The organism is Shewanella sp. Isolate13, assembly GCF_022398325.1.
In the GTDB taxonomy this organism is placed as follows: Bacteria; Pseudomonadota; Gammaproteobacteria; order Enterobacterales; family Shewanellaceae; genus Shewanella.
In genome coordinates this window covers 1-57,671 of the sequence record NZ_JAKEVD010000026.1, presented here as the reverse complement: position 1 = coordinate 57,671, position 57,671 = coordinate 1, and the positions used below count along the sequence as shown (strand labels likewise).

Annotated in this window: 44 protein-coding genes (1 of these 44 running past the window's edge); 21 read left to right on the top strand and 23 right to left on the bottom strand. The window is 45.4% G+C overall.

Features of this window, described 5'->3' with window-relative positions:
• The 11 genes from purF to L1D44_RS15675 all read right to left on the bottom strand — a co-directional run.
• Positions 1-1,326, bottom strand: the 5' portion of a protein-coding gene (purF, locus tag L1D44_RS15725; RefSeq protein WP_239892128.1) for an amidophosphoribosyltransferase. Its footprint begins 189 nt before the window's first position; 1,326 of the gene's 1,515 nt are visible here — the first part of the coding sequence; the start codon lies at positions 1,324-1,326; its stop codon lies beyond the left edge, outside the window.
• A 100-nt stretch (positions 1,327-1,426) separates the two neighbouring features.
• Complete coding sequence (locus L1D44_RS15720; protein WP_202721415.1) at positions 1,427-1,915, bottom strand: CvpA family protein; 489 nt, start codon at positions 1,913-1,915, stop codon at positions 1,427-1,429.
• A gap of 115 nt (positions 1,916-2,030) precedes the next feature.
• The gene (dedD, locus tag L1D44_RS15715) at positions 2,031-2,684 is read right to left on the bottom strand and encodes a cell division protein DedD (protein ID WP_239892126.1); all 654 of its coding nucleotides are present in this window, start codon (positions 2,682-2,684) and stop codon (positions 2,031-2,033) included.
• The gene (gene folC / locus L1D44_RS15710; RefSeq protein WP_239892124.1) at positions 2,677-3,957 is read right to left on the bottom strand and encodes a bifunctional tetrahydrofolate synthase/dihydrofolate synthase; all 1,281 of its coding nucleotides are present in this window, start codon (positions 3,955-3,957) and stop codon (positions 2,677-2,679) included. The genes dedD and folC overlap by 8 nt, the downstream gene beginning before the upstream one ends.
• Positions 3,958-4,124: 167 nt before the next feature.
• Positions 4,125-4,910 carry a tRNA pseudouridine(38-40) synthase TruA gene (gene truA, locus L1D44_RS15705; RefSeq protein ID WP_239892122.1) on the bottom strand — a complete coding sequence of 262 codons (786 nt, stop codon included), beginning with the start codon at positions 4,908-4,910 and terminating at the stop codon, positions 4,125-4,127.
• A gap of 165 nt (positions 4,911-5,075) precedes the next feature.
• The gene (locus L1D44_RS15700) at positions 5,076-8,087 is read right to left on the bottom strand and encodes a FimV/HubP family polar landmark protein (protein WP_239892120.1); all 3,012 of its coding nucleotides are present in this window, start codon (positions 8,085-8,087) and stop codon (positions 5,076-5,078) included.
• Between the two features lie 180 nt (positions 8,088-8,267).
• On the bottom strand, positions 8,268-9,284 hold the full coding sequence (locus L1D44_RS15695; protein WP_239892118.1) for an aspartate-semialdehyde dehydrogenase: 1,017 nt from the start codon (positions 9,282-9,284) through the stop codon (positions 8,268-8,270).
• 2 nt (positions 9,285-9,286) lie between these two features.
• The gene (locus L1D44_RS15690) at positions 9,287-10,417 is read right to left on the bottom strand and encodes a 4-phosphoerythronate dehydrogenase (protein WP_239892144.1); all 1,131 of its coding nucleotides are present in this window, start codon (positions 10,415-10,417) and stop codon (positions 9,287-9,289) included.
• Between the two features lie 337 nt (positions 10,418-10,754).
• On the bottom strand, positions 10,755-12,071 hold the full coding sequence (locus tag L1D44_RS15685; RefSeq protein ID WP_275660504.1) for a hemolysin family protein: 1,317 nt from the start codon (positions 12,069-12,071) through the stop codon (positions 10,755-10,757).
• A gap of 350 nt (positions 12,072-12,421) precedes the next feature.
• The gene (locus L1D44_RS15680) at positions 12,422-13,342 is read right to left on the bottom strand and encodes an ornithine cyclodeaminase family protein (RefSeq protein ID WP_239892114.1); all 921 of its coding nucleotides are present in this window, start codon (positions 13,340-13,342) and stop codon (positions 12,422-12,424) included.
• Between the two features lies 1 nt (position 13,343).
• Positions 13,344-14,513 (bottom strand): DSD1 family PLP-dependent enzyme, encoded by a 1,170-nt coding sequence (locus tag L1D44_RS15675; RefSeq protein ID WP_239892112.1) that lies wholly within the window; start codon positions 14,511-14,513, stop codon positions 13,344-13,346.
• Between the two features lie 145 nt (positions 14,514-14,658).
• Between L1D44_RS15675 and L1D44_RS15670 the strand changes: the two genes are divergently transcribed.
• Positions 14,659-15,567, top strand: coding sequence for a LysR substrate-binding domain-containing protein (locus L1D44_RS15670; protein ID WP_239892110.1), 909 nt, complete (start codon positions 14,659-14,661; stop codon positions 15,565-15,567).
• A 247-nt stretch (positions 15,568-15,814) separates the two neighbouring features.
• On the opposite strand, the gene L1D44_RS15665 is transcribed toward L1D44_RS15670, so the two are convergent.
• Complete coding sequence (locus L1D44_RS15665) at positions 15,815-16,174, bottom strand: nuclear transport factor 2 family protein (protein WP_239892108.1); 360 nt, start codon at positions 16,172-16,174, stop codon at positions 15,815-15,817.
• Between the two features lie 138 nt (positions 16,175-16,312).
• Positions 16,313-17,524, bottom strand: coding sequence for a beta-ketoacyl-ACP synthase I (fabB, locus tag L1D44_RS15660; protein ID WP_239892107.1), 1,212 nt, complete (start codon positions 17,522-17,524; stop codon positions 16,313-16,315).
• Between the two features lie 231 nt (positions 17,525-17,755).
• Between fabB and mnmC the strand changes: the two genes are divergently transcribed.
• On the top strand, positions 17,756-19,681 hold the full coding sequence (gene mnmC / locus L1D44_RS15655; protein ID WP_239892105.1) for an FAD-dependent 5-carboxymethylaminomethyl-2-thiouridine(34) oxidoreductase MnmC: 1,926 nt from the start codon (positions 17,756-17,758) through the stop codon (positions 19,679-19,681).
• A 112-nt stretch (positions 19,682-19,793) separates the two neighbouring features.
• On the opposite strand, the gene L1D44_RS15650 is transcribed toward mnmC, so the two are convergent.
• The 6 genes from L1D44_RS15650 to prmB all read right to left on the bottom strand — a co-directional run bounded on the left by L1D44_RS15650 (position 19,794) and on the right by prmB (position 25,262).
• The gene (locus tag L1D44_RS15650; RefSeq protein ID WP_239892103.1) at positions 19,794-20,318 is read right to left on the bottom strand and encodes an RNA methyltransferase; all 525 of its coding nucleotides are present in this window, start codon (positions 20,316-20,318) and stop codon (positions 19,794-19,796) included.
• A gap of 48 nt (positions 20,319-20,366) precedes the next feature.
• Positions 20,367-20,636: a YfcL family protein gene (locus L1D44_RS15645; RefSeq protein WP_220770058.1), complete on the bottom strand. Its 270-nt coding sequence runs from the start codon at positions 20,634-20,636 to the stop codon at positions 20,367-20,369.
• Between the two features lie 132 nt (positions 20,637-20,768).
• Entirely contained in the window at positions 20,769-21,890 is a 1,122-nt protein-coding gene (locus L1D44_RS15640; protein ID WP_239892101.1) for an ATP-NAD kinase family protein, read from the bottom strand.
• Positions 21,891-21,928: 38 nt separating this feature from the next.
• Complete coding sequence (locus L1D44_RS15635) at positions 21,929-23,092, bottom strand: MFS transporter (protein WP_239892099.1); 1,164 nt, start codon at positions 23,090-23,092, stop codon at positions 21,929-21,931.
• On the bottom strand, positions 23,092-24,186 hold the full coding sequence (aroC, locus tag L1D44_RS15630; protein ID WP_239892097.1) for a chorismate synthase: 1,095 nt from the start codon (positions 24,184-24,186) through the stop codon (positions 23,092-23,094). Before aroC ends, L1D44_RS15635 begins: the two co-directional genes overlap by 1 nt.
• 131 nt (positions 24,187-24,317) lie before the next feature.
• Positions 24,318-25,262 carry a 50S ribosomal protein L3 N(5)-glutamine methyltransferase gene (gene prmB, locus L1D44_RS15625; protein ID WP_239892095.1) on the bottom strand — a complete coding sequence of 315 codons (945 nt, stop codon included), beginning with the start codon at positions 25,260-25,262 and terminating at the stop codon, positions 24,318-24,320.
• A gap of 79 nt (positions 25,263-25,341) precedes the next feature.
• On the opposite strand from prmB, the gene smrB reads away from it, so the two are divergent.
• Positions 25,342-25,872, top strand: coding sequence for an endonuclease SmrB (gene smrB, locus L1D44_RS15620; RefSeq protein WP_239892093.1), 531 nt, complete (start codon positions 25,342-25,344; stop codon positions 25,870-25,872).
• 146 nt (positions 25,873-26,018) lie between these two features.
• Here the strand turns inward: smrB and sixA are convergent, their stop codons facing one another.
• Positions 26,019-26,489: a phosphohistidine phosphatase SixA gene (sixA, locus tag L1D44_RS15615; RefSeq protein WP_239892091.1), complete on the bottom strand. Its 471-nt coding sequence runs from the start codon at positions 26,487-26,489 to the stop codon at positions 26,019-26,021.
• A gap of 365 nt (positions 26,490-26,854) precedes the next feature.
• Between sixA and L1D44_RS15610 the strand changes: the two genes are divergently transcribed.
• From L1D44_RS15610 to L1D44_RS15600, 3 genes are all read left to right on the top strand, one after another.
• Positions 26,855-29,644: an insulinase family protein gene (locus L1D44_RS15610; RefSeq protein ID WP_239892089.1), complete on the top strand. Its 2,790-nt coding sequence runs from the start codon at positions 26,855-26,857 to the stop codon at positions 29,642-29,644.
• Between the two features lie 330 nt (positions 29,645-29,974).
• The gene (locus L1D44_RS15605) at positions 29,975-34,255 is read left to right on the top strand and encodes an EAL domain-containing protein (RefSeq protein ID WP_239892087.1); all 4,281 of its coding nucleotides are present in this window, start codon (positions 29,975-29,977) and stop codon (positions 34,253-34,255) included.
• A 99-nt stretch (positions 34,256-34,354) separates the two neighbouring features.
• Positions 34,355-35,161, top strand: a complete 807-nt coding sequence (locus tag L1D44_RS15600) for a hypothetical protein (RefSeq protein WP_239892085.1) — start codon at positions 34,355-34,357, stop codon at positions 35,159-35,161.
• Between the two features lie 369 nt (positions 35,162-35,530).
• Here the strand turns inward: L1D44_RS15600 and L1D44_RS15595 are convergent, their stop codons facing one another.
• The 3 genes from L1D44_RS15595 to fadI form a co-directional block, all read right to left on the bottom strand.
• Positions 35,531-35,731, bottom strand: a complete 201-nt coding sequence (locus L1D44_RS15595; protein WP_220770358.1) for a hypothetical protein — start codon at positions 35,729-35,731, stop codon at positions 35,531-35,533.
• Positions 35,732-35,940: 209 nt separating this feature from the next.
• Entirely contained in the window at positions 35,941-38,061 is a 2,121-nt protein-coding gene (gene fadJ / locus L1D44_RS15590; RefSeq protein ID WP_239892083.1) for a fatty acid oxidation complex subunit alpha FadJ, read from the bottom strand.
• 5 nt (positions 38,062-38,066) lie between these two features.
• Positions 38,067-39,377 carry an acetyl-CoA C-acyltransferase FadI gene (gene fadI, locus L1D44_RS15585; RefSeq protein WP_239892082.1) on the bottom strand — a complete coding sequence of 437 codons (1,311 nt, stop codon included), beginning with the start codon at positions 39,375-39,377 and terminating at the stop codon, positions 38,067-38,069.
• 404 nt (positions 39,378-39,781) lie between these two features.
• On the opposite strand from fadI, the gene L1D44_RS15580 reads away from it, so the two are divergent.
• From L1D44_RS15580 to L1D44_RS15510, 15 genes are all read left to right on the top strand, one after another.
• On the top strand, positions 39,782-40,738 hold the full coding sequence (locus tag L1D44_RS15580) for a MoxR family ATPase (RefSeq protein ID WP_239892080.1): 957 nt from the start codon (positions 39,782-39,784) through the stop codon (positions 40,736-40,738).
• The gene (locus L1D44_RS15575; protein WP_239892078.1) at positions 40,738-41,667 is read left to right on the top strand and encodes a DUF58 domain-containing protein; all 930 of its coding nucleotides are present in this window, start codon (positions 40,738-40,740) and stop codon (positions 41,665-41,667) included. The genes L1D44_RS15580 and L1D44_RS15575 overlap by 1 nt, the downstream gene beginning before the upstream one ends.
• Positions 41,668-42,180 carry a DUF4381 domain-containing protein gene (locus L1D44_RS15570; protein WP_239892076.1) on the top strand — a complete coding sequence of 171 codons (513 nt, stop codon included), beginning with the start codon at positions 41,668-41,670 and terminating at the stop codon, positions 42,178-42,180.
• Complete coding sequence (locus L1D44_RS15565) at positions 42,174-43,184, top strand: VWA domain-containing protein (RefSeq protein ID WP_239892074.1); 1,011 nt, start codon at positions 42,174-42,176, stop codon at positions 43,182-43,184. Before L1D44_RS15570 ends, L1D44_RS15565 begins: the two co-directional genes overlap by 7 nt.
• A 2-nt stretch (positions 43,185-43,186) precedes the next feature.
• A complete protein-coding gene (locus tag L1D44_RS15560; RefSeq protein WP_239892072.1) occupies positions 43,187-45,196 on the top strand; it encodes a VWA domain-containing protein in 2,010 nt (669 codons plus the stop codon).
• Positions 45,190-46,824 (top strand): BatD family protein, encoded by a 1,635-nt coding sequence (locus tag L1D44_RS15555; RefSeq protein ID WP_239892070.1) that lies wholly within the window; start codon positions 45,190-45,192, stop codon positions 46,822-46,824. Before L1D44_RS15560 ends, L1D44_RS15555 begins: the two co-directional genes overlap by 7 nt.
• A gap of 241 nt (positions 46,825-47,065) precedes the next feature.
• The gene (locus L1D44_RS15550; protein WP_202721447.1) at positions 47,066-47,629 is read left to right on the top strand and encodes a sigma-70 family RNA polymerase sigma factor; all 564 of its coding nucleotides are present in this window, start codon (positions 47,066-47,068) and stop codon (positions 47,627-47,629) included.
• On the top strand, positions 47,622-48,326 hold the full coding sequence (locus tag L1D44_RS15545; protein ID WP_239892068.1) for a DUF3379 domain-containing protein: 705 nt from the start codon (positions 47,622-47,624) through the stop codon (positions 48,324-48,326). The genes L1D44_RS15550 and L1D44_RS15545 overlap by 8 nt, the downstream gene beginning before the upstream one ends.
• 141 nt (positions 48,327-48,467) lie before the next feature.
• Positions 48,468-49,919, top strand: coding sequence for a sodium/proline symporter PutP (gene putP / locus L1D44_RS15540; RefSeq protein WP_239892066.1), 1,452 nt, complete (start codon positions 48,468-48,470; stop codon positions 49,917-49,919).
• A 355-nt stretch (positions 49,920-50,274) separates the two neighbouring features.
• Positions 50,275-51,585 (top strand): porin, encoded by a 1,311-nt coding sequence (locus L1D44_RS15535; RefSeq protein ID WP_239892064.1) that lies wholly within the window; start codon positions 50,275-50,277, stop codon positions 51,583-51,585.
• Between the two features lie 148 nt (positions 51,586-51,733).
• On the top strand, positions 51,734-52,450 hold the full coding sequence (locus L1D44_RS15530; protein WP_239892062.1) for an SIMPL domain-containing protein: 717 nt from the start codon (positions 51,734-51,736) through the stop codon (positions 52,448-52,450).
• A gap of 291 nt (positions 52,451-52,741) precedes the next feature.
• Positions 52,742-53,716 carry an efflux RND transporter periplasmic adaptor subunit gene (locus L1D44_RS15525; RefSeq protein WP_239892142.1) on the top strand — a complete coding sequence of 325 codons (975 nt, stop codon included), beginning with the start codon at positions 52,742-52,744 and terminating at the stop codon, positions 53,714-53,716.
• 42 nt (positions 53,717-53,758) lie between these two features.
• Complete coding sequence (locus L1D44_RS15520; protein ID WP_239892060.1) at positions 53,759-57,010, top strand: efflux RND transporter permease subunit; 3,252 nt, start codon at positions 53,759-53,761, stop codon at positions 57,008-57,010.
• Positions 57,011-57,072: 62 nt separating this feature from the next.
• Positions 57,073-57,291 (top strand): DUF2892 domain-containing protein, encoded by a 219-nt coding sequence (locus tag L1D44_RS15515; protein ID WP_239892058.1) that lies wholly within the window; start codon positions 57,073-57,075, stop codon positions 57,289-57,291.
• Positions 57,292-57,315: 24 nt separating this feature from the next.
• Positions 57,316-57,671: rhodanese-like domain-containing protein (locus L1D44_RS15510; protein ID WP_239892056.1), on the top strand; the 356-nt coding region annotated here is incomplete at its 3' end.

Sequence of the window (57,671 nt, the reverse complement as noted above, 5' to 3'; positions counted from 1 at the left end):
TTCAACAAGATCCTCAAGTGACTGGAAGATCATGCCATCGGCACCGATCAGCTTAGTGATCTCTTCCACATCTCGCCCGTGAGCAATCAGCTCATTGGTGGTCGGCATATCGATGCCATACACGTTCGGGAAGCGGATCTCTGGTGCTGCAGAAGCGAAGTATACTTTCTTAGCTCCCGCTTCACGTGCCATCTCAATGATCTGCTCAGATGTCGTACCACGCACGATTGAATCGTCCACCAATAAGACGTTCTTACCCTTAAACTCATCACCAATCGCGTTAAGCTTACGACGTACAGACTTCTTACGCTCTTGCTGACCCGGCATGATAAAGGTACGACCGATATAACGGTTCTTTACGAAGCCTTGGCGGTATGGCAAGTCCATATGACGCGCGATTTCCAGGGCGATATCGCATGATGTTTCAGGAATAGGAATAACCACATCGATATCATGATCCTCCCACTCTCTCTTAATCTTCTCACCCAGCATGGTTCCCATGTTCACACGGCTGCTATAAACAGAGATGTTGTCGATGGTTGAGTCTGGGCGTGCAAAATAGACAAATTCAAAAATACAAGGAGAGTAACTTGGTGAATGTGCGCATTGGCGAGTATAAAGCTCACCATCTAGGGTAATATAAACCGCTTCACCCGGCGCAACATCACGCATAAACTCAAAGCCAACCGCATCGAGAGCGACACTTTCAGATGCGATCATATACTCGGTGCCAGACTCCGTTTCATGCTTACCAAGCACTAACGGACGAATACCAAATGGATCTCTAAACGCAACGAGACCTTGACCGATAATCATCGCGGCAACGGCATAAGCACCACGAGTAATATCGTGAACCTTTGCTACCGCGTTAAACACGTCATCGGCACTAAGATCATCAGAAGTCGTCTGTTGCAGTTCATCGGCGAGCAAGTTAAGCAGCACTTCAGAGTCTGAGGTGGTGTTAACGTGACGACGTTGCTTGATTAGACGCTCATGTAACTCAACCGTGTTGGTTAAGTTTCCGTTATGAGCTAAAGAGATACCAAAAGGAGAGTTGACATAAAACGGTTGAGCTTCGGAAGCGCTAGAGCTTCCTGCTGTAGGGTAACGCACGTGACCTATACCTGCATTACCTTGCAAACGTTGCATATGTTTTGGCTCAAAAACGTCTTTCACCAAACCATTGGCTTTACGCAGTCTAAACGCGCTGCCATCAACGGTCACAATGCCAGCAGCATCCTGTCCACGATGCTGGAGCACAGTCAGTGCATCATAAATGGTTTGATTAACCGATGACTGGCCAACTATTCCGACAATACCACACATGGGTAAGCTTCCTCATTGTAAGATGTTCTATTATTTAATATTTTCGCCTTAAGTGAGACTTAATATCCCTACCTAAAACCAAGTAATGCTTTAGTGCATTTTATATTTTGGGTACAAAGCTTGAGGTGTTTTCCAAGTAGTCAAAGAACCACTGGATCACAACTCCAAATTCGGGCACGAGTGTAGAGTCCTGCCACCAATCTGTGTTGGGTGCTCCGGTAAAAGCATCCATAAAAAACAGTAACGCGCTAACGATCAATGCGCCCCTAAGGGCACCGAAACACAAGCCAAGCACTCTATCGGTACCTGACAATCCGGTTTTAGAAACCAATTGACCTATTAAGTAATTAACCAGGGCGCCAAGAATAAGGGTCGATACGAACAAGATGGCAATCGCCACACCGTTGCGAACCATTTCATCTTGCATCTGAGTAAGGTGCGTAGCGAGTTTAAGATAAAACTGGCTAGCAATAAAAAAAGCAGCAAACCAAACCACGAGAGACATGGCTTCTTTTACAAAACCACGAACCAAACTGATCAAAGTTGATAGTCCGATAACGATAATTATGGCGTAATCAATCCAAACCATTTAAGAAATTATCCAGCATAGGGTTTAAGACGGCGCGATTCTAACAGAGACAGAGTTATTTCTCACGCTTTCGCGGCGAAATAACTTTTTCTCGGACAAAGACAATCACAATTTATTATTTTTCAACGGGATTATAAGCAACCACTCGTCCTTTAAGCTCGGTCAACTTCTCGATATCGGCTTGCATACGGCTTAGCTTATCCTTAGAAACATTTGGGCCGACAAACACCTTAGTCAACTGACCATCAACTGGCTTGGTCGGCAAGGTGTATGCGGTAAAACCTTTATCACGAAGACGTTTAACTAGCCCTCTGACGTTGGCCGCATTATTAAAGCTGCCCAACTGAATTGTCCAAGCAGCCTTAAGCTTAGCGGTAGGCTTTACGGTTTCAGTCGCAGGCTTATTGACTGGCGTGCTGGCCACCTTAGCTTCCGACTTTTGGCTCTGGCCGCTCTCTTGGGCTATGTGCCAAGAGTCGTCACTGTCTCGTTCGTCATCAGCAGATTTAGATTTGGAGCCTCCAGCGGATAAAGAGCCATCAGCGGGCACAGTGCCCTCTGCGGACGCATTACCATCGGTGCCAAGATCGAGCGTTTCAATATCCTGCGCAGGCAGCTCACTTGTTTGGATTTCAGGTCTAAGAGGAATCTCAGCAAACTGCTCTTCTTCGCGCTGCTTTTTACCATCCAATATATCGGGTAAAAAGATCACCCCTAATGCCACAATGACGATGACACCAACCAGACGGTTTTGGAATTGACTAGACAAAATTCTCTCCCTTAAACAAATCTTTAAAGCCTGCAACAGTGTAAAATGAGCCAAATACAATTACCACATCTTCTGGGTGTAACTGCGATTTCATCGCCTCCCAGGCGGCGCTCATCTCGGCATATGTCGAGGCCGTAACACCTGACGGCATCAAGGCTGCGAGTTCTGCCGCCGTAGCGCCCCGTGGTACAGACAGATCGCATAAGAACCACAAGTCCACATCGGCAGATAAAGTCTGCAGCACCGAGCGAGCATCTTTATCTTTTAGCATGCCGCAAAGCGCAACTAAGCGACGTTTTGGCATCGATGCTAAACGAGACTGCAGGTAGCGCGCCGCATGAGGGTTATGGGCCACATCCACAATCACACGAGGTGAGTCGTTAAGACACTCTAAACGCCCCGCGAGCTGTGTGGTTCCAACCGCTTTGGCAATAATGTCTGCAGAGATCTCTGGACAAAGGTGCTCTAACACCGCAATCACAGTGGCCGCATTAGGCTGAGGCAAATAGGGAAGCGGCAAGTTATCTAACTCAAAGCGCTGGCCATGATAGTGCCAATCTTTATCGCCACAGCGATAACTAAACTCACTATCGACTCGGTATAGTGATGCGCCGACTCGATTAGCCACATCCAGTAGCGAGTTAGGGCAATCCGGCTCCCCTACAATAGCAGGTCTATTGGCTCTGAAGATCCCGGCCTTTTCCGCGCCGACCAGCTCACGGGTATCGCCTAGGTAGTCTTGATGGTCTAAATCGATAGAGGTCACCACCGCAATATTGGCATCGATTAAGTTGGTCGCATCTAAGCGGCCGCCAAGACCGACTTCAAGCAACACCACATCCAGCTTTGCCTGTTTAAACAGGTATAAGCCTGCAAGGGTTGCGTATTCAAAGAAGGTTAATGAGATCTCGGCGCGCGCAGTTTCGATTGCCTCAAAAGCGGCAACCAGTGACTCATCACTCGCATCGACGCCATTGATCCGCACGCGTTCGTTATATTTAAGCAAGTGCGGCGAGCTATACACGCCGACCGTTCTCCCTGATAACTGCAACGCGGCCTCGAGCATGGCACAGGTTGTTCCTTTACCATTGGTGCCGCCTACAGTCACGATCTTAGTCTGGCCAAGGTCGTTTAAGCCCATGCGCTCCGCGACTTGTGAGACTCGTCCAAGCCCCATATCAATTTCAGTTGGGTGAATCGCCAACAAGAAACCTAACCAAGTATCCAATGTTGCCCCCTTTTCGGGTGCAACTAAGCTTGCTTTGTTATTCACAAAAATTTATCCATTAAAAGCGTGAAAGATCTATGCCCTAATTAAGCGATTATCTGTATTAAGCTATCATCCGTAACAAACATTAAGCGCGGCTTATGCTTATATTGAGTGGTCGACATGGCTAATTTCAGCTTAAATTCGCCATGTCGCTAGGTGCCTTGTGAAAATTAGTCCAGCATGAATAGTGGGCCAAGCGAAAGCTTAGGCAGCTGATAACTTTCTGGGTACGTCACATCCACAAGGTACAAGCCATTGGGTTTAGCCGTTGCCGCGGCCTTAGTTCTGTCTTTAAGTGCCAATAGCTGCTCAATCCACTCGACTGGCTGATTGCCTAAACCGACTTCTAATAATGAACCGACAATATTTCGTACCATATGGTGCAAGAAGGCATTAGCCTTAATATCGACACAGATATACATGCCTTGACGAGTCACGTTGACTTCATGCACACAGCGAAATGGCGTATTAGACTGACACTGAATGGCTCTAAAACTGGTAAAGTCCTGTTCTCCAAGCAAATACTGCGCAGCTTGATGCATCTTCGCTTCGTCAATATCCCCTGGGTAGTGACTCACACCACTACGCAAAATACCTGGACGTAGCTGATGGTTGTAGATCATGTAACGGTAATGTCTCGCCGTAGCGGTAAAACGGGCATGAAACTCATCATCAACGATTTTAACCCAACGCACCGCAATATTGTCCGGTAGGTTAACATTGACGCCTAGGCTCCATGCCGACTCTTTTCGAATCGCATTTGTTTCAAAATGAACCACTTGGCCTGTCGCGTGAACGCCGGCATCGGTGCGACCTGCACACTGAACAGCAATAGGCTCATTCGCTACGATTGAAAGCGCTTTTTCTAGTCGCTCCTGTACTGTGTCAACTTCCGCCTGACGTTGCCATCCGAAATATTGACTACCATCGTACTCTATACCTAGCGCAACTCGCATTCCACACCTCAATCACTCGGTTAAACAGTTACCCGATGCGCCTGTTACTGTTTGGCTAATACATCGAATAAACGAAATCTTTTAATAGCCGGCGATTCTAGCATACTCAAGGTAAACGATAAGTATAAAAAAGGCGCCTATGGCGCCGTTTTTATACTGTTATATTTAAACTAACTCTTTGAGTAAGCCTGCGGCCTCGGCCTGCTGACGGTCATTACCATCAAGCTCAACCTCTTTTAACAGCGCCCGGGCACTGTCACTATCATCGATCTCAATATAGGCGCGGGCCAAATCCAACTTAGCGTTGACCGAGTTTTCCTCATCATCGACATCTACCATAGGGGTATCCCCCTTTAAAGAGTCTAAGTCACCCATATCGACATCTAGCTCCTTATAAAGATCAGTTTCACCGTTATCTTCATCGGCTTCGCTCAAGAGTCTGTCGATATCGATAAACCCATTATCTTTCTGGAAGGTGGTTAAGTCGTGCATCGCTACCGCACTCTTACCTTCGCTATTTGCACTCGCCTCTTCTGCATCGAGCGCTGCTAGGGCTTCATCTACTGTCAGCTTACTATGATCATCGAGGGTAAAAGTCTCATCATCGGTCAGAGCAAGATCGATATCCTGTGAACTGCCCTCAGATGCTAAGCCTTTAAGTAACTCGTCATCGGAAAGATCTGCGGACGCATCATTTGCAACACTGAAATCCAGTGTAGTTTCAGTATCATCGTCCTTCTGGTTTACGATGCTTTCCCAGTCAATAGCGTTTTCTTCAACCTTCTTATTCCCCTTGAGGTCATCAAAGAAACCACTCTCTTTCTCACTCTTTGGTAGTTGAGTTTCTTCGACTTTTACCTCAGGCTCTTTTGAATCAAACTCTTCCTCTGGCAGCGTAAAGTCGAGTAGCTCTTCTGAGGCGTTGACCTTGCTCTCTTGACTAGGTTTAAGACTCGCGCTATCAAAATCACTTAAGTCGAAATCTAGGCTATTACTCTCTTGAGTCTTTGTCTGAGCAGGCTCCGTTATCTCAACACTCGGCTCCTCACGTGACTCAAGTTTCGCCTCTGTTTCTAACTCTAACTTCGAAGTGAGCTCTGCTTCAGCCTCAGCGACAGACTCACTCTCAACTGCTACTGGAGTCTGAGGCTCGGCACTTGGCGCTTCAAGGTCGGCAAGTAACGCATCGAGTTCGCTATCGAGCTCACTCTCAGGCTTATCTGCATCGGTATCCTTATCTAACTCAAGCTCGGCCGCGATTTCAAAGCCTGCCTCTAACTCGGCGGCCATCTCATCTGAAAGTGCATCGATATCTTTGTGGTCATTAGCGTCATCTTGAGGTTTATCTTCTCCCTCAAGCTCTGCCAATAATGCATCCAGATCATCTTCACTAGCCGCTGAAGGTTCAGCATCACCTGCAGTGCTAGCCAGCTGCTCCTGTGCAGACATGTCCTCTGCAGTGGGCTTATTAAACCCAGCTAGCAAGGCATCGATGTCATCATCTTGACTGCTAGTTTCAACCTCTGTTGCCTGCTCTTGTGCAGACACGTCCTCTGTTGCGGGCTCGTCAAACCCAGCTAGCAAGGCATCGATGTCATCATCTTGACTGCTAGCTTCAACCTCTGTTGCCTGCTCTTGTGCAGACACGTCCTCTGTTGCGGGCTCGTCAAACCCAGCTAGCAAGGCATCGATGTCATCATCTTGAGTGCTAGTTTCAACCTTTATAGCCTGCTCTTGTGCAGCTTCATCCTGAGCTTCGTGCTCCTCAAAGCCTGCTAGCAGCGCATCTAAATCGTCTTCTTGGGCACTGATTTCTGTAGCTGTTGTATCGGTCGGTTCATCAAAGCCAGTCTGTAAAGAGCCGAGAGCGTCTTCAGCGGGTTTATCTTCAGGCTCATCAAACCCTGCCAGCAACGAATCTAGATCGTCTTCTTCTGCCGTTTTCGCCCCAGCATTAAACTCATCCCCTTGTTCCTGCTCACCCATGGCCTCGGCCCACAAGTCATCTAACGACTGGCCTTCATCTAGCGCCTCTTCGACCACGACATCTTGCTCTTCAGCCTGACGAACCACACTCGCGGTCGCGATATCTTGTAATGATTTGTCCTCATCATGGGTATCATCGGTATCGAGATGGACAGCTAAATCATCGGCATCATCGGCTTTAGCTACATCTGGCTCAATCGCTTTATCTGCAGCGAGTGCATCTTTATCCGCTGTCAGTTGCTGTTCATCTTGCGACTCCGCAGCACTGTTTTCGTTTCGACGACGGATAAACAGCCAGAATAAAGCCACGACAAGTAATGCTGGAATTACGGCGCCTGCCACCAACAGCAGTGGGTTATCCATTATGGTTCGCCACAGATCTGACGTTGGCTTCTGCTTTGGCGCACTCAATGCCGCAAGTTGCTGCTGTTTAAGTTGCAGCTCTTGATCTAGCGCTTCATTCTCAGATTTAGAGTCTTGCAACGCCTGTTTTAGCAGGGCGTTCTCTTCTTTAAGCTGGGTAATTTCCTGCTGAAATGCCTCTGTATCCGATGAGCCCACGACAATTTCATCACTTGCTCGGGCAAGCTCGTCTTTTAACTCTAGATTTTGTGCCTGACTCTCTTCGAGTTGCTTGGTTAGTGCATCAACCTCCGCTGATAACTCTGCAATCAGTGGATTAGGTTTCGCGGCCACTGGTGGTTTAGCGATGATGGTCGCATTAGCGCTTTCAACTTTTTCGGCCACCGCTTTTGTCGTCACACTCGGCTTATTTGGCTTAGCGACAACAGCTGAAGACCAGTTACGGTCGTTACGCTCGGCACGGGCTTTAGCATCGGCCTGAGAGGTCTGCAGCATCACAGCTTTCGTCGGCACCAATAAAATCATGCCGCGCTCTAAGCTATTATAATTCTTACTTGAAAATGCATGGGGGTTGGCGTCATACAGAGCAGCCATGACTTGATACACAGTAACGCTATTATCTGGCTTTACGGCTTGAGCGATACTCCAGAATGTATCTGACGACGTTGTCGGGCCATATTGACGAACGCTCAGCTCATTGAGTTTTACTTGACCATCGGGACCCGTAATTTTTAATGGCTCAGCAACAACAGAATTAATCGAAGGGGCGGCAATAGCCACTAACCCTGTGGCAAATAAACCGACAAGATGCGAAGTGCGAAAGTTCATCAATCCTTCCCTTTAAAGCACGCTGGAGTCACCACCCTGGTGACGAGCTTTAGGCATTGTATTTATTGAGATTACTATAAACTAGATTCTACTGCCCTGCTACTGTTCACAACTTTAAAACATAAAAAGCCCGCGTAATGCGGGCTTTTTAATCAGATTAGCTAACTGCTAGATTAGAAGTTAGTAATAATCTCTAATCAAAACCTCTGCAATCTGGACACTGTTTAATGCAGCACCTTTACGGATATTATCTGAAACAACCCAAAGGTTTATGCCATTTTCGTGAGAGATATCTTTTCTTACGCGGCCAACATAGACAGGATCTGTCCCCGCCCCTTCGGTGACAGCCGTTGGGTAATCTTCATCACCTTCAAATAGCTCAACACCGACAGCACCACGTAACACCGATTTAATATCTTCGGCGTCGACAGGTTGCAGTGTCTCTAGGTGAATCGCCTCTGAGTGACCGTAGAAGACAGGCACACGTACCGCCGTTGGGTTAACCACTATGCTATCATCACCGAAGATCTTCTGCGTTTCCCACACCATCTTCATCTCTTCTTTGGTGTAGCCATTGTCCATAAACTTATCGATCTGTGGCAGTACGTTAAACGCAATCTGCTTCGGATAAGTCTTAGGCTCGACAGGCAAACCTTGTAGTAGCTTAGCGCACTGACCTGCTAACTCTTCAATCGCCTGCTTACCAGACCCCGAAACTGACTGATAAGTTGCCACGTTAATCCGCGAAATACCGTATGCATCATAGATAGGTTTTAGCGCAACCAACATCTGAATCGTCGAACAGTTAGGGTTAGCAATGATATTGCGGTTTCTAAAGTCTGCAATCGCTTCTGGGTTCACTTCAGGCACCACTAGTGGTACATCAATGTCATATCTAAAGTGCGAGGTGTTATCAATAACTACACAGCCGTTTTCAGCGGCAATAGGCGCCCATTTAGCAGAAACATCACCACCAGCAGAGAAAAACCCTATTTGAGCCTGTGACCAGTCAAAGGTGTCTACATCTAAAATTTCGACCTGTTTACCGTGGAAGCTTACCGTATTACCGGCGCTGCGACTGCTGGCTAATGGATATAAATTAGCAACCGGAAAGTTACGCTCTTCGAGGATCTCAATCATTGTTTGACCCACTGCGCCCGATGCACCTAATACGACAACATTAAATTCCTGCGACATAATTACAGCTCGACTCCTGAAAACCCTAAATTGGATAACCAATTTACATCAGTTTGCCCCGTATTGCCTACCTTTAATGCACTAAATTCGCGGCGATGTGTGTGATTTTTTCTCATATGATCAAACCCCTGGTTATTTAGAAACTTTTTTCTAAATAATTCGTCATCATCGCGTAAATCATAGACAAATCTAGCCAGCTGTAATAACGCTCTTTCATCGCTAATATCCTGCACCAAAACCCGCTCGCTCCACAGTGCTGGCAATAACGAATCCATCTGTTTATTCGCCTCTATCTTTAACACTTCAGCTAATTTTTGATACAGCATATAGGTGCCGCGAGCCTTACCTTCTAACGAGTAGCCCGCGATATGTGGCGTACAAAACTCAATGTAGGGCACAAGCTCTGGCATAGGATTGGGCTCTCCCTCCCACACATCGAGGACCACTTTGACATCATCTCGCAACTGCTTAAAGTTTATCAGGGCACGATTATCGATCACCTCGCCCCGGCAGCAGTTAAGCAGCCAAGTGTTTTCACCGAGGCTATTAAGCCTTGCTTCATCAAACAGGTACCAAGTTTTATGCTCACCGCTTTTAGTTATCGGCACATGCAAGCTAATCACATCGCACTGTTCAATCAAGGTGTCTAACGACACAAAGTCGCGCGGATCGCCACTTTGCTCTAACAGCGGGTCATTTAATAGCACCTCAATGCCATAAGCCTCAAGGCACTTAGCCACCGCAGTGCCGGTATTACCGGCACCGACAACTCCCACCTTTTTGCCCTTGAGAGGACTATTAAAGCGCTGCGCAAGCTCAAGCATAGCGATAAAGGCAAACTCACCCACAGCGGTGGCGTTACACCCCGGCGCATTAGAAAAAGGAATACCACGATTTGCAAGGTAATCTAAATCGATATGATCTGTGCCTATGGTGGCACTACCGACAAATTTAAGTTGGTTATTCTCGGCCAACAAGGCTTGATTTACCTTAGTCACGGAACGGACGAGCAGTACATCGGCATCTTTCACTTGCTCAGGAGCTAACTCCCTACCGTTTACGGTTTCAATCGTACCCAAATCACCAAATAACTGCTGAACATAGGGCATATTTTCATCGGCAAGGATCTTCATCATGGGTTCCAAAAAGTGTGCAGAATGCGTGTGAGCTGCATTCTAACAAGATGGGCTATTCATTAGAAACAAAGGATTGGAAATAAACGCAGACTAAGACATTACAAAAAGGAGGAGTATCAACTATCAATTTTCTCTTTCATCGAGCCTTCGGGAGTGATTCGGCACACAGAAAAGGCTAAATTCAATCTTTATCAAAAAGTTAAATTAACAACCAGTTGTAAATGACTATTCAGCTCAAGTCTAAGCGAACTTCTTACTTAGTCATTTTCGTAACAGATAAGCGTAAAATCCCCCAGTACGGTATGAAGCTCAACTCGCCATTATTGCAGGCTTATTAGCCCTTATTATGGGTGGCTCGCACCTTACTGGCTTTATTGTGATCGATTGAAAGCACTTCAAAATTCCAATCTTGGTATTTTATATTGTCCCCCACCGTAGGAACATTTGAAGTTAACCACATAAACATGCCTGTTAGTGTTTGATAGTCTGCTTCTTTTTCCTCTGGTAAGGAGCTTAAATTTAAGTTTTCTTTCAACACAGTAACTGGGATAGCGCCATCAAATATCCATTCAGCCGCCGAGATTTGCTTAGCCCATGAGTCATTCGGGTTTGCCGATTTAAATTCACCAGCAAGCGCTTCGAGTAAGTCTTTCTGGGTCACAATACCTTGAGCATCACCGTATTCGTCCACAACCAATGCGATCTCTTCACCTGTTGTTTTTAATAACTCCAGCAATTGACTGCCAAATGTATTCTCTAAAATGGTCAAACAGGGTAACAAATTACGCATTAGATACTTGATTTTGTGTTCTTGGTGCGCAGCTTTTAATAAAAAGCGAGCAGTGGTAAAACCAAGAATATTATCCATGCCACCACGGGTCACCGGAAAAATAGAATAATCTGAACGCAATAGCCTTGGTAAGTTTTCATCCCACGACTGTTCGGTATCAAAATAAACAAGTTCACTTCTGGGCGTCATTAGTGATACCACCTTTCGGTCATCTAGCTGAAAGATGTTACGCACCATAGAGTGTTCTTGCTTTTCTATTACTCCTTGCTCAGAGCCTTCGTGCAGCAATGCATGAATATCATCTTCTGTGATTGAAGAACCATCATTACTTGAACGACCGAGTAAGCGCAACAAGGCGTCTGTCGAGACAGAGAGTAAGAAAACAAAAGGCCGAGAAATAGAGGCTAAAAAGCTAATGAGCGGGGCAACCAGAGTTGAGATACGCTCTGCATGAAATTGCGCAATACGCTTAGGTACTAACTCTCCTATCACTATCGATACATACGTTATGATAACGACCGTGGAGGCGGTTGAGATGGTGAGTGCTAGCGTAGCAGGGACACCTAAAGAGGCTAATACTTCAGATATTGGGCCAGCCAATGCCGCTTGCCCCAAAATACCATTCAATATACCAATAACGGTTATGCCAATTTGGACAGTTGATAGAAACTGTGTTGGCTCTTCAGCCAGTTTGATGGCTTTTGCTGCGGCATGACTTCCGTCAGCGGCCAGTTTTTGTAATCGACTCTTTTTTGCCGTCATCAATGCAATTTCTGACATAGCAAACACACCATTAATCAGAATTAAAACAAATAAAATGGCAATATCCAATGTGAACCTCAAATGATAAATAGCACACATGCGCTATGGTTTTATACTCTTATATTGGCTCATTGTCGATTAGAACGATAAGCCAATATAAGGGGTAAATGAGTGATAATCAGATGGAGTTGAAACGTGATAATGAGTGCTAGCGTCAGTTGTGATATTGATTTTACTGGTTATATGCTGATGCCGAATCATTCGAAACTTCATCAGCGATACACGCCGATTAACAAGCCTCCTATTTTGAGCAAGTCATAAAGCACTCGATTTAGAACAAAGGAAAGATGAAACTCAACTCACAAATAAGGGGCTCGTTTACTAATTAACTGCCTTTAACTATGGCACTATGGCTATCGATGATGAGTCGCTTTATTGTTCGCGATTGTTCACCTTTGACTCAGCTCTAGCAGTTTAGCGGCCACAAACAGATCCTGAATGGCAATACCTGAGCTGTCAAAAATAGTAATATCGTCATTGCCTACTCGCCCTACCGATGCGCCTGTAATGACCTTACCAATCTCCGTCACTTGGCCATTTGGTGAGTGTTGAAACTCACCAATAACCAGTGACTGCGCGCCATAGTCACAAAATAAACTTGCGCCGTGATACAGCTCGGCTGGTAACTCCTGCTTACCGACTTTATCTGCGCCCATGGCGGAGATATGAGTACCAGATTTAACCCAGCCTGCCTCAAATAGCGGCGCTGTGGCTGTGGTTGCGGTCACGATAATGTCTGCATGTTCACAAGCATATTGCGCGCTAGCTATTTCGCACTCGGCTTGTAAGCCTCTATCGATTAGGCGTTTAATAAACTGCTCACAGCGAAGCTTATCTCGACCAACAACCATCACCTTAGTGATGTCACGCACTTCTGCGATAGCTAATACTTCATACTCGGCTTGATGTCCGCTGCCAAAGACAGTCAACACGCTGGCATCTTTTCGTGCTAGGTAATCGACCGCAACGGCGTCAGCTGCGGCGGTGCGGTATGCGTTGACTTGTGTTGCCGCAACCACGGCAACCAGCTCTCCGGTTTCAGGACTTAACAGAAATACATTGGTGCCATGACATGGCATATTCTTAGCGTGATTTCCTGGCCAATAGCTTCCCGTCTTCCAGCCAACCAGTGTCGCCGTGGAGGCGGATTTTAGTGAAAACATCGAGTCTGCTTGAGGCCCTGCAGCATTCACCACTGGAAACAGCGTGGCTTCGTCAGTCGTGGCTGCGATAAATGCATCTTTTACTGCCGAATAGGCAAGTTGATGGGTTATAAGGTTTGCAGTTTGCGCTTCATTTAAATATTGCATGTTACCAGCCTTGAATTCGGTTCCAGATCTCATAGGTTTCATCCACGGTATCAAACACATGGTAGTGCTGATGCATGGACGCTGTGGCGCAACCATGATTAGGTAGAATATGTAATCGACTGCCTACAGGGAAATCGTCAAAATTGATCCCATCATCATTGCCCACCGATGCAATAATGCCGTGCTCCTGATTAACCGTGATGACCTGTAGGCCATCGAGCAAAGTACCATTGCAGTCAGTAACCAAACCATAACCACAATCTTTGGGTTGACCCGATGTTCCGCGATCTAAAGACAGTGCCATCCAACCCGCATCAATAAAGATCCAACCCTTTTCTCTGTTATGCCCTATGACTGTCGTCACCACGCTAGCCGCGATATCTTTTATCCGGCAAACACCGATTCCGGTCATAACTAAATCGAAGAAACCATAAACCCCGGCTCTAACTTCGGTGATCCCCGTAAGATCTTGATAACTATGAGCTGTCGGCGTCGAGCCAATACTCACGATGTCACAAGGAATCGCAGCCGCGCGTAGGTTATTAGCCGCTTTAAGGGTCATGTTAACTTCATTGTTGGCAGCTTCTACTAGAGACTCAGGATCGAAGCAAAGATAAGACTCACCGGCATGGGCTAGTACCCCATGCAAGCTCGCGGCGCCTTGATGCAGTATGTTGGCAATTTCGATAAGCAGAGGAGCATCAGGATGAATACCGCCTCTATGCCCATCACAGTCCACTTCTATCATTGCAGGAATTACACAGCTATGCAGCTTACAATATTGACTCACAAACTGCGCTTGTTCTACGGTGTCGAGCAATACTCTGACTTGAGCACCTTTCGCGATAAGCTGCTCGATTCTCGGCAATTTCCCCTCGGAAATACCGACCGCATAAACGATATTGGTGTAGCCCTCACCAGCCAGCGCCTCGGCTTCCTTCACCGTCGATACTGTAATTGCCGATGTTTTTTGTGGTAATAAATGCTCAACCGCTTCGAGTGCTCTTACGGTTTTAAAGTGAGGCCTTAACTCTGCACCTAAAGCTTCTGTCTTACTGCGTAAGCGCGCGAGGTTTTTAAGCATGAGCTGTTTATCGACCGACAAGAAAGGCGTATCGAGACTCTGATATTGACGCAATAATAGCGGGTTTGTTTTTTCACTGTATAACATGCTCATTTTCCTGAACTATCAAATAAATCATTCGGGGTTTGATGCACGTGAGCGACATCAAACCTACGAGTAGAACAATAGTATCCAAGAAGCTAGTTTTGTTTTACATTAATACTTATTAAGGTATAGATTAGGTTTAAACCAAATGATTACCACAGAAGATCTCAGGTTTATTACAACAATTGCCAGCCATAGAACCTTAGCCGATGCAGCGCGGGCCTTAAATATCACCCCTCCATCGGTGACCCTTAGATTGCAGCATATCGAAAAGAAACTATCGGTAAAGCTAATTCAGCGCCCTTCTAGGATTGTGAGCCTCACCGAAGAGGGACAGCTATTACTGGATAAAGGCCTGCCCATTTTGCGAGGCCTTGATGAACTGCAAGAGCAGCTCGATGAACTCAAAGAGCATGTGTGCGGCAAACTAAGAGTATTGGCGCCCTTAGGTTTTGGTAACGACTATATCGCGCCATTACTGGGTGAATACAAAATCATACACCCTCAGCTTGATATCGAGCTTGAGCTATCCGATAACCCTAACTGGTCTAGTCATCATAAATGGGACATCATTATCTATATTGGCGCACTCAATGACTCCTCTTTGAAAATGATCACTTTGGCAACCAATCAAAGATTTATCTGCGCCTCCCCCAAGTACCTTAAGCAAATGGGCACACCTAAAGCGCCGCAAGATCTGCTCAAGCATAGATGTATCGCATTAAGGGAGAATAACGAAGACGTCACCTTGTGGCCTTTTACTAAGCTGTCTGACAACAAGCTTGAGATGATCAGGATCACCCCAACGCTTGCCAGTAACGAAGGCCGCGTTATTAAAGATTGGGCAACATCAGGCCTTGGGATCATTATGCGTTCTGAGTGGGATGTACAGCCGCAGATAAACAGCGGTGAACTGGTTCGCCTACTGCCTGAATATGCGTTACCTAACGCCAACATTGTCGCGCTATTAAGTAGCCCAGAGAAAGAGCGCTCTGCGCGTATTTCTGGCTTTATTCAGCTATTGAAACACCGACTCAACCCGCTGCCTTGGAAGTAGGCAAGCAATACATATAAACCAAAACACGAGCAGCTTTAGTCAGTAATACTAACTATATAAGCGAGAATAAAAACAAGAGTTTGAGGGGTTAGCTGAAGATCAATTTAACCGTTTTTAGCCTATTAAGATGTTAGGCATATTAAGTCTTTAGAGCCGTGACTGAAGCTAAACTGCTAACGCAGAACAAGCGCACTTTATTGATAATAACCCTATCTTAATCTAAATTTAGCGCACATTTTGGACTGTTTTAGAAAGCACTCTTCCACTGCTCTGTGTCTACGAACCATCTCTCTTCGTAGATTTTATTGCCTTCAAACTTAAACAACACACATAACTGAGATCCGGCGACCTTATTGGATTTCCATTCGAGTATTGAAACCACTTCATTTTCGCCCTCAATTTGACGAAGTTGTGTAATCTCAAAACCTGGAGGAAGAATTTCCCCAAGAGACTCCAGCGCATTACGAAATGCCTGTCGTCCATTAAGCACATCTGTTTGCCCCGGCATGATGAATGACATGCTCTCAACATAGTCAGCCACCAAGGCATCAAAATCCCCGGCACCGACAGCTTCCCAACCACGCTGTACTATATCTACTAACGGCATTAGCCCTCTCCTATTTTGTTAACTATGGACTAACTATAGAAGGTATTGAGGCTAATTGGAGTCACGACAAAACAAGATATAAAAAAAGGAAGCCGATTAAGGCTTCCTTTTTTAATTTAGTTTGTGGCTAAGTACCAGTTACTTGTACTTACGCATAACCAAAGTTGCGTTTGTACCGCCAAATCCGAAGCTATTGCTCATCACAGTGTTAAGCTCTTTCTCGGTCATTTCGGTCACAATCGGCATGCCTGCAGCTTTTTCATCGAGATTATCGATGTTGATGCTTGGAGCGATGAAGCCGCTTTCCATCATGATTAAGCTGTAAATCGCTTCATGGGCACCCGCTGCGCCTAAGGCGTGACCAGTCAGAGACTTAGTCGATGCGATAGCTGGCAAGTTATCACCAAAGGTCTCACGCAGTGCTTCAAGCTCGCGCATATCACCTACAGGTGTAGATGTACCATGCGTGTTGATGTAATCGATAGGCGTATCGACATCCGCAAGTGCCATCTGCATACAACGCACCGCACCTTCACCCGATGGAGCAACCATGTCATAGCCATCTGATGACGCGCCATAACCGATCACTTCAGCGTAGATTTTTGCGCCACGTGCCAACGCGTGCTCTAACTCTTCGACAACCACGATCCCGCCGCCGCCAGAGATAACAAAACCATCACGGTCTGCATCATAAGTACGAGACGCTTTTGTTGGCTCATCGTTGTACTTAGTCGATAGTGCACCCATAGCATCGAAGCCCATGGTTAGCGTCCAATCCACCTCTTCTGAACCACCGGCAAACACCATATCTTGCTTACCCATTTGGATAAGCTCAACCGCGTGGCCGATACAGTGTGCACTGGTTGCACAAGCAGAACTGATCGAATAGTTCATGCCTTTAATCTTAAATGGCGTTGCCAAACACGCGCTAGCAGTGCTCGACATGATGCGTGGCACAATGTATGGACCAACGCGCTTCACGCCTTTTTCACGTAATGTGTCAGCTGCTTGAACCTGGTTAGCTGAAGATGCGCCGCCCGTGCCTACGATAATACCGACACGTGGGTCTGAATACTGCTCTTCAGTTAAATCCGCATCTTTAATCGCTTCTTGCATTGCGATGTGTGCGTAGGCTGCTGCATTCCCCATAAAGCGAAGCGCTTTACGGTCAATATATTCTGATGGGTCAATCTTAATGTCGCCCCAAACATGACTACGCAGCTTCATTTCTTCAAACTGATCTGAGTGGGTAATACCACTGCGACCCGCTTTTAATGATTCGGTGACTTCTTGCTTGTTGTTACCGATACTTGATACGACACCAAGTCCAGTGATCACGACTCTTTTCATTATTAACTTTCCATTTTGTACATCTAGTACCAATTTTGCTGCACCAATGGTATCGCTTTTCATCCATTTAAGTGGTCAGCTTTCCATAAGGAACACAAAAATAATGCCCATTATGAGACCTTACGTATAATCTTTTCCAAAATTTGCCCATAAAAATGTACAATTCAGGGCAACTACCGCGGATTATAAAGCATATTTGCAAGCGCTTAATTTAACATTAAAGACGTAACCATGACAGTAAGTAAAACTCTTAAGCAGGTCATCGATGCCAAAACCTCTCAGAATTGGGTCATTGGTCAGCTAGGTTTAGGCTCTATTGCCACACTTCAACAGCGTATTACTCTCCTCTCGCAGCACAAAGATAAGCGGATTACGCTAAAAGTTTTTGCCGATATCAATGATGACTCACGCGCCCTTCTTGCTGATAAAGTGCTGGCGAAATTACTTTGTCCTAAAGAAAGCGTTTCTTTAACAGCGATAACAGGCTGTCAACGAGTCATAGTTAATAATGGTCGACTCACTATCGACTTTTATCTTGGGCAATACCTCACGCAACTGCAAGCTGTGCCTATGGTTAGCAAGGGGGTTATCGATAACTGGCACATAGCTAACGATGCAGACCAAAATCAGTTAACACCAACACTGTTTTGGCAATTAGCAAAACTAAGTAAAAATGATGCGCAGTTGAGCCTTGCTGATGAATTGACTTCAGAACTCCAGCAACAGCTTTATATACAGGCCGAACACGTGGGGCTTTATCGCTATTATGCCGAAGATGATGAACCGAGTCATAAGTCACTTCGCTACGATGATATCTGTTTCCAAGAAAGAGCCGCTATGCGCGCTCAGAGCCAAGAATTACAAGCGCCTTACCCCGTTTGCCCCGCTCCATTTACTGAAGAAGTAAATCAAGGTATTGCCATTATTGGCGGGGGGGTTGCCAGCGCATGCTTAGCACTGTCACTGGCCGAACGACAGCAACAAGTCAGCCTTTTCTGTGAGGACTCAGCCTTAGCCCAAGCCGCCTCGGGCAACAAACAGGGAGCTATCTATCCCCTGCTCACTCCAGATAACAACACATTAAGTCAATATTTTCAGCAGGCTTATCTATTTAGCCTACAAAGATTGAAATCACTAGCCGCCCAAGGGCATAAAATAGATTTTGATCTGTGCGGCGTGGTACATACAGGGCATGATGAACGCAGTCGCAAGCGAGTGGCTAAGATTATCAATGGTCACGTCTGGGAGCCCGGTATCGCCCAAGCGATTAACGCCGAGCAGGCCTCTAAAATTGCGGGGGTTAAAATCGATGATGACGGCATTTTCTACCCGCAAGGTGGTTGGGTATCACCACAAGACTTCACCCGAGCGGCATTTAATCAGGCTATGACGGTTGCTGGTGCATCACTTAAGCTCAACACCGAAATCACCGACATTCACTACAAAAATGGCAACTGGTATCTCGATAGCCACAAAGAGCAGTTTGGCCCCTTTAAGGCGCTTATTGTGGCTAACGGAAAATCGATCACACAATTTTCGCAGACCCAATACTTGCAGGCTACGGGCTTTAGAGGTCAGGTCAGCCATGTTCCCTCTAGAGTTAAGCTGTCGAAACTTAGCACAGTACTCTGCGCCCACGGTTATATGACTCCGAGCAACAGTGCATTACATTGTCTAGGCGCAAGCTATGTTAAAAACGCAGTAGACACCCATTACAGCCCGAGTGAACAAATCGAGAACTTACACAAGATTCAACACAGCTATGTGGGTCAAGATTGGGTAGAGGAGATCGATGTTTCCGGCCATAGCGCCCGTGTTGGCGTACGTATGGTAACCCGCGATCACGCCCCCATGATGGGACCCGCTCCTGATCTCGACTCAATAATGAGCTTGTATCAAAACCATCAGTTAACACCTGAGAGTCGAGTCTATTGGCAAAAGCATAATGCGCCGATTCACCAAGGGCTATATGTCCTAGGCGGTCTCGGCTCACGTGGATTAAGCTCTGGGCCACTGGCTGCCGAGGCGCTAGCGGCACAAATTTGCGGCGAGCTAATGCCTATCAGTCGTGACTTTGTGGCGCTACTCAACCCCAATCGTATGTGGATGCGAAAGCTACTAAAGGGAAAAGCGTTAGAAGTAGGCGAAGAGAGTTAGCGACTAGGAGGCTACTCCCCTCTGTATTTCACGCTTGGCTCGCCAAACTTGATGATAAAGGCGGGAAATAGAAAAGCCACTCAATCGTGGCTTTTAAGACATTAACCAGGGGTCAGCGTTTGACTCTGACGCGGTTATTTGTATCTCGACTGCTGCGAATAAGCTCGTCACTGGCGATAGAGGCCGACTTGGCGAGCCTGTCATAAAGCAAGACATTTACAGAAGCGGCAAGATTCATACAACCAACCGTTGGCACATAAACTACGGCATCAGCATTATTAATCACCTGCTGACTGATGGTGCCATCTTCTGGCCCAAAGATGTAGATTGCTTTCTCTGGATGCTCAAATTCTGGTAGCGGGATAGCGCCTTCGACCAGATCGACACAGACCACTTTCACATCCGGCTCTATAGCCTCAAGCAAAGATTCCACTTTACTCAGTGGAATTGAGCTACTGGCACGCTTGGTATCGGTATTGTATTGCGCCGTTCCATTACTCGCTGCCAGCTCATAACGTTTACCGGTATAAAATACGGCATCGGCGCTGTAACATCCCGCAGCACGCATAATGCCGCCGACATTCGTTGGGCTCTTTGGATTCACAAGGCCTATAGCAGCGAAACTAATCTTACTCATAAAAGCTTAAACTCTCATCACCCTATCTATTGCGCTCAATGCCAAGCATTAAGCGGCTAGCTTCTCACTCAATTGTGTCCACGCATCGTTAACCAATGCGTAATCTGTATCACTTAGTTCTTCTCTTGCTAATGCCAAACACTCGGTCATTTTAGCTTCTAAGGCGCTTAGGCCCTGCTCACTCTCAACTTCAAGCTGTGAAAGCACAACGGCCACATGGCCTTGTAAATAACCACTTGCAAATAACGCATCATCATCACCTTCGGCAACAATGGTTTCAATCCAGTCTTGTAGTGTTTGCTCGTACTTCTCAATCATCGAGGGCTCCGCATTATCATCGATTGAAGTGCTGTTCAATAGCCATTAGAGCCAGTCACTTCAAACATCTTTTAATATCGTAAATTGACATCACTAAGCGCAGATTGACTACGCACTCGGTGACAAGTGTTATTATGCTAAATCCGGATTCGCGACTTGGTACATCACGTAATCGTGATAGCCAGTAATCACCTTGTAGTAACCCGTAAGCGCTTTATCTAATTCAGGGTCGCCACTATCCACAATTAATGGCCTACCATCAAGTGCTTTTAGCTTTGTTTTTGTCGCTAGTATAACAATATTATCTTTACCTACACGCCTTACAAGTTCAGGGCTTAGCTGCTGATTGCCTCTACCTAAAACGTGCCCTTGACCACCAATTAAAGTGATAAACAGCTTTAATGCATTATTTTCAGTGAGCTGTAATAACTCATTGGCCGAAAGGTCGCTCGCCACGAGAGCCTGATCTTGGATAAGGTCCACCCCTAGCAAGGTGTTTTCAAGCCCTAGCTCACTCATAACAGCAGCAACAGTGCTGCCCGAGCCCATGATGCACAGATTATCTTCCATCTGTTCAATCGCTTCAGCGGCGATATCGGCAAGTACCAGCTCATCACTCTCTTTACCGCCCATCTTCACCGCTTGTACATATCGCGGCTCGGCCGGCACTTGCATTTCACCAAAGCGTTTAGCACGTACCACACCTGTTCGAAATGCAGCTTCATCGATATCCATCACGTCTGCGCTCATCAAGCTGACTAAATCACCATCGAGCAACATTTTGACTACCATGCCTGAAGCGTGTGGCGTTATACCATAAACTCCAGAGTGAATTTTCACCCCAGCAGGAACGCCTAAAACTGGCAGCTTATCATCGGCGATGGCGTACACATCGCGGGCGGTACCATCCCCTCCCGCAAATAACAGCAGATCTAATGTCTCATTTAGCAGTTCGCTAACAACTCGTTGAGTGTCTTGCGCTTGAGTCTGTTGTGGTGCTTGATAGACAACGCGAGTGCTAAAGCCCATCTGCTTCGCAATCGTTTCGCCCATATCGCCCGAAGCCGTAATCACCTCGATACGCGCCTTATAGGGTTCAATCACTGCTAGAGCCTGTTGCATTCTTAGGTGTGCTTTTGGCTCTGCACCTTTGGCTATGGCCTCTGCTGCCACGCCGTCGCTGCCCTTCAAAGCGACACTGCCTCCAAGGCCTGCGAGTGGATTAATGATTAGACCTAGACGAAACTTCCCCACAATGATGACTCCATTTTTACGTTGTAGGTTAATACCCGTTAAGCGCTGTGCACCTCGGGTTTCGGAATAAATAACACGGCTAGCATAGATACAAACGCGCAAGCAGCCGCAAAGATCCAGGTTGACACGGCACCAGAACCGTCACCCCAGATAATGCCGCATAACCAAGTCCCTAATGCACCGCCCACACCAAAGCTTAAACTGGCATAAAGAGCCTGACCCTGACTGCGTCGGCTTACATCAAAATGCTTATGAATAAACTGAATCGATGCCGCATGGGTTAAGCCAAAGGTGAAGGCGTGCAACATCTGGCTTATGCTCAGGAAAACAATGTTTTCAACACCGTAAGCCAGTAATAGCCAACGCACTGCGGTTAAACCTATACTCACCACCAGCAATAGCTTTACCCCAAAACGGCCCAGTAATTTTGGCGCATACATAAACATCACAATTTCTGCCATGACGCCTAGTGCAACAAAGATCCCCGCCGCCGCTTCTGTATAACCTGCTTGTTTCAGGTAAAGTACGAAGAAGCCATAAAAAGGCCCTGCACTCATCTGCAGTAGCATTGCCGAGAGTAAAAACCAGATTAGGGCTCTATCGAAGACAAAAGGCTTACGCTTTTGTGTCTTATCGACAACGGCGCGGTTAGACGGCAGTGGTAGTGCACTGACTAACATACCAATAAACAGTGACATACCTATATAAGGCAAGATCTGCGGCCCAAAGTAATCAATGGCAAAGCCGCCACCAACCACTAGCACGATATAACCGATACTGCCCCAACTACGGATGGCACCGTATCGGTTGGCATCGTCACCTAAGGTTTCGAGGGTTATCACCTCAAGCTGGGCCAATATCGCGTTCCAGAAAAAGGTATAGACCGCGAGGCTAACCGCTAGGTAGGTTAAACTACCATCATAGAAGAAGGTCAGATAACTTAAGGCAGCAGCACCTGCGCCAATTTTAATCAACTCAGAACGCATGCCCGTTCTGTCGGCGACAATAGCCCATAGGTTAGGCGCAATGATCCGCGTGGCCATTAAAATAGCGAGTAGGAAGCCTATTTCTTGGGCGTCAAAACCACGACTATCAAAAAATACTCCAAGATAAGGCACCATGATGCCCAAGATTGAAAAGAAAAAGAAATAACATGCACAGAGCCAGCGAAGTTGCTGCTCTGTGCTTTTGGGTTGAAACATTAACGCATTCCGATAATAGGTGTACTGCTATTCACATCTATATTTTGTGCACGATGACGTAACAGGTGATCCATCAACACAATCGCCAGCATAGCTTCAGCTATTGGGACCGCTCTGATCCCCACACAAGGGTCATGACGTCCTTTGGTAACCACTTCGGCCACTTCACCTTGGGCATTCATACTTTCGCCCGGCACACTAATACTCGAAGTCGGTTTCATCGCGATATGTGCAATGATTGGTTGACCCGAAGAGATCCCACCTAAAATGCCGCCCGCATGGTTTGATGCAAAGCCTTCTGGTGACATCAAATCTCGATGCTCAGAGCCTTTTTGATTAACGACTTCGAAACCATCACCAATCTCAACGCCTTTAACGGCATTGATGCCCATTAGCGCATGAGCGATATCGGCGTCCAATCGGTCAAACACTGGCTCGCCAAGGCCTACCGGTACGCCTGTGGCAACCACTGAGACTTTAGCACCTATGGAGTCTCCACTCTTTTTAAGCTCACGCATATACTCATCTAATGAATCTAGCTTTGAGGCATCAGGGAAGAAAAAGGCATTTTGCTCAATCTGATCAAAATCGACAGTCTCAGCAGCAATAGGTCCAAGCTGTGACAGGTAAGCATGAATTTCAACGCCGTGAACTTGTTTTAGATATTTTTTAGCGACAGCTCCAGCTGCAACGCGCATTGCCGTCTCACGAGCAGATGAACGTCCGCCACCGCGATAGTCGCGCTGTCCGTACTTTTGTTGATAGGTATAGTCCGCATGTCCTGGGCGGAACAGATCTTTAATATTGGAGTAATCTTTACTGCGCTGATCGGTATTTTCAATCAGCAAGCCGATTGAAGTACCCGTGGTTTGCCCTTCAAACACACCTGAAAGAATACGCACCTCATCAGGCTCACGACGAGCAGTTGTATATCGTGAGGTACCTGGACGACGTCTGTCTAGGTCGTGCTGCATATCCGCTTCAGTCAACTCAACACCTGGAGGACATCCATCGATAATACAGCCTATGGCAACACCGTGACTTTCACCGAATGTTGTTACTACGAAATTTTGACCAATACTGTTTCCCGACATTCGATTTTAGCCCTCTACTTTATTTATTTTTATTTACCCGCGCTTTGTCGGTAAATTCCTCATCTAATACCAATCTGAATGTAGGAGTACTAATTGGTATAAGCCGCAGGCAAGCCTGCGGCTAAAGTCTATTATTCACTATCTTTATAGATAGCGAAAAGTGATTCATTTTCAACTAGCTGATCGCGAGTTAGTACAAACACACCATCACCGCCATTTTCGAACTCAATCCAAGTAAATGGTACATCAGGGAATTGCTCACTTAGATGCACCATAGAGTTGCCGACTTCAACCACGAGCAAGCCATCTTCGGTTAGATAATCGGCCGCATTGGTAAGAATGCGCTTGGTAAGATCTAAGCCGTCGCGACCCGATCCTAAACCGATCTCTGGCTCATGATGATATTCCTCTGGCATATCGCCGATATCTTCCGCATCCACATATGGAGGATTAGACACAATTAAGTCGTAATGCGGGCCTTTTGGAATCGCAGAAAATAGATCTGATTCCATCGGGAATACTCTATCCATCACCTCGAGTGTTTCAATGTTGATCTGTGCAACTTCTAGCGCATCGACACTGATATCTAACGCATCGACCTCTGCATCTTCAAATTCATAAGCACAGGCGATAGCGATACAACCACTACCAGTACATAGGTCCAGTACACGGTTAACAGGCTTATTATATAGCCAAGGACTAAAACGATTAGCAATTAACTCAGCAATTGGTGAACGTGGAACAAGTACTCGCTCATCCACATAGAACTCAAGCCCTGCAAAATTAGCCTTGTTGGTTAGGTAAGGTACAGGCAAGCGCTCTCTTACTCGGCGAATGATAAGCTCAACAATTTTATGCTTCTCACTGCTGGTTAAATTAGAGTGAATAACTTGCTGACCAATTTCTTCTGGCAGATGCAACGCATGAAACACTAACGCAATCGCTTCGTCCCATGCGTTATCTGTACCGTGACCATAATAAATATTTGCATCATTAAAACGACTGACACCCCAACGTAGCATATCGCCAATAGTACGTAATTCTGTTACCGCTTCATCAACAAAAATCTTATCCAAAATTCACTCCAACTTTTTAATTCGGACTCATTGTAACTGAACTCTATTCATATGGCATCGGATTCAATAAAATAGAGTGATGAATAAAAGCAAAGATAAAGACGATTTGGCCCTTTTTGCAGAACTGACCAAAGGCATAAAACCTTTTCAGCAAAATAAGCGCCATTTCATAGCGGCTCCCAAGGACCGAAAAATAATTGAAGAGAAAGAGCAACAGCTGCATGCCGATAGCTATTTCTCCGACACCTACCAGCCTCTTTTGCCTGTCAATGGGCCGATGAAGTGGGCCCGTGATGATATAGATAACCATGAAGTTAAGCGCTTACGTCGTGGAGACTACGTGCCAGATCTATTGCTAGATATGCACGGTATGCGTCAAACAGAGGCAAAGCTCGAACTCGCTGCACTAATCCAAGCTTGCATCAAGCAGCAAAGCCATTGCTGCTGCGTGATGCATGGGCATGGTACGGGAATATTAAAACAAAACATTCCTATGTGGTTAGCGCAACACCCTCATGTCAAAGCTTTTCACCAAGCCACTAAAGAATGGGGCGGCGATGCAGCGCTTTTAGTATTAATCGACATTGGTGACCAACCCTATCGCCGCTAATGTCTGTAGCTTATCGTTATAAACAACTCAAACCATAAAAGTCGAAAATAACAGGCCTAAAAGTAAAAAAGTGAGTCATTACTGACTCACTTTTTTATTATATTTAAGTTAGAAAACTCTCAAGCTAACAACCTACTGCATTAAAGCTAACTAATTGAGTGTGGTGCATGTTGCCAAACCAGGCTATTTCTCTCGTTCACTCTTTCAATCAAGGTCACACCAGATGTCGCGAACAGTGGAGGCTCAATGCCTGGCACTAATTCACTCACTAGGTAACCTAACAGCGGCATATGTGCGATCACTAACACATTGTTAGCTTGATACTGCTCTGCGTACGCGAGCACGAGATCGGCGACTCGACTTGGGTCGCCCGAAGGCACTAAGTCGTCTAACGTGATCCACTTATGAGGTTCAGGGAAGTGCTTACTGACTTCTTGCCAGCTTTGCTGAGCTCTTAAGTAGGGGCTCACCAGTACCAAGTCGAATTCTTTGATAGTAAGCCCTAACCAGTTGCTCATCAAAACGGTGTGATGACGGCCGATATCGGTAAGGGTACGTTCCCTATCGGAGTGGGCATTATAACCCGCTTCACCGTGACGCATTAAAAATAGCTGCATACTGCGTGGCTACTCCCAATTCTTTATTGTTATTTTTTAATTGTAGTCCGATTCTAATCGCCAACATACCGTTATTTCATTAATAATTAGTCGAATAGATCGATAACGACTAAAATATCTCATAAAAGCATCGGACGGCTGAGCTCAGAACCTTAACTCAAACCTGAGACAAATTTAATCAAACTGTCGTTAATTTGACTGATGGCAAAGGTTGTATTTGAAGATAAGTAAAAATGATGGCAAGTTAAACCATAAAGGTTAACTATCTTTTTACTCAATTAGTTAGCTTTACAGATTATGCCGCTTCAGCGTATAAATTTTGCCGAGCTAACCCGCTTGTTCATTCGTAGAATTGGAGTTTCTCTTTGCCGAAAGCTACTCAGATAAAAACCAGCCCAAACGACCACCGATTATACCGCCATACCACCCTTGAAAATGGCCTATCGGTACTGCTGGTTGAAGATAGAGAAGCGAGTCAAGCCGCAGCATCTATGGCAGTAGCTGTCGGGCATTTTGACGATCCCGTTTCCCGTCCTGGCATGGCTCATTTTCTGGAGCATATGCTGTTTCTTGGTACCGCAAAGTATCCGGACGCAGGTGAGTACTCGGCCTTTATCAATCAACACGGCGGTACCAATAACGCGTGGACTGGTACCGAACATACCAACTTTTTCTACAGTATTAACGCCGAGCAATTTGAAGCGTCATTGGATCGCTTTAGCCAATTTTTTATCGCGCCGCTATTTAATATCGATCTGGTTGACCGAGAACGACAAGCCATCGAATCGGAATTTAGTATGAAGCTAAAGGACGATATTCGACGAGTCTACCAAGTACAGAAGGAGACTGTTAACCCTGAGCATCCTTTCTCAAAGTTTTCAGTAGGCAACCTAAGGACTCTCGCAGGCGATGAAAGCGAACTAAGGGACGAGCTACTTAGCTTTTATAGCAATAAATACAGTGCCAATGTGATGACATTGTCTCTTGTTGCACCGCAATCATTAGATGAGCTAGAACGATTAGCTAAACTATTTTTCAATGAAATTGATGGAAAGGCCTTAAGTAAAAGCTATCCTGATGTACCACTCTACCCACCAGAGCTACTACAAACTCAAATCAATATTGTGCCGCTCAAAGAACAAAAGCGGGTTGCTATTACCTTCGCGCTCCCAGCTCTTGAGTCGTATTATGCCCATAAACCCCTCACCTTTATTAGCCATTTATTAGGTTATGAAGGCAAAGGCAGCTTGCTCTCCTACTTAAAAGAGTTAGGCCTCGCCAATAACCTCTCTGCTGGAGGCGGGGTAAATGGTTATAACTTTAAAGACTATAACATTAGCATCCAACTCACCGATCGCGGCCTATCCGAGTTAGATACGGTAGTAGCAGCAACATTTGAGTACATTGAACTTATCCGCCTTCAAGGCCTAGAGTCTTGGCGCTACGATGAAAGAGCTGCACTACTAAAAGTCGCATTCCAGTATCAGGAACAGGTCAACTCTTTGGACCTAGCTAGCCACTTAAGTATTAACATGCATCACTACCAAATAGAGGATGTAATTTACGGCGATTATCGTATGGATGGCCTCAGAGTTGACGAAACCAAGCAGTTACTCGCGCTGATGACACCACAAAATATGCGCGTGCAACTAGTTGCTTGCGAACTCGACACCAATAAACAAGCCGCTTGGTATCACTCTCCCTATCAAATTAAAACGATTGACCCCGACAGTATTGCGCTATGGTCAAAGCCTTCTATACGTAAAGAGCTAAGCTTACCGAAGAAGAACCCGTTTATTAATGATGAGTGTGTTGCTCGCCCCGAAAAAAGTACCGCGAAGGTCCCTGTCGTAGTAGCACAAAAGCCTGGGTATCGGATCTGGCATAGAAAAGACGATGAATTTAATGTCCCAAAGGGTCATCTTTATCTATCTCTGGACTCGGCTCAGGCTGCGGCCTCACCAAGACATGCAGCATTAACCCGTTTATATGTAGAGATGCTGCTCGATTATCTAACCGAACATACCTATCAAGCGGAAGTAGCAGGACTAAGTTATAACATTTACCCGCACCAAGGCGGGATCACGCTTCATTTAACTGGCTTTACGGGCAAGCAGGAAGCATTACTTGAGCTGGTTATCGCTAAAGCGAGAGAGCGTAATTTCACCCAAGCTCGCTTCGATCTGATAAAACGCCAAATATTGCGCGCTTGGTACAATCAATCTCAGGCTAAGCCTATCTCCCAGCTATTTACCAGCCTAACGGTTACCTTGCAAAAACGCAGCTTTGAACCATCAAGAATGGCCGAGTTACTCGAAGAGATCACTCTCGATGATCTGCATGCTCATGTAAAAAGTTTTTATGAGAAAATCCACCTTGAAGGGCTAGTTTATGGAGATTGGTTAGAGGGTGAAGCTAAAGCGCTGGGTAGACGGCTAGAAGGCATTTTATCCTTAGTAACCAAGCCAAGCCAAGAATCATCTCGAGAACTAATTGACCTATCGGGCAAAGGAACCTTGCTGCGGGAGCTCTCTGTATCTCACCCAGATAGTAGCATCATCGTGTATTATCAATCCGATGTCACAAGCCCTGAAACCATGGCATTACTCAGCCTACTTAACCACACTATGTCATCGACCTTCTTTCACGAGCTGCGCACTCAGCGCCAACTCGGCTATATGGTCGGTACGGGATACCTACCGTTAAACCGCTATCCTGGTATTATTTTTTATATTCAATCTCCGACCTCTGGCCCACAATTATTACTCGAAGCGATTGATGAATTTATTGCTGATTTCGCCTACGCAATCTTACAGCTTACGAATCAACAGTGGGAGTCAACAAAGCACGGACTCATTAACCAGATCATGGTAAAAGATTCGAGCCTAAAAACCAGAGGCCAGCGTTACTGGTCAAGCATAGGTAATAAAGACTACCAATTTAACCAAAAAGAATTGGTCGCAGAGCAAATTAAATTACTTACCCGAGCCGATCTTATTAAGTTCATTATGCAAAAAATGCGTACTAAGCATTGTGATCGTCTGGTGTTATTCAGTACAGGTGAATCTCATCAAGACCAAGTGCCTTTAGAGTCAGACAAGATGATCACCGATCTGCGTGCTTTCAAACAAGATGCAGAACAATTCGACTATTAGCTCAGCTAACTTCTAATGCTCTTTTGGTACAAGTGAATTCGCCCGTTACAGTAACAAAATAGAGATATCCATGAGTAAAAGTCATTTTCTCTCTATTGTAGAAGAAAAAAGCCCCAACACAGCCTTTTAAACTAGTGCACCCCCTGACTACTGAAACAATGAACCATACAGGGCGTTTTAAAAAGCTTAATTGGCATGGATAAACATAAGATAATAATGATTATCAGCTACAATTACTGTCAAGGCTTTTGACAATGTCATCACTTTCTGAAAAAGTGTGAATAACAATGAGTTGCCTGACAATATTGGCTAATTATCAAACTAAAAAATATGCCTAAAATTCTTATAAAATTAGCGACTACCCTACTCTTTACCATTTTATGGGTAAATTCTGCTCTTGCTTTAACGTTAAACTCCGTCTCTTTGGGCGTTTCTGATGGTTTATCACAAAGTAATGTCACCTCGATTGTTGAAGACGCGGATGGCTATATCTGGATAGGTACCGTAAACGGACTAAATCGCTACGACGGAAAAGAGTTTCGCCACTACTTCCCTTCTCCAGAAAATGACCTGCCCAGCGCATTCATTCGCAGCCTGTTTATCAGCGATAGCGGCAATATGTATATAGGAACAGACAAAGGTTTAGCTGTTTATGATCGACTGACAGACAGGGTCATCGCGCTAAATAGTGAAACCTTTATCCATGAGCAAGCTATTTGGTCTATCTCCCAAAGCAAAGAGAATATTATTATTGGAACAGAAGACTCTGTTTATATAACACAAGAAAAATCACAACAGCCAACTCTTACTCTAAAAAAATCTTATAGTGGTGACTTTAATGGCGTAAAACAAGCGCTACTATTTGAAGATGACGTATACATTAGAAACTATGCAGGCGAAGTAAGGAATGTAAATAAAAACAGTTTATTACAAATTAACAATTCAACATCGATAAAAGTCATCAACAACAATCTAATTATATTTAGTATTGATGGAGTTTTCGAAACGAACAAAAGTGCCACTAGAAAAATAAGTGAACACTCATTTCTTAGTGTGTCATCTGGAAGTGATAGCTTTGCCCTTAACCTGAATGGAATATATAATACTTTAAGACCAACGGAACCTTTATTTATAGGTGCAATAGCTATAGAAAGCAAAGATCTTAACTTTTCAAAAATAAATATATTCAGGGGGAGTGAAAAAACTTTTATAGCCAATCAAAACAAAGGATTTATAATAATTGATGACAACAACAACTTAATCCAAAGCGCCGCAAAAAATATCGGGAACGTATGGTCGATATCTAATGACAACAATCGAATTTTAGTTTCCACAGAAGATAGTAAGCTCAAGCTTTATGACTCTAACTTTAATCTTATAAAAGAATTTGAAACAGGTGTTACTGGCATCAAAACATCAACAATTATTGACGATGTAATATATACTGCTAGCAATGATGGAATTCATGCTTTAAATATAAACACTGGAAAATCACTTAAAGTTTACGAAGGTTCATTTTTCCTTATAAAGTCTACAACTAACAACAAATCATTTATTGCCGGCTCATCTGATGGTTACATACTAACCTACACCCCTCAGACTAAAACTGAAAGCAAAGTGCTTATTGATAAAAACAATCCTATTTTTGATATCTATGAGTATGAAAATGGATTATATATTTCCACTCAAGGAGGTTTGTTTCATTACAAAAAGAATAATGTTGAGCACATTTACAAAGATGAATTCGTTACTAGTCTAATCAAAACAAAAAATAAATTAATATTTGGCACAGGGACTAGTATAAAATCATATAATACGACCACAAAAGAAATTAACACAATTTACTCTAACAGCAAACCAATTTTTTCCTTAGCAATAATAGGCAAATATCTATATGCGTCATCGATTAATGAAATAATCACCTATAACATTCCCCAAAAATCAATATCAGTCCTAACCAATGAGATTGGTGCGCAGAAAGAATACAACCTTCAATCAATTCTAATAAAAGGTAAATCCTTATACATCGGTGGTATATCTGGGATTAGTTGGATACAAACTGATAGCCTTATCGCATATCTAAAAAACAGTACGCCCCCTGTTACAGTGCTAAATGGGCTTTCAATTTTCAACATAGCGGAATTACCTAGCGGTTCAATTTTAAAGAATCAGCTATCTGAAACAAACAACATAAAACTTAAATATTCTGACTATCCATTCACACTATCCTTTAGCAGTCCAGGAAGCTCATTTAAAAAGATTAACTATGCATACCAAATGCAAGGTCTATCTGATACCTATATTCATTCTAAAGGAACCGACTCAGCCACATACACCAACTTATCACCCGGTGAGTATCGATTTTCAATTTATGCCATAGACCCAGTCACGGGTAAGCAAGGGCCAACGCGAAACCTCGACATAGAGATCACTCCTCCTTGGTGGCTATCGAGTACAGCAAAGCTGGTTTACCTTCTATTCTCGCTATTCATCTCAGTATTAGTGATTAAAACTATACTGCGCCGAAGGGAAATTCAGAAGCAGATTGCTAAGAGCGAAGAACGGCTAAAACTTTCTCTATGGGGCAGCGGCGATGAGATGTGGGACTGGGATATTGAAACAGGTCAAATCTACCGCTCAAATATCTGGGGGTCGCTAGAGTTTCCCCAAGATGGCCAGCGTTCCGGTGGCGAGGGAGAAGAGAGTAATATTCACCCGATGGATCAGGAACGCGTTCGTGAGGCTCTGAATAAGCATTTTTATGGCGAAACTGACCATTTTGAAGCCACCTATCGTGTTAAGGGTAAGGCAAATGAGTGGATTTGGATCTTAGACAGAGCAAAAATTGTCGAGCGTGATGAGCATGATAACGCCGTTCGTATGACGGGAACCATTAAGAATATTAGTAACTTTAAACAAGCCGAAGAGCAGTTAAGGTTATTTGAAAGAGCCATTCAAAATATTTCTGAAGGCATGTTTATTCTCGATAGAGACTTTAAGTTTGTAGAGGTTAACGAAGCCTGCTGTGATCTAGCCATGCTAAGTAAAGACGCGTTCATTGGTAGTCTATTTAACTTCGATCTTTATCCAGATAGCTATTCAGAACAGATCCGCGCAATACTCAAACAGCAAGGGCGATGGAGTAATGAAATCGAGTCGGCGCGCGGTAACGGCACTAGCTTCCTGATGGAGCTCTCAATCGATGCAATTTACGATGAGCAAGGCGAACTGTCACATTATGTGGGGGTTTTCTCTGATGTAAGCCGCCGTAAACAGCAAGAGGAGGAGCTCAGAAAGCTCACTAACAATGATCTGCTGACCAACTTACCTAACCGCTCTAACTTAATGGTGACACTCGGTAACTTAGTTAAGCGAGACTCTCATCATACCTTAATGGTATTGGACTTAGATAACTTTAAAAAAATCAACGACTCACTTGGTCATCAGGTAGGTGATGAGCTACTAGTTCAGGTTGCTGACCGCATTCAGGTTGCAGTGCCTAACCACACCAGTATCTATCGTTTAGGTGGCGATGAATTTGCAATTCTAGTCGATAAAAACCCCGATATTGGTACCAGCGCCGTTATTGCTAAGAATGTCATTCATGCCTTTGAGACACCATTTGAACTCACGAATGAGAAAGTGGTGGTGGGCTTAAGTATCGGTATCGTGTTATATCCAGAAGATGATCAGAATGAGCAGGCTCTATTAAGAAAGGCCGATATTGCCATGTATCACGCTAAATCCGCAGGTGGTAACCGCTATCAATTCTACTCAGAATCCCTTAACAAAAACGCCATCCGCCAGTTAGAAGTGGAAAATTTGATCCGCGAAGGCCTTAAAGATGACCTGTTTGAGGTCTATTATCAGCCTAAGGTGGACTTAAAATCAGGGCAAATGGCGGGTATGGAGGCCTTAGTTCGTTTAAACCATCCAGAACACGGTCTTATTCCGCCAAATAAGTTTATTCCTCTGGCAGAAGAGAATGGCCTCATTGTCGAGATTGGTGATGTGGTATTGAAAAAAGCATGCTTTGCTGCGCAAAAGTGGCGCACGCAAGGGTTGTTCAATGGCAGGGTTGCCGTCAATTTATCGTCGAAACAGTTTGCCTTACCTGATTTACATCAGCGTATAGAGTCAATTTTACAACTCACTCAGCTACCTGCAGATAACTTAGAGCTTGAGATCACCGAAGGCACTGTGATTAAAGAGCCGGAAAAAGCCATTAAAGTCATGCAGCAACTGACGCAGATGGGCGTTAGCCTAGCACTAGATGATTTTGGGACTGGCTACTCTTCACTCTCTTATTTAAAGCGCTTCCCTATTCATACACTCAAGATTGATAAAGCCTTTGTTGACGATATAGACAAGTCGGATCGCGATCTAAAAATGGTCGACTCTATTATTACAATCGCCCATAACATGGGGCTTTCTGTTGTTGGCGAAGGAGTTGAGGAAGCATCTCAGCTTAGTATATTGCGCGCATTAAAATGTGAAGAGATCCAAGGCTACATATTTAGTAAAGCGGTAACCGAGCCTGAATTTACCAAGCTGCTACAAGATGACGCAAACAGAGACGCGAGCGACACACTTTCCACAAAAAACGGATAAAAAACACAAGCAAAGCCAACATTGGCACAACAACTGCAACTACCTTCTCATAAGTCAAAAATATTACTCTATATTTAATACTCTATGAGAAGGTACAAAATGAAAACAATAATTAAAGGATTAGTTACTTCAGTTGCATTGGCATGTTCAGTTTCAGCGGTTGCGTCTCAAAATAGCCTAGAAACACCAATTTATCAGCTATCCCCTCTCACAGATGCTGTTCAGACTAGCAATCTTGCAGGTATCCCAAATATCAAGTTTAAGCCTGTACAAACCGCTGGCATCCCAAACATCAAGTTTAAGCCTGTACAAACGGCAGGCATTCCAAATATCAAGTTTAAGCCTGTACAAACGGCTGGCATTCCAAATATCAAGTTTAAGCCTGTACAAACRGCYGGCATTCCAAATATCAAGTTTAAGCCTGTACAAACAGCTGGCATCCCAAATATCAAGTTTAAGCCTGTACAAACAGCTGGCATCCCAAATATCAAGTTTAAGCCTGTACAAACGGCTGGTATCCCAAACATCAARTTTAAGCCTGTACAAACAGCTGGCATCCCAAATATCAAGTTTAAGCCTGTACAAACAGCTGGCATCCCAAATATCAAGTTTAAGCCTGTACAAACAGCTGGCATCCCAAATATCAAGTTTAAGCCTGTACAAACTGCTGGTATCCCAAATATCAAGTTTAAGCCYGTACAAACAGCTGGTATCCCAAATATCAAGTTTAAGCCTGTACAAACTGCAGGTATCCCAAACATCAAATTTAAGCCTGTACAAACTGCAGGTATCCCAAACATCAAATTTAAGCCCGTACAAACAGCTGGCATCCCAAATATAAAATTTAAGCCTGTACAAACTGCTGGCATCCCTAACATCAAGTTTATCAATCAGGCAATGGCTTAATTTGAGGTAATGATTATGTTTGATTCTTTAAAGAAAATGCTTGGTTTAGCACAACCGATTCGTAAGAAAGTACAGCTACCTGAAGGGCTAGATCGTTTAGAAGTTATTCCTGCCAAAGGTTGGTGGAATTAAATAAGGCATCAAGATGTCTAGGAGTATGATTATGTTTGATTCATTAATGAAAGCACTTGGATTAGCAAAGCCTGCTCGTAAGAAGGTTCAGTTGCCTGATGGTCTAAATCACTTAGAAGTTATCCCAGCCAAAGGTTGGTGGAACTAGCCTAATACACGGGCTAAAAGTTCAATTAACAAAAAAAGGAGCATAGGCTCCTTTTTTGTTATCTCTGTAAAACTGACTCTCTAGACTGGTTATAAACCAATGGTTCTTCCCTGCTTACCCATCGCCTTACGGTAAGCAAACTGTTTATGAGAATTAAACAAAGGGTATGCAGCAGGGCCAAATAAAGCGCCTGCAATGGCCCAACGCTTTACTGGTAAACCAGCCTTAAATGCAGCATTTCCTATAGAATACCCTGAGTACACTAATATCAATACGATAGCGAATAACACTTATCTACACCCCACTTCAAATAAGTCAGCCTTAGCAAACACTAGCCAGCAAGCGGGACATTATATAGTCTAAGCAGAATAAATAGAACATTTTTTAGGCAGTCAATAACCGACAAGCAAAAGAAAAGCGGCACAATGTTGCCGCTTTGTTAAATTGAATTATGGTTACTACCTTCTTAGCTAGAAGCTATACAACTTAATTTTAAGCTTTAGCTAAAGAAACGAGTCCCATCAGTGGCCATCTGCTTGAGTGACTGAGCAGGCTCAAATCGATTGCCATAACGGGATTGATAGCCCTCTAAAGTCTTGACTAAGTTATCGGCCCCGAGCGTGTCGATATAATGGAAAGGCCCGCCGAGGAAAGGTGGAAAACCAATTCCGAAGATTGCGCCAATATCCCCATCTCTAGGACAAGCAATAATCTTCTCCTCAAGGCAGCGTACCGCTTCATTGAGCATCTGCACTACGCAGCGCTGAGCCACTTCAGCTGCTTCGGTGTCAACACCAGGCTTAAGTCCAAGAACGTTGTAGACCGTCTGATCCACCTCTTTGGCCTTCTTCTTACCACCATAGACATAGAAACCTTTACCATTCTTGCGGCCCTTTCTATCATCGGCTAGGAGCTTATCGAATGCTGCTGGCGCCTTAAAACGATCACCCAACTCTGACTCTAAGATAGGTGAAATTTTAGCGCCAACATCGATACCGACCTCATCCAATAACGTCATAGGCCCGACAGGAAAACCAAACTTCACTAGCGCCTTATCAAGGTGTTCGACACTCTGCCCTTCTAATAAAAGCTGCGCCGCTTCGTTCATATACAGAGCCAGAATTCGATTGACATAAAACCCTGCGCCATCTTGCACAACAATTGGGGTTTTGCCCTGCTTCTTAGCAAATGCTACCGTCGTTGCTATGGTTTCAGCCGATGTCTTTTCGTGGGCGATCACTTCAACCAATGGCATCTTCTCAACGGGTGAGAAATAGTGCAGGCCGATAACATTTTCTGGTCGGCTAGCCGCTTGAGCTATCTGCCCAATAGGTAAAGATGAGGTGTTTGAAGCAAAAATTGTATGCTCACCACATTCACGTTCAACATCTTTAACCATCTGATGCTTAAGAGATAAATCTTCAAAAACCGCCTCCACCACAATATCGGCGTCTTTAATGCCTTTATACTCAGTCGTTGTGGTCATCAGCGCCATTAAATTGTCACGTACTGCGGGGGTCATGTGACGACGCTTAACGCCCTTATCCAGTAGCTTATATGCATAAGACAGCGCATTGCTTAAGCCTGTTTCACTGATATCTTTTACGCGAGCAGGTATTTTAGCTTTCGTCGTAGTAACTGAGGCGATACCGCCCCCCATTAAGCCACCGCCTAATACCATGACCTTATTCACATCACGGGGCTTAACATCACCGGCACCAGTTTCTTTCTTCATCTCTGTCGTAGCAAAGAAGATGCTACGTAGAGATTCTGACTCCTTAGACATCACTAAGTCAGCAAAGTGACTCGCTTCAACCTCAAGTCCTTTCTCCATGCCTTTTGTCATACCTTGGCGAACGCAGTCAATGATCTTAGCTGGCGCAGGATAGTTACCTTGGGTCTTCTTCGCGACCTGTTTACCCGCCTGATCGAAAATAATGTTACGACCAGCACTGGTGCCTTCAAGCACCTTGTTAATTAAAGACTGTTTCTTTTTCTTTGCCGGACGCTTACCAGCTAATGCCATTTCAACCGCTGTGCGCAGTAAAATAGACTCAGGCACGGCATCATCGACTAAGCCCATCTTTAACGCTTGTTTTGGGCGAAGCTGTTTGCCAGTTAACATCATATCGAGTGCAGTCGTTACACCCACTAAACGCGGCAGACGTTGAGTACCGCCACCGCCTGGCAATAAGCCTAGCTGCACTTCGGGTACACCCATCATGGTTTTTGGATTAAGCGAGCACACGCGTTTATGGCAAGCCAACGCAAGCTCTAATCCACCGCCCAAACAAGCGCCATTAATCGCTGCAACCACAGGGATAGATAAACTCTCCAGCTCGTTAAAAACCACGTGTCCTTGCTGTGATAATAGCTTGGCATCGGCAGCTGTTTCGCAAGCATCGAGCATCGAAATATCAGCGCCCGCAACAAAAGAATCTTTTTTCCCAGAGACTAAAACGAGGCCTTTGATGCTCGCATCGGCCTTAATTTCAGAAAGTACTTCACTGATCTCAGGCCCAAACTCACTGCGGAGTGTATTCATGGTTTCGCCCGGTACGTCCATGGTCAGCACGGCAATACCATCTTCTCGGCGAGATAAATTAAATGTCTTTTCCATAAGAGTTACTCCACTTCCACAATCATTGCTGCACCTAAACCACCCGCAGCACATGCTGTTGCGAGACCCGTACCGCCACCACGGCGTTTCAGTTCATGACACACTTGAGTCACTAAACGCGTACCTGTCGCCGCAAACGGGTGACCATAGGCTAAAGAGCCACCAAGCACGTTGAACTTAGTCATGTCGATTTCACCGATAGCGCGATTACGCCCCAGTTTCTCTTCGGCGAATTTTTTCGAACCAAACATCTGCATGTTTGCTAATGTTTGTGCAGCAAAGGCTTCATGCATCTCAATTAAGGTTAAGTCTTCTAACTCCATCCCTGCTCGCTTAAGCGCTAAAGGCGTCGCATAAGATGGCCCCATCAACATATCTTCCCAGACATCGATAGCCGTGAAAGCATAACTCTTAATGTATCCGATAGGTGTATAACCTAGCGCTTTGGCTCTACCTTCACTCATCAAGAGCACCGCCGATGCGCCATCGGTTAGTGGCGTACTGTTCGCAGCCGTTACCGAGCCATGTTTGCGGTCAAAAGCTGGGCGCAATTTAGCGTATGACTCAAGCTTGGAGTTTTCCCGAATATTGTTATCGCGGTCGATAAAGGCTTTATAAGGCGGTACGTGCGCTACCATCACCTCTTCTGCAAGCTTTCCTGCATTCCAAGTTTCGGTTGCGAGCGTGTGCGAGCGATGTGCTAAGGCGTCTTGGTCAGCACGGCTGATATTGTAGGTCTTCGCCATCTGCTCAGCTGTTTGTCCCATAGACAAACCTGTCGAGTATTCGGCAACAGCAGGTGGCACAGGTAATAGATCTTTAAGGCCTAGGCGACGAAAAATCGCCAGTCTCTGTCCGAGGCTTCGAGCTTTATTAAGATCGACTAACGCATGGGCTAACTTCTTAGAAACACCGATAGGTAACACTGATGAAGAATCAGCGCCGCCAGCAATCCCGATATCAAGATTTCCGGTCATGATAGACTCAGCCACATTCACCGTAGACTGAAAACTAGTCGCACAAGCACGGGTAACACTGTAAGCATCGGTACTCACATTCATCCCCGTCCCGAGCACGATTTCACGAGCAATATTAGGTGCAGCTGGCATCTGTACAACTTGGCCATAAACAAGCTGCTCAATCTCTTTAGGATCCAGCTCGGAGCGAGCAAGCAGTTCGTTCACAACCATCTTGCCCATGTCTAATGCCGACACACCATGAAACGCGGTGGCTTGCTTAGCAAATGGTGTACGTAATCCCGAAACAATGGCGATACGCTCGCCTCTCGCATTCGTCACCTGTTGTCTATCACTCATTTTTCGCCCTCTTATTCTGCATTGCGAACTTAACGTTGCATGCTTTCTTATATCCTTGGGAAACCTATTTATCTAAAACCAGACAGGTCTGACCATTAAAGTGTGATCTGATTCTAACTTCTTACCGAGAAGTTTTAAACACTTGTTTGTTTTTTTGTCATTAATATATGAAAAAACTGTTTATTAACAAACCTTAATGAAGCAAATTCCAATTTCCATTGTCTACGAACTTACTCACTTACCTAAGTAAGTAACCATAACGACAAATTTAGTGCGCCCCTATTGTCCTTCGTAAGATTGACTTATCAGCCTAAAGCAAAATTGGTACTAGCCAAACCCCAAGGGAATTTTTTACTATGTCGTTGGTCTATATCTCACTAACTTAAAATAAACCGAGTAGCATCATGCCTTTGAGTCGATTTCACGCATTACGCGAATACTTAAATACTGTCATTTTAGGACAGCCAATACTCACCGAGAATCTACTGATTGCATTAATTGCCGATGGTCACCTGTTAGTTGAAGGCCCGCCCGGCCTTGCTAAGACCCGTGCGGTAAAAGCCCTTTGTGATGGCGTTGAAGGCGATTTTCACCGCATTCAGTTTACGCCAGATCTACTGCCGGCAGACTTAACTGGTACCGATATTTACCGTGCGCAAACGGCAACCTTTGAATTTGAAGCTGGTCCTATTTTCCATAACCTTATCTTGGCCGATGAGATCAACCGTGCGCCTGCTAAGGTACAGTCGGCTTTATTAGAAGCGATGGCTGAAGGTCAAGTCACTGTGGGTAAACACAGCTATCAGCTACCAGAGTTGTTCTTGGTCATGGCCACTCAAAACCCACTTGAAAACGAAGGCACCTACCCGTTACCGGAAGCCCAGTTAGACCGTTTCTTAATGCACTTAAACCTTGACTACCCAAGTGCAGAGACGGAATTTCAGATCATGAGAATGTCTCGAAACGAAGCGCTTAAGCAAGAATTGCCCCACATTGAGCCGATAATTCAGGGGGATATTTTTGCCGCAAGAGAGCATGCGCTGCAGATCTACCTTGCCGAGCCGTTGGAGAAGTATATCGTCGATATTATTATGGCTACCCGCAACCCTCAAGCTTATAGCCAAGAGCTAGCGAGTTGGCTTGAATATGGCGTCAGCCCTCGTGCAACCTTGTCTCTAGAGCGTTGCGCTCGTGCCCGTGCTTATCTATATGAGCGTGACTTTGTTTCGCCTGAAGATATTCAAGCTGTTGCACCTAACGTATTGCGTCATCGTTTGTTACTGAGTTATCAAGCACAAGCCGATGGCGTCAGTGCCGACGATGTGATCAATCATATCCTTTCTCAAGTTGCGGTCCCTTAATGGTCAATTCTGAGCTGCCGTTGTTTAGCAACGGCATTAACATTACGGAAAAAGAGTTACTGGCCTGTCAGAGTCTTGCCAAAGCCTTGCCGGAGAAACGAACCAAGGCCAAGGCAAGCCTTGCAGGACACCGTGCCAGCCTAATAAAAGGTCGGGGGATGGAGTTTGCCGAGGTTCGTCACTATCAAAGTGGTGACGACGTGCGCACCATCGACTGGCGCGTAACGGCGAGAACCGGAAAAGCTCACACCAAACTGTTTGTCGAAGAGCGTGAGCGCCCTGTGTTGTTATTGCTCGATCTCAGTCACAGCCTCTATTTTGGTTCAAGTTTAATGTTACAGTCGGTGCAAGCCGCTCACCTCGCAACAACCCTAGGCTGGAGCGCTATTTTACATGGCGACCGTCTCGGGGCGTTAATTGCAACTGAGCAGGAACACATTGAGCTAAAACCACGCAGTCGCCAGCAAGGCATATTGCAGGTGATCTCCGCCATTAAAAACCTGCATGGTAGACAACTGCAAAATATCGCTGAGCAGCGCCCCGAGCCCGAACATCTGCTCAAAGCCTTTCAACGTCTGCGTCGACTCGCCAAGCCGGGCTCACTGATATGGATCATCTCAGATGGCAGTAACTTCGCTCCAAATTGCTTAGCCGCACTATCGGATCTTAAACGTCATTGCGACTTGGGCGCCTTTCTAATAACCGATCCACTACGTCAAGGACAGCTTGAGCTGCCTAAGCATTTCCAACTTCCTGTACGAGAAGGTGGCAAAGAGCTGATTATCGACAGAAACAGTTATGAGCAGTGGCTGACGGATCAGCTACATCAGCAGAACCAATTTATTGAAATGATGCAAAAACTTAACGTTCAAACCCGCATCGTTGATGCGGGGCTCCGACTTAATCAACAGTTAGGAGCATTACGATAGATGGGCAATCCGGTCAATCCCGCGCTTGCTTCAATGCAAGACATTCATACACCCGCCGAAATCGGCCTATGGCCTCTTGCTTACGGCTACTGGATAAGCCTGTTTGTGGTCATTGTGGTTACTACTTTATTTATCCTCTGGCTTAGCAAGCGCCGCAAAGTTGGCGCAGCGAAACGGGCGGCACTTAAAGAGCTGGCCATGTTAGATCAAAACCATCAGCAGTTTGCCGCCGAGGTAAGTAGCCTACTCAAGCGTGCAGCGATGAGTTATGGCGCTCGCCAACAGGTTGCACAATTAACGGGTAACGATTGGTACAAATGGCTAAATGCGCAAGTTAACACGCCGCAAGATGAGCTGTGTAAACTGTTAGCGCTGCGCTTTCAAAAGGCACAGCTGAGTGACGATGAGAAACAGTCACTTAGACGCCATGCTCAAAGCTGGTTAACAACGGCGCTTCCGCTAAGCAAAGTGAGCGCTATTAGCCATCAGGGCAGCGAGGTTAGCCAATGTTAACTCTTGCCTGGCCATTTTTATTAATACTACTGCCCTTACCGCTGATTTTTAGAAAAAAACAGCAGCAAAAACCCATGGGTGGACACCTACTCTTGCCTGGAGCAAGTTTACCAGGCCAAGTTGTCGCAACCGAAAAAAGCCAACAAAGTAAAAAACGTTACTGGCTCGTTTGGTGTTTGTTGGTGCTAGCCTGTGCTCGTCCGCTTTGGGTTGGTGAGCCTATCGAACTGCCGAGTAAGGGCCGCGACCTTATGCTTTCGGTGGATCTGTCAGGCAGTATGCAAATTGAAGATATGATCATTGACGGTAAAGTCGTCGATCGCTTCACTCTTATCCAACATGTCATTAGTGACTTTATTGAACGCAGAAAAGGCGACCGTATCGGGCTGATCCTTTTTGCCGATCACGCCTATCTACAATCCCCGCTAACTCAAGATAGACGCACGGTTGCACAATACCTAAAAGAGGCGCAAATCGGCCTTGTGGGTAAACAGACCGCAATTGGCGAAGCTATCGCACTTGGCGTTAAACGATTTGATAAGGTTGAGCAGAGTAATCGGGTATTGATTTTGCTCACCGACGGTTCTAACAACGCGGGGGCTATTTCACCTGAGCAGGCGACACAAATAGCGGCTCAAAGAGGGGTCACCATCTACACCATTGGTGTGGGGGCTGATGTGATGGAACGAAGAACCCTATTTGGTAAAGAGAGGGTTAACCCCTCTATGGATCTGGATGAGTCTCAATTGCAGCAAATAGCAAAGGCCACGGGTGGTCAATACTTTAGGGCTCGTAATACCGAAGAGTTAGAGCAGATCTACCAAGTGATAGACACCTTGGAACCTGTTAGCCGAGATCAGCTCAGTTATCGTCCTCAGTCTGAACTCTTTTACTGGCCGCTGGCGTTAGCCCTACTGGCTTCAATGATTACTGCTTTGACCAATATTACCATGTTTAGACCTAGCTTTAGATCTAAGTCCCAATTTGCAAAAGGAGGACGTTAACGATGCATTTCTTACGTCCCGAGTGGTTCTTAGCTCTACTCCCTTTAGCCTTGCTACTGCTGCTTTTATTAAAAAGTAAGGCGGCAAATTCAAGCTGGAACCGCTATATCGCCCCCCACTTAGCCAAGGTGCTAGTGGCTGGCTCTATTAAAAAGAGAAACAATAATATCGGCTACCTCGCCTTAGCTTGGTTTATTGCCGTGTTTGCCCTGTCGGGTCCTGCGTTTGAAAAAAGAGCGCTGCCTGTCTACGAGTCGGCGCAAGGACGTGTCATCGTCATGGACATGTCTTTGTCTATGTACGCGAATGACTTAGTGCCTAACCGCTTAACTCAAGCAAAGTTTAGAGCCACCGATCTTATCGATGCTCTCTCTGAAGGCGAAACTGGGTTAATCGCCTACGCAGGGGATGCATTTACTATCAGTCCGCTCACTCGCGATAAAGCGACCCTGTTAAACTTATTGCCAACGTTAACGCCAAGCATTATGCCAGTCAGAGGCTCAAACCTTGAAGCGGCGATTACTCAGGCAAAATCCTTGCTCAGTCAAGGCGGCTATATTCGCGGTGATATTATTTTGTTTACTGATGGTGTATCCACGGCTCAATTTAAACGCGCAGAATCGATACTCGCCGATAGTCAGTACCGACTGGCGATTATGGCTTTCGGAAGCCAGCAAGGCTCACCGATTAAGCTACCCGACGGACAGCTTTTACGTGACAACGCCAACCAAGTTGTGGTCGCTAAAACCGATTATAAGTTGTTAAAAGAATTGGCAACCGAGGCCAATGGTATTTTAGTGCCTAGTCGTGCTGACGGCGCCGATGTCACCCAGATTAAACATTGGTTAGCCAATACCCAAGATACCAAGGCGAGCGATCTTGAGGGCGAGACTTGGTTAGACATAGGCCCCTACTTTGCGCTGCTATTGTTACTACCGGCGTTATTCAGTTTTAGAAACGGCATGTTGGCGAGCCTAGCACTACTACTCTTGATCCAGCCGAATACGCCTGTCTATGCCAATACTTGGGACGATCTGTGGCAAACACAGGACCAACAAGCGATGCAGGCTTACCAAGCCAAAGACTACCAAGGCGCCGCGAGTCAATTTGCGAACCCGCAATGGCAAGCCAGTGCGCTTTATAAAGCGGGGGATTATGAAGAGGCGCTTAATGCCTTTGAAAAAGATGACTCCGCCAGCGGTCTATACAATCAAGGTAATAGCCTAATGCAACTAGGCCAATACGCCGAGGCGCAAAAACGTTATCAATCGGCCGTTGAAAAGAATCCTGATTTTGATGCCGCTAAGAGCAATCTTGAGCTGGCCAAAAAGCTGCAACAACAGCAAGAGCAACAAGATCAAAAAGACCAGCAACAAAATCCTGAGCAAAACTCTGATAACAGCTCTGATGACAACTCTGATAAACAGTCGGATAAAAGCCAAGGAGATGATCAATCCAAAGGTTCTGATCAAAACAAGGCTCAATCTCAAAACTCAGAGTCAAAAGACAGTCAACCAGGAGATCAACAAGAGAGTGATTCACAACAGGGTGAGTCTCAGCAAGATAAGCAAGAGTCTGAGTCTGAGTCTGATTCAAAACAAGAATCTCAACAGGAGCAACAAGGTGATACTCAATCCGATGAGAGTCAATCAGAGCAGCAAGATGCGGCCAATAATGACGCTGAAATGCAAGCTAACCCTGATGAGAATAACGCTGAAAAAACTCAAGCTAACAGTCAGTCAGCTCAGCAAGCCGATAAAGAGCAAACTGCAGATAATGAGCAACAAGCGCAATCTGCAGCACAGGCTCAAACGGACGAGCAGCCAGCAGGAGATACTAAGCAAGTTCCGGCGAGCGCGATCGCAACAGATGAGCCATTACCGCCAGAGATGGAGCGCGCCCTAAGGGCTGTAGCGGATGACCCACAGGTCTTACTGCGAAATAAAATGCAACTTGAGTACCAGAAACGTCGCCAACAAGGCATCAATACTAAGGAAAACGAACAGTGGTAATACGGCATATTTTTCTTTTAGCGATTATCGCCCTAACAGCCGCCTTCCCTGCTAGCGCGATCACAACACTGCAGGCTTCCGTTGACCGTAACCCCGTTATGGAAGGTGAGTCTTTAGTGCTAACCGTCACCGCTGATGACGATCTCAACAGTGGCAAGCTCGATACTTCAATGCTGTTAAAAGACTTTATCGTTGGCCGAACCAGCATCAGTCGTAGTAAGCAGATAATGAACTTTGACGCCAGCAATGAGACTCGCTGGCAAGTATTGTTATCGCCTAAAAATACTGGAACGGTTACGATTCCAGCTTTTAATATCGACGGCATCAGCTCTCAGCCTATCGCATTATCTGTTTTAAAAACGGGCTCTCAACCTCAGCAAACGCAAGATATCTTTATGCGTGCTAACTTGTCGAGTGAGCATGCTTATGTAGGCCAGATGCTGACCTACAAGGCAAAGCTGTATCTTGCATTAGAGCTACAACGTGGCGTGCTTAATGCGCCAAATCTTGAAGGTGCTCAAATAAAGCAACTTGGAGATGATAAAGACAGTACTGAGATCGTCAATGGCCGCCGTTACCGAGTCATCGAGCGTAACTATGCCATTATTGCCGACCAACCCGGTACTCTGACTATCGACGGTGCCAGCTTCTCAGGTGATGTGGTGGTACAGTCTCGACGTAACGGCGCCATGTTCTCTTTCAATGAAAGCAAACCGACCCAGACTCAGGCCCCTAAGATGACCGTGGTTATCGAGCCGATGCCTGCCGACTATCATGGTCAGTGGCTGGTTTCTGATCTGGTCGTATTAAAAGAGGATTGGCCTGAGACGCAAACCGAATTTAAAGTTGGCGACCCTATCACGCGTACCATCAATCTGTTGGCATCAAACACTGACGAGACTAGCCTACCGGAAATTCAAATCAACACGCCATCTGCGCTAAAGGCTTATCCTGAAAAGCCTCAGCGTAATACCTTCTTGCGTGATAACCAGATGGTGTCTCAACTAACACAGACCACGGCAATTGTCGCGACTCGCGCTGGTACTTATACCCTGCCGGAGATTAAGGTGCCTTGGTGGAATCCACATCTAAATAAACAACAATTTGCAACCTTACCGGCGCGCACTATCACGGTAACAGGCGGTGCGGCACCAGAACCGACCTCGGCTCAAGTGACACCAGAGTCAGGCAATACCAGTGCTGGTTTCTGGCCTTGGTTATCATTAGTACTTGCAGGACTCTGGCTTGGCACATTACTGCTGTGGCTCAAAGAGCGGAAGAGAACTCCGATTCAACCGAGTATCAATGATACCTCGAAAGCCGTTAGACCAAGCTCTTCGCTCGCAGCGCTACAGTCAGCTTGTCAGGCAGATAATGCCTCTGCGGTACTCAACGCTCTCACTCGCTATTATAGCGAGCTATATCAGCGTCCGATGACCTTGAGCCAAATAGCAGCAACTAATAGCACTATAGGTCATAGTATTAACCAACTACAGCAGGCAGCATACGCTTCGAGTCCGCAACCAGGTACGGTCGATTTTGCGAAAATCATAGCTGCTGCCAAGATGGCAACCCCCAATACCAAGCCAGATACAGACTCGGCGCTAGATAAGCTAAACCCAAGCTAATTCTATGCTCGATGTAACGACCAACAAAGCGCCTCACTGTAGGCGCTTTTTTTATCCATTCAGGTGCTAAGTCTAAACCGACAATTGCAGCCGCTATTTCTTGAGTTAGATTCTTGGATTCATGTATTTCTCAAGCTAGACACATTTCTTGCACTTATCACACCGACAAATCTAACAATTGGTATTCGCTATTCAACGAGGGTAAGCTGTCATTTATTGATCCCGTTAAAAAAATTGAAAAATGTTTGATAGTTGGCGAAATAAAAAGTCGAAGTCCACGGTCTCTTCAGACATGGTTAGCAAACAACGACGATACGATAGCCTTGTCAGGGCACTTCATGCCGATATTTACCGTTTCGCCTATTGGCTTTGCGGAGATAAACATGTCGCTGAAGATATCACTCAAGAAACATTTTTACGTGCTTGGCGATCACTTGACTCTTTAAAGGATGAAAAGGCCGCTAAAGCGTGGTTAATCACTATTTTGCGCCGTGAAAATGCCAGACGCTTTGAGCGTAAACAGTTTAACTACTCAGATGTCGAGCAAGAGTTTATCGAAGATACCTTTTCTGGCAGTACCGAAGAGCATGCTGAGCAACACTTAATCCGTAGACAGATATACAACTTAGAGCTTGAGTATCGAGAGCCATTGCTACTACAAGTCATCGGCGGCTTTAGCGGTGATGAAATCGCAAAAATTCTCGATTTAAATCGCAATACTGTTATGACCCGTTTATTTAGAGCAAGAAACCAACTTAAGGATCAACTTGAACAACCGCAAATCAGGGGGCAGTCCAATGGATGAGCTACAATTTCGCCGCCAAGCCTATAGCGACCCAAATAACCAAGATCCAGACTTTCTCGATGCTGCGATGGAGTCTGCCGATAGAGAAGCTTTTTTAAGTGATCTAAAAGGCTTAGACAATAAGATTGAGCGCGCCCTTAAGGTGGATGTACCCGACGACCTTGCTGCAAAGTTATTGTTAGGTCAGCAACTACAGCATCACCATACACAGCGCCGTAAAACAGGGTTCGCATTTGCCCTCGTCGCCTCTATTGCATTTTTAGCGGGAATGACATTTACATTGTTAAGAATGGCGCCTGTCGATTTAGGTCAGCACGCCCTTGCCCATGTTTATCATGAGACAGAAGCACTGACAGCTGATCAAGACGTACCGTTTCAAGCTGTAAACTTCCAGCTCGCTTCCCTTGCTGGAAGCAAAGAGATGAAGTTCACTCAACAGCCTGGCAAAGTCTTTTACAGTACCTATTGTGATTTTCAAGGCGTGCGGAGCTTGCACCTTGTGATGCAGGGGGAGCAGGGAAAAGTCACCTTGTTTATCGTTCCGCTTGAAGATCGCATGGTGCTTGATAAAGCCTTTGCCGATAACAAATACCAAGGAATGGGCTTTGAAACCGATAATGCCTATATGTTACTAGTCGGTGAGCAACACAAAGATCTTAATTACGTGAAAAACGAAATCAAGCAAACATTTATCTAATCCGCCTTTACAACCAGCGATGTTCAGTGCACATCGCTGGTTAGAACTTCATCACATCTCTCCGCTTTATTGGGCGTTAGCTCATAGATCTGCTAGCATAGCGCACACACAAATTGAAAATAAAAGAAGCGTGCATCACACATGACAATTGAATTACCTGTTTTAATCACTTTTATTGCCTACCTTACCCTCATGATGGGTATAGGCTTATGGGCTTATAAAGCAACAGACTCTGTAGACGATTACATTCTTGGCGGCCGTGGCATGGGACCTGCGGTAACAGCACTCAGCGTGGGTGCATCCGATATGTCAGGCTGGTTACTCTTAGGCCTACCTGGGGCGGTATATCTTGGCGGGCTAGGCGAAGCATGGATTGGTATCGGCCTAGTGTTTGGCGCCTGGCTCAACTGGTTATTCGTTGCTAAGCGACTCAGGGTTTATACCCAGTTCACAGACAATGCACTGACTCTTCCCGATTTCTTTGAAAAACGCTTTGAAGATAATAAAGGAATATTAAAACTCGTTTCTGCTGTCACCATTTTAGTTTTCTTCACCTTCTACGCTTCATCTGGCATGGTTGGCGGTGCCATCTTATTTGAAAAAGTATTTGGTCTTGATTACACCTTAGCACTGCTTATTGGTTCTACGATTATCGTTGCTTATACCTTTGTTGGTGGCTTCTTTGCCGTTAGTTGGACCGACTTTTTCCAAGGTTGCCTGATGCTTATCGCACTATTAATTGTACCAGTTGCAATTTTTAGCCAGCCAGAGACACAAGCAGGCTTGGAAAACATCGACCCTGCAATGCTATCGATGTTCAATGAAAATACCACCTTGATTGGTTTCGTATCGCTTCTCGCTTGGGGCCTAGGCTACTTTGGTCAGCCACATATTCTTTCTCGCTTCATGGCTATCGCTTCACCAGAGGATATTCCTGTCTCTCGTCGCATCGCAATGGGATGGATGCTTCTAGCCCTAGCCGGTGCGTTGGCAACAGGTATCGCGGGCAGCCTTTACTTTGCATCTGAACCTCTGTCTAACCCAGAAACGGTATTTATTCACTTAGCCCACGCAGCCTTTAACCCATGGATTGGCGGTTTGTTGATTGCCGCGATCTTATCGGCGATCATGAGTACTATCGATTCGCAGCTATTGGTTTGTTCTAGTGTGATCACCGAAGACTTCTATAAGAAGTGGCTACGCCCACAGGCAACAAGCAAAGAGCTAATGCTAGTTGGCCGTATTGGCGTATTGGCGATTGCCATCATTGCTGGTGTTGTTGCCCTTAACCCTGAAAGCAGCGTATTGGGTCTAGTTAGCTATGCATGGGCAGGTTTTGGTGCCGCTTTCGGACCGGTCGTATTGTTATCTCTATTCTGGCGCGGTTATAGCCGTAATGGTGCAGTGGCTACTATCATCGTTGGCGCGTTAACCGTGGTTATTTGGAAGCAGCTTACTGGGCATATTTTTGACATCTACGAAATCCTTCCGGGCTTTATTCTAGCCACACTAACGGGTGTGATAGTCAGTAAAATGAAAAGCCCATCTGAGACAATAAAACAGCAGTTCGATAGCTTCCAAGCAAAGCTATAGCTGTAATAAAAGGCAAAACAGATAAAAAGCGTACACTTGTACGCTTTTTTTATTTTTACCGGCCGCCTCCTTTTCCAGCAACCCGTTACATCTCATTAACCCGAAATCAAACCGCCTCTGTGCCCAAAGCCTCTGCTGGCTATACTTTCTATCGTCCATTTTAATTACTCAGCTAATTACCAGCTAAAAAAACGCGCAACAATTAACTAATAATTAACAACAAAACAATTCTGGTCGGAGTTGTTAGCTTGCACACATCTCCCTACTATGCACTGGTCTAATAAGTGGATCTTGCCGCTAATCATGAAATTAGCCCCAAAATAAGCAAGACCAAAATATAATAGAGATGATAATAATGAAGAATTTCAACAAGACTCTTATTGCTGTATCAGTTGCTCTAGCAAGTACTCAAACAATGGCTGCAGGTTTCCAATTAAACAGCCAGTCAGCAACAGGTATTGGCCGTGCATTTGCAGGTGACGCCGTTATCGCTGACAACGCATCAGTGCTTTCACGTAACCCAGCAGCAATGGCATTGTTTGATCAAAAACAACTTTCAATGGGCTTAACCTACGCTGACGTTCAGGTAGAAGTAAGCGATGTATTCGTTAACTCAAACATTGGCGAATTGCACTACGGTAGCGTAGACGATGCAGCTGAAGCTAAAGTTATCCCTAACTTTTACTATGTTAGCCCAGTAAACGATAAGTTTGCCTACGGTGTGGCTATGTTCAGCAACTTCGGTACTGGTACTGACACAAGCGCTCTTTCTCAACCTAAATCTATCCTAAATGGCGCGGCAGAAATTCCTGCGCCAGTGGATCTACTTGGTAAGACTGAAGTAACCACAATCAACTTCAACCTAAGTGCTTCATACCGTATCAATGACCACTTCAGTGTGGGTGCAGGCCTTGATGTGATCTATGGTTCAGGCACACTTACCCGCTCAGGTGAATTACCATTAGGCCAAGATAGCTCTTTTGTGCCAGTTGACCTTGTCGATGTTGATGCAGAAGGTATCGCTTTCGGTGGTATTGTTGGCGCGGTATACGAGATCAATGCCAATCACCGCTTAGGTGTTAGCTATCGTTTCAGCCCAGAGTTCACAGCCGATGGAACTGTTAACTTTGGTGGTACAGAATTCGAAGAGATCAACATTCCAATTCCTGATATCTTCCAAGTTGCTGGTTTCCACCAGTTAACTGACACATTTGCACTACACTACACGGCGCAAATGACAACTTGGGGCGATTTCCATGAGATCACAGTTACCGACCCTGCAGAAGCACAGCTAAAGAAATACGCTTGGGATGACTCATGGTTATTCAGCGTGGGTGGTACATACACGCTAACCGATAAGTGGACCCTACGTGCAGGTTACATGTTCGACCAAGGCGTTGTGGGTGAAGTGAGCTCTATCTCTATTCCAGATTCAGACCGTCAGTGGTACACCATGGGTGCGACTTACAACCTGTCAAAGAATACTAGCCTAGACTTCGGTATTGCATTTGTTCGCGGTGAAGAAACACAGCTAACAGAGCATAGCTCTGTGTTAGATCTTGTTAGCCAACAGATGCCAATTCTTGGCTCTGATTTAGGAACCGTACACGCGACAACTACGTCAAACGCGACCTACTACTCAATCCAGTACAACTACAAGTTCTAAGCTAGACGCTTAATTTAAAGTTGTATCTCGATAAAAAGCCGCATTTCGATGCGGCTTTTTTATTGCGCATTTATTAATGCTAATTTCATTGTCTTCTCAAGGATATTCTTGCTAACGTTAATCAAACATCAATTGAATTGAGTAAGCTATGTCGAAAACCAACACACTCTCAGCCCTGATCTTAGGCAGCCTACTCTGTTTTGGTCTTATCATGTTAGGCAATACCATTGGAGATAAACTGCTAAAAATGAAAGCAATGGAGCGAACCGTCACGGTAAAAGGCTTAGCAGAAAAAGAGGTTCGAGCCAATGTTGCCATTTGGCCTATTCGCTTTACCGAAGTCGATAACGACCTCAATAACCTCTACCAAACCGTGCAGACTAAAACGGACAGAGTCGTCGACTTCCTAAAACAACAAGGTTTTAGCGAAGATGAAATTACCATCGCCCTTCCTGCAATCGAAGACAGACAAGCACAGGGTTATGTCGACCCGAATGTGAAATACCGTTATGCAGCCAAGATCTCCATTTCTCTGTATACCAACAACGTGGATCTCCTACTCACAACCCGCACCAGCATGCTTAGTCTTGCGAAAGATGGTATTGCAATCTCGGATCAAGACTACAACAGCAAAGCACAGTTTTTATTTACCGAGTTAAACAAGGTCAAGCCTGATATGATTCAATCGGCAACTCAAAATGCTCGACAGGTTGCTGAAAAATTCGCTATAGATTCCGATTCTAAACTAGGCAAAATTAAGAAGGCGTCTCAGGGACAATTTAGTATCAATGACAGAGACAGCAACACCCCCTACATAAAGAAAGTGCGTATCGTTTCGACATTGACCTATTATCTTAACGATTAGCGCTCAAGATTTAATTCACTGATAGCAAAAAGGCTTAACTTAGGTTAAGCCTTTTTGTCTGCAACGATTTAACAGGAATTCCTCTACGTTCAGTTACCACCGCCCCATATAAAGTAGCGCCTGTTAATCACAGAACTCATTCATCGCATTTTTCTAATAAATAATTATTGCAGATGTAAATTACTTCCATTAGAATTATCTCATGGATTGATTTTGGTGAACTATAATATGAAAAATACCCTCTTTGGCTATCTACTCATTAGCTCTCTACCCTTTATTAGTCTGTCAGCAATGGCAGAGACTCAGCGTATAGAGTCGATATCGGTAAGTCTGAAACCCTACCCTAACTGGGTACAGTTAGACGCCGTTGTCGAGCCAACAAAAGCCGCAACGGTGTCGGCACAAACTTCTGGGCGTATTATTAAGCTCAACTACGACATCAATGATCTAGTTGCCGAAGGTGCACCACTACTAGAGATCACCAATAAGGAGCAAGGCGCACAGCTTGCAGCGGCAGAAGCCGATTACGCCAAAGCTAGCGCTGTCAATGTGGAAGCGCAGCAGCAGCTTACGCGTTATCAAGCCCTGTTTCCAAAAGGCGCCATCTCCAAGGGTGAAATGGATGAAGCCGAGGCCAATGCAAAATCTTCACAGCAGGCAGTGAGTGCCGCGAAAGCCAAAATCACTCAAGCTCGCGAGTCTCTTAACTACACCTTAGTCAGCGCGCCCTTTGCAGGTATCGTTACCCAAAGGCATGTCGAAGAGGGTGAGACGGTAAGCCCTGGCCAAGCCTTATATTCAGGCTACTCATTAAGTCAGATGCGCGCCGTGACCCAAATTCCCCAACGCTACATCGAAGCGCTAAGACAGCAACCTAACTTCAAATTAACCTTAGCCAACGGTAAGCAGATCAACAGTGATCAGTTAACACTGTTCACCTTTGTTGACCCTAAAACCCATAGCTATAAAGTTCGCATTAACTTGCCAGATAATGTCGACGGCGTGATCCCAGGAAGCCTTATCAAGGCCCAATTCATCAGCGGCAGTCGCAGTGCCATATTCGTGCCAGAGTCTTCACTGATCACCATGAATGAGTTAAGCGCTGTTTATATTCAGCAAAATGATAAATGGGTATTAAATCAAGTCAGGACCGGACTTGCGGATAATGGCAATGTTGAGATCTTAGCGGGGTTATCCGATGGCGATCTGGTGGCCAAAGATGCCTATCACGCCCTATTAATGCTTAAGCAAAGCCACAAGCCATAGTGCGATAACTGGAAGCTGTAACTAGGAATTAGGATACTTCATATGCCAACTCAACAGAATTTAGGTATTTCAGGGCGCATTGCTAGCGCCTTTCAATCCAGTGCTATCACCCCATTATTGGCGCTATTAGGCTTATTACTGGGAATTTTTGCGGTCATCGTTACTCCTAAAGAAGAGGAGCCGCAAATCGATGTGACCTTTGCCGACGTATTTGTCCCCTTCCCAGGCGCAACGCCCCGTGAAGTGGAAAGCTTAGTCACCTTGCCAACCGAGCAGATAATCTCTGAAATTAAAGGCATAGATACCCTCTACTCATTTTCACAACCAGACGGTGCACTCTTCATCGTGGTCTTTGAGGTTGGCGTTGCTCGCAACGATGCCATCGTAAAGCTCTACAATCAAATCTACTCAAATCTAGATAAGCTGCCGCTCGCTGCAGGTGTCGGCGAGCCGCTAATAAAACCCCGCGGCATCGATGATGTACCGATTGTCAGCCTCACCCTATGGTCGAAAGACAGTTCGATTTCAGCCGAAATGCTGACCCATGTCGCTAACGGCTTAGAAACCGAGATAAAGAGGATCCCAGGTACCAGAGAGATTAGCTCTGTAGGCGATCATCAACTTAGCCTCAACGTGAGAATCGATCCGGTTAAGATGAATTATTTCAATGTCTCATTTGATGAGATAAATCAAAGCCTCAGCAATAACAACCATATCTCGATGCCAAGCTCACTGGTTCAAGGCAATCAGGAGATAAAGGTCCAAGCTGGCCAGTTCTTACAAAATATCGAAGATGTAAAGCAGCTAGTCGTTGCAGTGAAACAAGACAGTGACGGACACAGTAGCCCAGTCTATCTTGCGGACTTTGCCGATATTACCCTCAATGCAGATCTGCCAGTAAAAAGTGCATGGCATGGCGACAAGCAAGAAATCTATCCTGCGGTAACCATCGCCATAGGTAAGCAGCCGGGCAAGAACGCCGTCGATGTGGCCAACGTTATCATGGATAGAGTGAGTAAAGTGCAAAATGTGCTCATACCTGAGGGCGTAGAAGTCACTGTCTCACGCAATTATGGTGAAACCGCTGGAGACAAAGCTAACACTCTGATATTAAAGCTAGTGTTTGCTACCGCCGCAGTAGTGATTTTGGTGTTAATGACAATGGGCATCAGAGAGGCTGTTGTAGTTGGCATTGCTATTATCATCACCTTAGCACTGACCCTGTTTGCCTCTTGGGCTTGGGGCTTCACGCTCAACCGAATATCACTGTTTGCGCTCATTTTTTCCATCGGCATATTAGTAGATGATGCCATCGTTGTTGTTGAGAACATTCATCGGCATATGGCGATGGGCAAACGTTCTTTCTCTGAACTAATTCCTGTCGCCGTTGATGAAGTTGGCGGCCCAACCATACTAGCGACCTTTACGGTGATTGCAGCCCTGCTGCCGATGGCTTTTGTATCTGGCTTGATGGGGCCCTATATGAGCCCAATACCGATCAATGCCAGTATGGGAATGCTTATCTCTCTTGCGGTGGCATTTATGATCACCCCTTGGTTAAGCCGAAAACTCCTAAAGCACTCTAAGCCATCGCACGACGAAGAGCACCAACATAGTGAGCAACAAGCACAAGGGTTTATGTTCAAGCTGTTTAACCGTTTAATTGGTCCCTTTGTTCGAGGTAAAAATGCCAGAAAAGCAAGGCTTGGCCTAGCGGCGGGGATTTTCATCCTCATCGCCGGAGCCGTTGTGCTACCCATGGCAAAATTAGTGGTATTGAAGATGCTGCCCTTCGATAACAAGTCAGAGTTTCAAGTGATGGTTGACTTGCCTGAAGGCACCCCCGTTGAGCAGACACAAAAAGCCCTCAAAGAGTTAGGCCGCTACCTTAATCAAGTGGAAGAGGTGGATAATTATCAGCTCTACGCCGGTACCAGTGCACCGATGAACTTTAATGGTTTAGTGCGTCATTACTTCCTGCGTCAAACTCAGGAGTTAGGTGATATTCAGGTTAACTTGGTCGATAAAAAACACAGAGACAGAGATAGTCACAGCATTGCACTATCGGTTCGAGCGCCACTGCAAGCAATTGGTGATAAGTACAATGCCAACGTTAAAGTGGTTGAAGTGCCACCGGGACCGCCAGTTTGGTCGCCAATTTTGGCCGAAGTTTATGGTCCCAGTGAAGCTATTCGTGAGCAAGCCGCTAACCAGTTACTTGGGCTGTTTAAAGAGACTAAAGATGTGGTTGATATCGATATCTTTTTACCTGAGTCAGCATCAAAATGGCAAGTGATGATAGACCGAAGTAAGGCCAGCTTGCTTGGTGTCCCCTACAGCCAAATTGTCGACTTAGTCTCGACAGCTGTCGGTGGTAAAAACATTAGCTATCTCCACAAGGAGAATCAGAAACACCCTGTGCCGATTAAAATTCAGCTTCAAGAGGGAGCCAAGGTCGATTTGGAGCAAGTATTGAACCTGACGCTGCGCAGCAGCAGTGGCCAAGCCATTCCAGTCTCTGAGCTAGTTAGGATCGACAAAGGCAATATCGATACCCCTATTATCCATAAAAACATGATCCCGATGATCATGGTGGTTGCCGATATGGCTGGTCCCTTGGACAGCCCTCTGTATGGTATGTTCGACATGGTTGGGCAGATCAATGATAAGCAGGACTCAAGTTTAGAGTCTGATTTAGGCTCTGATTTAAGCTCTAGTTTTAGTTTTGAACAGCACTTCATCAGCCAGCCTAGCGGACTCGATAGTGTCGCGATACTCTGGGATGGTGAATGGAAAGTGACCTATGAAACCTTCCGCGATATGGGCATTGCTTACGCCGTGGGCATGATTGCCATCTATCTGCTGGTTGTCGCTCAGTTTAAGTCTTATAGCGTGCCGCTGATTATCATGGCGCCCATTCCATTAACCATCATTGGAGTGATGCCAGGCCATGCCCTACTCGGTGCACAATTTACCGCCACCTCTATGATAGGCATGATAGCCCTTGCGGGGATTATTGTACGTAACTCGATTCTTTTGGTGGACTTTATTCATCAAGAAACCGCGGCGGGGATCCCCTTTGAGCAAGCAGTCATCCACTCGGGGGCTGTTAGGGCCAAACCCATCATGCTAACCGCGTTTGCGGCGATGATAGGTGCGCTGTTTATCATAGATGACCCGATTTTTAACGGGCTTGCCATAAGCCTTATCTTCGGCATCTTAATTTCCACCCTATTAACGCTCGTGGTGATCCCCGTGCTTTATTACGCGGTAATGAGAAAACGCTATCAGTAATGTTAACGATGGCGCTGCATACCGTCATCGTCACTTAATCAATCAGTATACAAGGAGTAATTATGTCAATTGAACGCGCCATTATGGCATTTGCAGGTTTTATGGTTTTACTATCAATAGCCCTAACTGTATGGATTAATGATAATTTTATCTGGCTCACCGTTTTTGTTGGAGCTAATTTATTTCAAAGCGCCTATACTGGATTTTGTCCGGCAGCAATAATTATGCGCAAGTTTGGCTTTAAATCTGAAGCCCAGCTTGCCACTGCCAATAAAAATTAAATAATGATAAATAAAGGTATATTGATGAGTAACGCTTTTAATTCACTGCATAAACTGCCTAAAACTATGGTTTGGTTGTTAGGGCTAAGTGTCTTACTAATGATGTTTAGCACTTTGGCATCGGCCGCAGATCAAGACGCTAACGTGGCTTGGCAAAAGATTGAGGCTGGTGCTTTAGTCGTTGACGTTCGCACGCCTGAAGAGTTTGCTCAGGGACACCTACCAAACGCCATCAATATACCTTATGAGCAAATTAATGCCGCCTTTAGCAACAAGCAGATCGCCAAGGACCGCTCTGTAGTGGTTTATTGCCGTAGTGGTAATCGCAGCGGAATCGCTAACCAGATGTTAGTCCGCGAAGGTTACACTAACGTTTATAA

Coding starts and splice junctions, on each gene's coding strand:
- L1D44_RS15720 (WP_202721415.1), bottom strand. CDS start 1,915: ATGGTTTGGATTGATTACGCCATAATTATCGTTATCGGACTATCAACT.
- truA (WP_239892122.1), bottom strand. CDS start 4,910: ATGCGAGTTGCGCTAGGTATAGAGTACGATGGTAGTCAATATTTCGGA.
- L1D44_RS15700 (WP_239892120.1), bottom strand. CDS start 8,087: ATGAACTTTCGCACTTCGCATCTTGTCGGTTTATTTGCCACAGGGTTA.
- L1D44_RS15695 (WP_239892118.1), bottom strand. CDS start 9,284: ATGTCGCAGGAATTTAATGTTGTCGTATTAGGTGCATCGGGCGCAGTG.
- L1D44_RS15690 (WP_239892144.1), bottom strand. CDS start 10,417: ATGAAGATCCTTGCCGATGAAAATATGCCCTATGTTCAGCAGTTATTT.
- L1D44_RS15685 (WP_275660504.1), bottom strand. CDS start 12,071: ATGTGTGCTATTTATCATTTGAGGTTCACATTGGATATTGCCATTTTA.
- L1D44_RS15680 (WP_239892114.1), bottom strand. CDS start 13,342: ATGCAATATTTAAATGAAGCGCAAACTGCAAACCTTATAACCCATCAA.
- L1D44_RS15675 (WP_239892112.1), bottom strand. CDS start 14,513: ATGTTATACAGTGAAAAAACAAACCCGCTATTATTGCGTCAATATCAG.
- L1D44_RS15670 (WP_239892110.1), top strand. CDS start 14,659: ATGATTACCACAGAAGATCTCAGGTTTATTACAACAATTGCCAGCCAT.
- L1D44_RS15665 (WP_239892108.1), bottom strand. CDS start 16,174: ATGCCGTTAGTAGATATAGTACAGCGTGGTTGGGAAGCTGTCGGTGCC.
- fabB (WP_239892107.1), bottom strand. CDS start 17,524: ATGAAAAGAGTCGTGATCACTGGACTTGGTGTCGTATCAAGTATCGGT.
- mnmC (WP_239892105.1), top strand. CDS start 17,756: ATGACAGTAAGTAAAACTCTTAAGCAGGTCATCGATGCCAAAACCTCT.
- L1D44_RS15650 (WP_239892103.1), bottom strand. CDS start 20,318: ATGAGTAAGATTAGTTTCGCTGCTATAGGCCTTGTGAATCCAAAGAGC.
- L1D44_RS15645 (WP_220770058.1), bottom strand. CDS start 20,636: ATGATTGAGAAGTACGAGCAAACACTACAAGACTGGATTGAAACCATT.
- L1D44_RS15635 (WP_239892099.1), bottom strand. CDS start 23,092: ATGTTTCAACCCAAAAGCACAGAGCAGCAACTTCGCTGGCTCTGTGCA.
- aroC (WP_239892097.1), bottom strand. CDS start 24,186: ATGTCGGGAAACAGTATTGGTCAAAATTTCGTAGTAACAACATTCGGT.
- smrB (WP_239892093.1), top strand. CDS start 25,342: ATGAATAAAAGCAAAGATAAAGACGATTTGGCCCTTTTTGCAGAACTG.
- sixA (WP_239892091.1), bottom strand. CDS start 26,489: ATGCAGCTATTTTTAATGCGTCACGGTGAAGCGGGTTATAATGCCCAC.
- L1D44_RS15605 (WP_239892087.1), top strand. CDS start 29,975: ATGCCTAAAATTCTTATAAAATTAGCGACTACCCTACTCTTTACCATT.
- fadJ (WP_239892083.1), bottom strand. CDS start 38,061: ATGGAAAAGACATTTAATTTATCTCGCCGAGAAGATGGTATTGCCGTG.
- fadI (WP_239892082.1), bottom strand. CDS start 39,377: ATGAGTGATAGACAACAGGTGACGAATGCGAGAGGCGAGCGTATCGCC.
- L1D44_RS15580 (WP_239892080.1), top strand. CDS start 39,782: ATGCCTTTGAGTCGATTTCACGCATTACGCGAATACTTAAATACTGTC.
- L1D44_RS15575 (WP_239892078.1), top strand. CDS start 40,738: ATGGTCAATTCTGAGCTGCCGTTGTTTAGCAACGGCATTAACATTACG.
- L1D44_RS15570 (WP_239892076.1), top strand. CDS start 41,668: ATGGGCAATCCGGTCAATCCCGCGCTTGCTTCAATGCAAGACATTCAT.
- L1D44_RS15565 (WP_239892074.1), top strand. CDS start 42,174: ATGTTAACTCTTGCCTGGCCATTTTTATTAATACTACTGCCCTTACCG.
- L1D44_RS15560 (WP_239892072.1), top strand. CDS start 43,187: ATGCATTTCTTACGTCCCGAGTGGTTCTTAGCTCTACTCCCTTTAGCC.
- L1D44_RS15550 (WP_202721447.1), top strand. CDS start 47,066: ATGTTTGATAGTTGGCGAAATAAAAAGTCGAAGTCCACGGTCTCTTCA.
- L1D44_RS15545 (WP_239892068.1), top strand. CDS start 47,622: ATGGATGAGCTACAATTTCGCCGCCAAGCCTATAGCGACCCAAATAAC.
- putP (WP_239892066.1), top strand. CDS start 48,468: ATGACAATTGAATTACCTGTTTTAATCACTTTTATTGCCTACCTTACC.
- L1D44_RS15535 (WP_239892064.1), top strand. CDS start 50,275: ATGAAGAATTTCAACAAGACTCTTATTGCTGTATCAGTTGCTCTAGCA.
- L1D44_RS15530 (WP_239892062.1), top strand. CDS start 51,734: ATGTCGAAAACCAACACACTCTCAGCCCTGATCTTAGGCAGCCTACTC.
- L1D44_RS15525 (WP_239892142.1), top strand. CDS start 52,742: ATGGCAGAGACTCAGCGTATAGAGTCGATATCGGTAAGTCTGAAACCC.
- L1D44_RS15520 (WP_239892060.1), top strand. CDS start 53,759: ATGCCAACTCAACAGAATTTAGGTATTTCAGGGCGCATTGCTAGCGCC.
- L1D44_RS15515 (WP_239892058.1), top strand. CDS start 57,073: ATGTCAATTGAACGCGCCATTATGGCATTTGCAGGTTTTATGGTTTTA.